The organism is Cellvibrio sp. ARAG 10.3, from assembly GCF_051846955.1.
GTDB lineage: Bacteria > Pseudomonadota > Gammaproteobacteria > Pseudomonadales > Cellvibrionaceae > Cellvibrio.
Genome location: NZ_JBPYCU010000002.1, coordinates 173015 through 230685, shown reverse-complemented (window position 1 = coordinate 230685; position 57671 = coordinate 173015). Strand labels below are relative to the sequence as shown.

Here is a 57671-nt window from a genome sequence, read left to right as displayed (position 1 = left end):
TATCGGATTCCCTCGGAAGAGCATGTGGTAAAAGTGGTTGTAGATGAGTCTGTTATAAAAGGTGAATCTGAACCGATTCTGGTATATGAAAACCTCGAAAAGCCAGCCAAGGTCGCCAAAGAGGACTGATTTTCCAGGGGAAATTCAAAAATTAGCAACTGTTATCAAAAGAGCGCCAAGCCGGCGCTCTTTTCGTTTTTTTAGCTAGTCAAACTTGTATTTCTTTCAAATAGCCCCCAATCTTAAGGCATGACTGCGCTCTCTGCGCAGTATCTTTCCTAGTATGAGGGATTCCTGATGAGTCAATCAGATATTTCCGTTTCCAATGCCAATGAATTGCCCTTGTTACCCCTGCGGGACGTGGTGGTTTATCCGCACATGGTTACCCCATTGTTTGTCGGTCGTGGCAAATCCATAGAGGCCCTTGAGCGTGCTATGGTGAGTGACAAGCAAGTATTGTTGGTCGCCCAAAGAAACCCTTCGGTAGATGATCCTACGGCGGAAGATGTTTACTCTATCGGTACCATTGCCTCTATTTTGCAGCTACTCAAATTACCTGATGGCACCGTCAAGGTATTGGTTGAAGGTGTAGAGCGGGCCAACATTGAAGCTATTGATGATCTCGATACTTTTTTCCGAGCCCGTATATTGCCGATGGCCGAAGAGGAATTATCCGGCAAAGAAGCAGATGTGCTGATTCGTTCTACTATCGACCAATTTGAAAAATATGTAAATCTCAGTAAGAAGGTGCCAGCTGAAGTTATTACATCACTGTCAGGTATTGATGATCCAGGTCGTTTGGCAGATACCGTTGCTGCGCATATGGCACTCGAGCTTCCGCAGAAACAAACCATTCTCGAGATGGCGAGCGTGCGCGAACGTATTGAGCATCTATTAAATTTAATGGATGCTGAAGTTGATGTGATCGAGGTTGAAAAGAAAATCCGCGGTCGTGTCAAAAAGCAAATGGAAAAAAGCCAGCGTGAATATTATTTGAATGAGCAAATGAAAGCCATTCAAAAAGAGCTTGGTGACCTCGGCGAAGACGTCAATGAAATTGATGAGCTTGAGAAAAAAATCCACGCAGTGGGTATGCCGAAAGAGGTTGAAGAAAAAGCGCGGGCGGAACTGGGTAAATTGAAGATGATGTCACCCATGTCTGCGGAGGCATCGGTCCTGCGTGCCTACATTGACTGGATGTTGAAAGTACCATGGAAAAAGCGCAGGAAGGTTCGCCATGACCTTGCACGTGCGGAAGAGGTGTTGGAAAAAGATCACTTCGGTTTAGAGGAAGTGAAAGAGCGCATCCTCGAATACCTTGCTGTTCAACAACGGGTAAAGAAAATCAAAGGGCCTATCTTGTGTTTAGTTGGCCCACCGGGTGTTGGTAAAACATCATTGGGTGAATCCATTGCGCGTGCAACGAATCGTGAATTTGTGCGGATGGCATTGGGTGGTGTTCGCGATGAGGCAGAAATCCGTGGCCATCGTCGTACTTATATCGGCTCCTTGCCTGGCAAGCTGATTCAAAAGATGGCCAAGGTTGGTGTCAAGAATCCACTGTTCTTGCTCGATGAAGTTGACAAGATGGGAATGGATAATCGGGGCGATCCAGCTTCAGCATTACTGGAGGTGCTCGATCCCGAACAAAACAGTCACTTCAACGATCACTATCTGGAAGTGGATTATGATTTATCCGATGTGATGTTTGTGTGTACCTCTAACTCGATGAATATCCCTGGTCCATTACTGGATCGGATGGAAGTCATCCGTATTCCTGGTTATACCGAGGACGAAAAACTCAATATCGCGCTTCGTTACCTGATTCCAAAGCAGTTGGAAGCGAATGGCCTGAAAGAAAGTGAGATCACAATCAAGCCAGATGCTATTCGGGATATCGTCCGCTATTACACCCGTGAAGCCGGGGTGCGTGGACTGGAACGAGAAATTGCGAAGTTATGCCGAAAAATTGTTACAAGCCACGTTAAGAAGAAAAGTATCAAGGCAGATGTCATCGAACCGGATTCATTAGAGAATCTTTTGGGGGTTCGTAAATTTGATTTTGGTCGCGCAGAGAATAAGGATCAGATTGGTCAGGTGACCGGTCTCGCCTGGACACAGGTTGGTGGTGAACTCTTGACCATCGAGTCGTCTGCGGTGGCTGGTAAGGGCAGAATGATCAAGACAGGCTCACTTGGCGATGTGATGCAGGAGTCTATTCAGGCGGCATTGACGGTAGTCAGATCCAGAGCCCAAAGCTTGGGAATTGCACCTGATTATCACGAAAAAGTGGATATTCATATCCATGTACCTGAAGGAGCAACACCAAAAGACGGTCCAAGTGCAGGTATTGCGATGTGCACAGCCTTGGTGTCTGTGCTTACTGGTATCCCGGTCCGCGCCGATGTTGCGATGACAGGGGAAATTACCCTGCGCGGGGAAGTGCTGCGTATTGGCGGATTAAAGGAAAAATTGTTGGCGGCCCATCGTGGCGGCATTAAAACAGTCATTATTCCTGCTGAGAATGAGCGCGACCTCAAAGAAATTCCGGACAATATCAAAGAGGATTTGACTATCAAACCGGTACAATGGATTGATGATGTTTTGCAAATTGCTTTGCAGCATATGCCCACGCCTTTGTCTGACGAGGAATATCAAGCGTTGCAAAAGCAAGCGCAAAAAGACGATAACGCTAACCGCATCAGCACACATTGATTGCGTGTTTCTTATGCGGTTACAACAGTTTCTACAAGTAACAATCAAGGAGTGATTAAATGGCTGTAACCCGCATGGATGCTGGCTGAATAACCCAATTGACCAAAATACAGGCAATTGGGTTATTCTGTGCTATAAAGCAACAATGTCTCCTTGACCCTTATGGTGTCAGTTGGTATAAATCGCAGTTCATTTGCTGCACCGGTAGTGCAGGGTAGATGTCCAACATAACAATTTGCCTGTACTAACGTATTTCTGAAACAAATAAATCAAAAGGGGTTAAGTGTGAATAAAACTGAGCTGATTGAAGCCATTGCCGCGTCTGCGGATATTCCTAAAGCGGCAGCTGGTCGTGCGTTGGACGCAGTCGTTGACAGCATTACTGGTGCCCTGAAAAATGGAGACTCTGTAGTTCTTGTGGGTTTTGGTACCTTCTCTGTAAAAGAGCGTGCAGCGCGTACCGGCCGCAATCCGCAAACTGGCGCTGAGATTAAGATTGCAGCGGCCAAAGTGCCTGGTTTTAAAGCAGGTAAAGCTTTGAAAGACGCCGTCAATTAAGCCGAATATCAGGTACTGTTGACATTCGATAACAGTGCTGGTGTTGTAAAAAAGGCGCATCCATCGGTGCGCCTTTTTTATTGAAAAGGGGCTTTTTTACTTTAATAACTATGATATCGGGCGTAGGTTGTTTTCCCCTGAATATTAGAATAGATCGCTGGAAAGTCAGGAGTAGATCACATCATGTTGCAAAGTCTTCGGGACAACTCCAAAGGGGTTATATCGGGAATATTAATTGGATTCCTGGTCATTATATTTGCGGTATCCGGATCGGAGGCATTATTTAATTTTGACCCGGCAACTAAGGGTGTGGTTAGCGTCAATGGTGAGGATATAACAGAGATAGATATCGCTCGTGCCAGCGCCAATTACAAGCGGCAAATGGCTGCGCAATATGGTGATTCCTTGCCGGCGGATTTTTTGAGTGATGAAAATATTCGTCAGCCGGTTATAGAAAATCTGATTCAGCAAAAAGTATTAACCCAGGCGGCAAAAGACGCAGGTATGACTATTGGCGATAGTTCGGTAAATCAACAGATTTTATCGACTCCACAATTCCAGGGTAGTAACGGCACATTCGATCCGAATGTTTACCAACAATTATTACGTACTGCAGGTTTTACTCCCGCCAATTACAAAAAGGCGCTCGCAGAAGATTCACTGGTCAATCAATTAAGTGCAGGCGTTGTGGATAGCAGTTTTGTTACTCCCGCGGAGCTGGAGACTATCATTGCCTTAAGCTTTCAAACCCGCGACTTTAGTTATGCAATCATTCCGGCCGCAAAAATCAGTGAAAATGTTGAAGTTTCAGAAGCTGAAATTGATGCGTATTACCAAGCCAATACTCAATCCTTCACTCATCCCGAACAGGTTGCTGTTGACTATATTGATCTCAACGTTGCTGATCTGATGGCTGGTATGGATGTTAGTGAAGAGCAGGCCCGCCGGCAATTTGAACAAAATGTTGCTGCGTTTGAGGCGCGCACCGAGCGTGAAGCGGCACATATTCTTATAGAAGATAACGATGAAGCAAAAATAACTGAGGTACGTGAGAAACTAGCCGCCGGTGAGGATTTTGCTGAGGTGGCAAAAACATACTCTGATGACCTGGGCACTCGTGAGCAGGCGGGCGACTTAGGCTTTACCAGCGGTGATGCCTTTCCAGAGGCATTTGAAAGTGCTCTTGCAGCCTTGGAGGTTGGCGCTGTGTCGGCTCCGGTTAAAACTGACGCGGGCACGCACTTTATCAAGCTGGTGTCAGAGCGGGGTTCAGAGCCGCCAACCTTTGAAGAAGAGCGCAATCGTATTGTTGACCAATTGAAGCGTGCGGAAGCGGAAAATCAATTCGTTAACCTGCTCGAAAGATTGCGTGATCTTTCCTACAACGCAGAGAATCTGGCCGAGGTCGCTGAAGAGTTGGGTCTGCAGAATAAGAACACCGGTCTGTTTGGTCGCAATGGCGGTGAAGGTATAGCGGCTGAACCGCAATTTGTTACAGCGGCGTTTTCCGATGAAGTGTTACAGGAAAATAATAGTAGTGATGTGATTGAGCTTGCGCCCAATCGTGTCGCGGTTCTGAAGAAAACCGAGCATCAACAAAGCTACATCAAGCCGCTTGATGAGGTGAAAGAACAGATTACCAAAATTGTCCGCGACAATAAGGTGCAAAGCCTCCTGGCTGCGCGTGCCCAAGAGATCGAAGCGGCTGTAGCCTCAGGCAAGACCCTGGAGGCCGCTGTTGCTGACGCCGGTTATGAGGTCAAGGTTGCTGAAGCTGTAGAGCGTAATGACGTCAACGTAGATCGTGATGTGCTGCGTCAGGCGTTTAGCCTTGCCAAGCCTAAGAGTGACGCACCGATAACCAGTTCAACCCGTACATCGAGCGGGGACTACGCGGTGATTTCACTGTCCGCCGTGAACCTGGGTGGGAAAGAATTGCCTGAGGAGCAGAAAACAGCTATTGCTGCACAATTGAAAAATATTACCGGGCAGGGCGAGTACGCCAGTTACCGCGATCTTCTGCGCGAAAGCGCAAGTATTAAACGCTAGCTTACAAAAAGCCCATCGATTCGATGGGCTTTTTACTTTGGAGGGTTAAACAACCGTAAAACGATTTCGCCCGCTTTCCTTGGAGTTGTAAAGCGCCTGGTCGGCCCTTTCAATCCACGCGCGATAATCTTCTATATGTTCAGTTAACTGGCTGATTCCCAGGCTGATAGTGAACTGCACCTGTTGGCCTTCTGTATATACCACCATCTGCTCTACCGTCTGCCGGAGCCGTTCGGCGAAGACACTGGCTCCTTCGGCATTGGTACCAGTCAGGATAATCCCAAACTCCTCTCCGCCATAGCGCCCGGCAATATCCAGATCCCGGATTTGGGCTCTCATGGCTCGGCTGACTTGGCGAATCACGTCGTCGCCCACGGTGTGGCCATAGGTATCATTAACCTGCTTGAAATGATCGATGTCCAGCATGATCAGGCTGCAGGGTAGCTCATAGCGGTCAAAGCGCTTGAACTCCTGGATTAATCGGCTTTCCCAGTAGCCACGATTATACAAGCCCGTAAGATGGTCAATCCGGCTTAACTCCTGCAGTTGCCGATTGGCGGTTTGCTGGGCAAGTTTATTGACCGCTGTATCCGTGACGTCATAAATAATCAGGCAAATATGTTCAACGCGGCCTTTAGTATCAATCAGCGGGATGATCGTGCTGTTTTGATACATGTAATCTGCGGTGCCGGTGATAGGGCGGTAATGGGGGAAGCGAAAAAGGTAGGGGCGCTGTTCCCAGGTGGTAAAGGCTGCATTCTGAAGCACGAAGACAGATTGCGCTTTATGGTGAAACCAGCGCTCGGAGAGCTCTGGAAATACGGCAAAGATGTTTTTGCCGAGCACATCTTCCGGTTGCTTGCCGCTGTGGTTTTGCATAAAGCTATTCCACAGTTCGATAGTATAGTTTTTGTCCATGACTATCAGGCCGGCGTCAATGTTTTGAAGGATGTCCATAAGCCAATGGACATCCTTGAAAAAGGCACTTAAGTCTTCTCTAATAGCCATGCGTCAGGCAACGTCGACAATTAATCCAAAAGGTAATTCAGCTTTTCCACCAGCCCGGGGACTGAGTTTTCTGCAATTACCAGTAAAAGATCACAGTTAATCCGGTGATTTTCAATAGCGTAGTTTATTTCTACAACCAATGCCTGTTTCCAACGCATCTTTGTGCTCTGGAGCAGGTCGGTGATATTGCAGTGTTGCCCTAACAGCATGGGTGGGCCAAAACTGAAGTGGATATCGAGCTGCTCAGCCAAGCCTTTCAAGCATGCCCCATTCAATACATTTGCCGTATCCATCAAGAGTTCGTAGCGCGCTTTCTCATCGGGATTGCTGTCGTACTTTAGCAGCCTGGCCAGGTCGTTGTAGTCAGTATCATTGAAGATCAGCATGGTTTCGCCCGCCAATCCCCCACCGATAAACCCTTGGCAAACCCCGAACACAGCTTCGTCTGACTGACGATTAAGCGACTGAAGAGCCATCGCAATGTCGGTCGGCTTGAGTGCGCTCACATGGGGGATGGAAAGAACAACAAAGACATCTAACAGTCGCGCCAGACGGTCACCTGCTTGCCCCATTGCCACGTTGGTGATTTCTTGCAGGCAATCGCGCTGATCTTCATTTAGCAGGTTTCCGAGCATGATTATTGGCTGTCTTGTTATGTCCAGAGTGGGTATTAAGAAGCTTAGCAGCTATCCAGAGGGGTGTCTGGTACAGCGGCGACTTTTTCTCAGGGGCGTGAGACCTGGGGCGATTTTAATAGCAAGCCATATAGGCTGGGCGGGTGGTTGTCGTTACAGGTGATTGCTACTATAGCTTCGTCCGCCTGTACACATACCGTATGGGTTTATATCGGTTCTTGTGCAAGCAGCCGTTTGCGCCTTCGATAAAGCGAAATCACATTGATGCAGAAAAAATCAGCCAGTTGGATACTGATCCTCGGACTCTTGGCCGGGTGTTTCCATGACAACCGCAGCCCAGTGGAACTGGGTAATGAGAGGCAAATTCTTCATATTGGCAACGCCAGCGAGCCCTCTGACGTGGACCCCCACATAACGGTGGGTGTTCCAGAGAACCATATTCAATTGGCCCTGTTTGAAGGTCTGGTATCCAAAAGCTCCGCTACGCTTGAGGTGATTCCCGGTGTCGCTGAATCCTGGCAGGTCTCTGAAGATGGTCTGCAGTATGTTTTCCATTTGCGTAAAAATGCCCGTTGGTCAAACGGTGATCCGCTCGTCGCTGAAGACTTTGTTTGGTCGTGGTATCGAGCCTTGCTTCCCAGTCTGGGCAACCAGTATGCCTATGCGTTTTTCGGGATTAAAAATGCGGAGCGGTTCAACAAGGGGGAGCTAACCGATTTTAACCTCGTGGGTGTCAGGGCGCGGGATAAATACACGCTGGACGTAGAACTTGAACACCCGGTGCCCTATTTTCTGGAACTCCTTGATCATCACTCAATGGATCCGGTCCATAGGGCGACGATTGAAAAATTCGGCGCGCCGGGTGATCGTGGTACGGCTTGGACCAAGCCGGAAAACTTTGTGGGTAATGGGCCTTTCGTGATGAAAGAGTGGGTGCCAAACAAAGTTGTCAGCGTGAAAAAAAATCCGTTTTACTGGGATGAATCATCCATCAAACTTCAGGAAATTCATTTTTATCCCATTGATAAATCCACGACTGAAGAGCGTATGTTTCGTGCCGGGCAGTTGCATATTATTCGTCAATTACCAACGGACAGGATAGAACATTATCAAACCCATCATCCGGAGGTGTACCGTTTCTATCCTAATTTCACCACCTACTTTTATCGCTTTAACACCCGGCGTCCACCATTGGATGATGTGCGGGTTCGTCAGGCTCTGGCGTATGCCATTGACCGCCAACAAATTGTAGAACGGGTGACACGCGGTGGTCAGCCACCGGCCCGATCATTTATTCCTCCCATGCACACAGGGTATCAATCTTCTGCCGCTATGCCGGAGGATATCGAACGCGCACGTGAATTATTAGCTGAAGCGGGTTTTCCCGAGGGTAAGAATTTTCCACCCTTGACTATCCTTTACAACACGGACGAAGACCATCAAAAAATTGCGTTGGTAATTCAACAAATGTGGAAGAAGGCATTAAATATTCAGGTGAAATTGGAAAACCAGGAGTGGAAGGTTTTCTTTGCCTCCCAGCGCACGGGTAACTACGATATTGTGCGCGGGTCCTGGTCAGGCGATTTCTATGATCCGCAGAATTTCCTCGACGTATTTCGCGCAGGCAATGGCAACAACCGTACCGGTTGGGCTAATGCGCAATACGAAGCACTGATGCAGCAGGCAACGCAAACGCGGGTGCAGTCTGAGCGGTTTGCGCTGTTTCAGGAAGCAGAAGCCATTCTTCTGGCAGAGGCGCCGATCATGCCAATTTATACCTACACCAGCAACGCATTAGTCGCTGAATCGGTGAAAGAATGGCACAACAATATTATGGACTACTGGTCTTACAAGCATGTCTACCTTGAACCCACGACTGCGCCATCTGCAGGGAAGCCCTAGATAATGTGGATGTTTATTCTGAAGCGTTTTGCGCAGGCGATACCGGTTATGCTGGTTGTTATCACCGTGACTTTTTTCATGGTGCGTGCCGCGCCCGGTGGTCCATTTGATGATGAACGGGATGTCCCGCCGGAAGTGCTGAAAAACCTCAACGCGCGCTATAACCTTGATGCGTCTGTGTGGCAACAATACACAGATTATCTCGGTAATCTGCTGCGGGGCGACTTTGGCCCCTCGTTCAAATTTACCAACCGCACGATCAACGAAATGATCGGATTCGGCTTCCCGGTCACTCTGGAGCTGTCCTTTTACGCTATCGTGTTTGCGATGTGTATCGGACTATTGGCCGGGGTTATTTCGGCGCTAAAGCCGAACACCTGGCAGGACTACATGCCGATGTCCACCGCCATGCTCGGCATTTGTTTGCCGTCGTTTGTGCTGGGGCCATTACTTATTCTGGTGTTCGGTATCTGGCTTGAAGTTCTTCCTGTGTCCGGATGGGGTTACACACCGAGCGATAAAATTTTGCCCTCGGTAACCTTGGGCTTTACTTACGCAGCCTATATTGCGCGCATCAGTCGCGGTGGTATGCTGGATGTTTTATCGCAAGACTACATTCGTACCGCGCGTGCTAAAGGTTTGTCGACTTTCCGGATTGTCTCCGTCCACGCACTGCGTGGCGGATTGGCTCCTGTGGTGTCTTTTCTTGGCCCCGCTATGGCTGGATTGCTCGCCGGTTCTTTTGTGGTGGAAAGTATTTTTCAAATTCCAGGGCTGGGTCGCTATTACATTCAGGCAGCCTTTAATCGTGACTACACCATGATTCTTGGCTTTACCATTTTTTATGCAGGTTTGATTGTGGTGTTCAATTTACTGGCTGACATCTTGCTGGTGTGGCTCAATCCTAAACTGCGTCATCAACTGGCGAGTAATACCTGATGGAAGCAATCGAAAAAGGTACATCGCTGACGCAAGATGCTTTACGTCGCTTGCGCAAAAATAAAATGGCCATGGTTGGTCTGACGATCCTGCTTGGCATGGTCATTATTGCGCTGTTAACACCCTGGATTGCACCTTATGAATACGATGCCCAGAATCTGGATCTTGGGGCCAGTCCGCCGTCGGTAGCGCATTGGTTGGGTACTGATGTTTTTGGGCGCGATCAACTGACTCGTATTATGTACGGTAGTCGCGTGTCTCTGATGGTAGGTTTTATTGCCACGACTGTAGCCTTGTTGATTGGTGTTTTCTGGGGCGCGACCGCAGGTTACTTGGGAGGGCGCATTGATGCGTTTATGATGCGCACAGTAGATGTTCTCTATGCCTTGCCTTTTACTATTTTTATTATTTTATTAACCGTCATCTTCGGCAGCAGCATGCTGTTGTTATTCCTGGCTATCGGTGCGGTTGAATGGCTGACCATGGCCCGCATTGTGCGCGGCCAGGTGCTGACGCTCAAGCAACAGGAATTCATTGAAGCCGCTGTGGCGATCGGGCTTTCACCGCGCAAGATTATCGCGCGCCATTTAATTCCCAATACCCTGGGGCCAGTAATTGTGTATGCAACGCTGACTATTCCCAGTGTGATCTTGCTGGAATCTTTTCTCAGTTTTTTAGGCTTGGGCATTCAACCGCCGGCGAGTTCGTGGGGATCGCTGATTTCGGATGGTGTTGAATCTATGGAAGCCTATCCCTGGCTGCTGATTTTTCCGGCGCTGACATTATCCATTACCTTGTTCTCGCTGAACTTTTTGGGCGATGGCTTACGTGACGCGCTGGACCCGCGCGCCTCAGGGGATTAACAGATGGCATTGCTGCACGTGGAAAACCTGCGCGTTTGTTTTCATACCCGCAATGGCACAACGGTAGCCGTTGATGATGTAAGTTTTTCTCTTGCGGCGGGAAAAGTCCTTGGCATCGTCGGCGAGTCGGGTTCGGGGAAATCCGTCGCCTGTTATAGTCTGCTGGGCTTGATTCCCTCGCCACCGGGAAAAGTCGAAAGCGGAGCGGCATGGTTTGCCGGCGATAATTTATTAACCATGAATGAAAAAGCGTTGCGCAATATTCGCGGGCGCCGTATCAGCATGATTTTTCAGGACCCGATGACGGCTCTGAATCCTTATATGCGTATTGTTGATCAGTTGGTTGAGCCCTTGCGGGTGCATGCTAAGCAATCGTTCAAGGATGCGCGTGTGAAAGCCATCGCTGCACTGGAAGAGGTTGGTATTCGCGATGCAGCGGCGCGCATCAACGACTACCCGCACCAATTTTCCGGCGGCATGCGGCAACGTGTCATGATAGCCATGGCTCTGATTTCCGAGCCGGAACTGCTGATTGCCGACGAGCCCACAACGGCGCTGGATGTGACAGTGCAGGCACAAATCCTTGCACTGATCAAAACATTACAGCAAACACGTAACCTGGCTGTTATTTTTATTACGCATGACCTTGGTGTCGCGGCAATGATGGCAGATGACATCCTGGTGATGCAAAAGGGCAAAGTGGTCGAGCAGGGCGCGACGGAACACATCGTAAAGCATCACACACATCCCTACACGAAGCAGTTATTCGGGGCCGTGTTAACCTCGGCCAAGCCGGTGCCCAGTGCAGCCAGGGCAACCGAACCACCTTTTTTACAGATCAACCATCTGCACACCGGTTTCATCGCGCAGACCGGTCAATTATTTCGTAAAACCAAACAACTGATCAAAGGTGTTGATGATATTTCCCTGACGCTTCGCGAAGGAGAAATTCTGGGCGTAGTGGGTGAGTCGGGTTCGGGAAAATCGACCCTGGGGCGCAGTATTATGCGGCTGGTCGATAGTCAGTCGGGCGAAATTTTATTGCAGGGAAAAGATCTGCGCGGATTGTCCGGTCGCACGCTGAAGGTTGAACGACGCCATTTTCAGATGATCTTTCAAGATCCTTATGCATCCCTGAATCCGCGCATGACTGTATTTGATACCTTGGCCGAACCGCTGCTGCTGCATGGCATCGCTACCAAAGCGACCGTGCTTGAGCAGGTGAATCAGCTGATGGACGATGTGGGACTTGAGCGACGGTTTATCCGTAAATACCCGCACGAATTTTCCGGTGGGCAGCGCCAGCGAATTGCTATCGCGCGGGCATTAGCGTTACGGCCGAAACTGATTATTGCCGATGAACCCGTGTCAGCGCTTGATGTCACCATTCGCGCACAAATACTGGAGTTGTTGTTAACACTGACCCAGAGGCATGGATTAACCATGCTGTTTATTTCTCACGATATGTCAGTCGTACGTTATCTGTGTGATCGGGTGGTTGTCATGCACAAAGGTAAGATCGTGGAAGAAGGTGAAACGGAAAGGATATTTGCATCGCCGGTCCACCCTTACACCCGCAGCTTGCTGAGTGCTATTCCTACACTGGAGAAAGTGTAGCGAGTGTGGGTTAGCTCAAGGTGGCGCTGAGCAGTTCGCGAGTATAGTCTTGCTCTGGTTGCGTAAAAATTTTCTCGGTGCTTGCTTGTTCTACAATTTTACCGTTTTTCATGACCACGACTTGATGACTGATCGCGCGGATGACTTTTAAATCATGGCTGATAAACACGTAAGTTAACTGGTACTGCTCCTGCAGTTTGCGCAGCAGGTTGATCACCTGCACTTGCACTGCGCGGTCCAGGGCGGAGGTCGGTTCATCGAGAAAGATAATGTCCGGGTTCAGGATAAGCGCCCGTGCAATGGCAATTCGCTGGCGCTGCCCACCGGAAAACTCGTGGGGATAGCGGTGGCGAAATTCCGGATCAAGCCCTACATCTTCCATGCTTTTGATTACCGCTGTCTCAATAGCCTGCCGCGACATATCCGTATGCACCACCAGTCCTTCGGCAATAATCTGTTGCACTGTCATGCGCGGGCTCAAGCTTGCAAAAGGATCCTGAAATACCACCTGCATTTGCCGACGCAACGGGCGCAATGCCTTTTGATTCAATCCTTCTATCGCTTGGCCGCGAAAGGTGATGGAGCCCTCTGCGTTTATCAGGCGCAGCAGCGCCATGGCCAGGGTTGATTTTCCGGAACCACTTTCGCCGACAATACCCAAGGTTTGCCCTTTAATGATATTGAGCTGTGCATTATCAACGGCAACCAGAAACTGGGAAGGTTTGCGTAAAAAAGGTTTGTGCAGTGGAAACCGTACCGACAGCTTATCGGTTGTTAATAGCGTTTCGATATTGCTCGGCGGGATGATAGCGTTACCGGTTGGCTCGCTCTCCAACAACAATTTTGTATAAACCTCCGCCGGTTGGGAAAAGACGGTTTCGCAGACGCCCTGTTCGACAATCCTGCCATTCTGCATAACTGCCATGCGATCACTGAAATGACGCACAACCCCCAGGTCATGGGTAATCAGCAAAAGCGTCATTCCCATTTCCTGTTGCAACTCTTTTAGCAGGATCATGATCTGCTTTTGTACGGTTACATCCAATGCTGTGGTTGGTTCATCGGCAATAAGGACGTCCGGCTGATTGGCCAATGCCATGGCGATCATGACACGCTGGCGTTGCCCGCCGGACAGCTGGTGTGGATAGGCATTGAGTTTACCGGCTGCCTGCGGAATCCTGACGCGTTCAAGTTGGTGCAACACTTCCTTGCGTAGCGCCTCACCGCGCAAGCCGCGATGCAAGCTGATGATCTCGCCAATCTGTTTTTCAACAGTATGTAGCGGGTTTAATGCCGTCATCGGCTCCTGAAAAATCATGCCGATGCGGCGGCCACGAATTTTATTCATCGCGTTTTCATTCAACTGCAATAAATTCTGGCCTTCAAAATGAATACGGCTGGTCTCGGAGTGCGAAGCATAGGGGTAGGGAAGTAGTTGCAAAATGCTATGCGCTGTCACCGATTTTCCGGAACCGGATTCACCCACTAATGCAAAGGTCTCACCCTTGATTAACGTGATATTGACTTGCTCCACAACGCGACGCGCTTGCGCGCCGTGGCCGAAGGCCACATCCAGATTTTCTATGGTTAGGATAGGTTCACTCATCGTTTTACTGCTTGTTGATCAGTCGTGGATCAAACGCATCGCGCACGCCTTCGCCAATAAAGACGAGCAGGGTCAGCATCAGGGACAGCACGCTAAAGGCACTCAGGGCCAGCCAGGGAGCGTGAAGATTATTCTTGCCTTGCGCGACCAGCTCTCCCAGTGACGGTGATCCTGGCGGTAAGCCAAAACCGAGAAAGTCTAATGATGTCAGCGTAGTAATCGCACCGGTCAGCAGGAACGGCATGAATGTCATGGTGGCGACCATCGCATTGGGCAACACATGACGCAAGATAATTTTCGGATTGCTGACACCCAGCGCGCGCGCGGCACGGACATAATCCAGGTTGCGACCGCGTAAAAATTCTGCACGCACCACATCGACCAGCGAAGTCCAACTGAACAGCAGCATAATACCCAGCAACCACCAGAAGTTGGGCGTGATGATGCTGGCGAGGATGATCAGCAAAAACAGCACAGGCAATGAACTCCATATTTCCAGGAAACGCTGGCCGAGCAAATCAATCTTGCCGCCGTAATAACCCTGGATCGCACCGACCGTGACGCCGATCACGGCGCTGCCGAATGCCAGGACTAACGCAAATAGAATGGAGATGCGAAAGCCGTAGATAATACGCGCAACGACATCGCGCGCCTGGTCGTCAGTGCCCAGCCAGTTGCGCTGGCTCGGCGGCGAGGGAGCCGGCTGTGGTAAATTATGAATATGCGTGTTGTAGCTGTAGGGGATTAACGGCCAGAGTATCCAGCCATCGGCTTCAATCAGGTCTTTGATATACGGATCACGATAATCTGCAGCGGTATCGAAATCGCCGCCGAAGGTAGTTTCCGGATAATAGGTAAACGCGGGGAAATAAAAATCATCCTGATAGCTGATCAAAATCGGCTTGTCGTTGGCGATCAGTTCTGCTCCCATACTGATGGTAAACAGAATCGAAAAAATAATCAGACTCCAATAGGCGCGCCGGTTTTTGTAAAACGTCAACAGGCGGCGCTGGCTGATGGGGCTCAAACGGTCAATCCAGCGCATCATCAATGCTCCCTGCTTTGAAAGTCAATGCGCGGGTCAACCCACACATACACCAGATCGGAAATCAGTTTGATAAATAAACCGAGCAGGGTGAAGATAAACAGGGTGCCAAAAAATACCGGGTAATCGCGATTGGTCACTGCTTCAAAACTCAGCAGCCCCAAGCCATCCAATGAAAAAATAACTTCAATCAATAACGAACCAGCGAAGAAAATACTGATAAAAGCGGCGGGAAAACCTGAAATGATAATCAGCATGGCATTGCGAAACACATGGCGATAAAGCACCTGGTTTTTGCTCAGGCCTTTCGCTTGTGCGGTGACGACATACTGTTTGTTTATTTCATCCAGAAAGGAATTTTTGGTAAGCATGGTCAGGGTAGCGAACCCGCCAATGGTGTAAGCCGTCAAGGGTAGGGCAAGGTGCCAGAAGTAATCCGCGATTTTACCCGGCAGGCTCAATTCATCAAAGTTGCTTGAGGTAAGGCCGCGCAAGGGAAACCAGTCAAAATAGGTGCCTCCTGCAAACACAACAATTAACAGAATGCCCAGCAAAAAGCCGGGAATAGCGTAGAGGATAGATACGATAGTGCTGCTAAGCACATCAAAATGGCTGCCGTGGCTGACTGCTTTGCGAATACCCAACGGAATGGAGATTAAATAAATCAGCAGGGTACTCCACAAACCCAGGGAGATCGAAACCGGCAGCTTCTCAATGATCAGATCCAGCACGTGGGCGTTGCGATAGAAACTCTCACCGAAATCCAGCGATACATAATTTTTGAGCATGATCCAGAAGCGTTCATGGGCCGGTTTGTCAAAACCGTACATCGTCTGGATGCGTTCGATAATGTGAGGGGGAATACCGCGGGCAGCATGGTTATCTGATTGGGCAGCGGGCACGCCGGCGATATTGGCGTGCTGCATCCGATAAATCATTTGTTCTACCGGTCCGCCCGGTGCCGCCTGGACGACAACAAAATTGATCAGCATGATGCCGAACAAGGTTGGCAGCATTAATGCCAGGCGGCGAAAAATATAATTGCCCATATTTGCCTATTAAGACGGTGAATTACTTTCTGCGGGCACTAATACGTTTAGCCTTTGCTGGATCTACCCACCAGGTGAGAATTCCAGTGTTGAAGGTTCGGTCAAATGCTGGTGCAATTTCCGGTTGCTCGAATTTGTCCCAATACACAAGACGGTGTTCAATCAGGTTCCAGTGAGGCACCATGTAGTGATGGTGCAGTAGCGCTCTATCAAGGGCGCGGGTGCGTACAATGAGTTCTTCGCGGTTCGGTGCATTGATAACCAGTTCAATCAACGCATCAATCGCTGGGTTTTTAATGCCCATGTAATTACTCGAGCCGGGAGTGTCTGCCGCGCTGGAGGACCAATAATCCCGCTGCTCGTTACCGGGTGACTGCGACTGACCGATGGTCAGGCTGGTCATGTCAAAGTCATGCCCCTGCACACGGTTGATAAATTGTGATATATCAACAACACGTACATTCATCTCAATACCAAGACGCTTCAGATTTTGAACATAAGGGTTCAGCACTCGCTCAAATGAAGGGTCGCGTTCGAGATATTCAATAATGATCGGTTTCTGAGTCTTGGGATCGATCAATTTGCCGTCTGCAATCTTGTAACCGGCTTCGCTTAATAACTGTTGGGCCTTGCGCAGATTAGCGCGGTTATTGCCACTACCGTCAGTAACCGGGTTTTTATAGGGAATGGTAAAGACGCTGGCCGGGAGTTCTTTTTTAAGAGGTGTCAATATTTCCAGTTCACGACCTTCGGGTAAGCCGCCAGAGGCCAGGTCCGAATTAAAGAAGTAACTATCTGTACGGGTATAAGAGTCGTAAAACAGGTTGCGATTGGTCCATTCATAGTCAAAGGCGTAATTAAGCGCTTCACGAAATTTAATATTGTCGAAAGGCGCGCGCCGCAAATTCACGATGAATGCTTGCATGCCGCGAGGGCTATAATCACGAATGGTCTGTTTTTTCAGCAGCCCCTCTTTGGCAGCGGGGATGTCATAGTTAGTAAACCAGGATTTGGCGATACGTTCGTAACGAAAGTCCAATTGTCCCGCTTTTAATGCCTCGATCGCTACGGTGTCATCGCGGTAATAATCGATAATGATTTCGTCGAAATTGTAGTGGCCCCGATTCACCGGTAAATCTTTCCCCCAATAATCCGGGACCCTCTCAAAGACGATAGAGCGGCCGGCATCCACGCGTTTGACTTTATAGGGGCCACTTCCAAGTGGCGTGTCGAGGCTGCTCTGATCAAAGGCTTTATCTTTCCAATAATGAGCAGGCAACACGGGTAATTGGCCTATGATCAAAGCCAGCTCTTTATTTGTCGTACTTTTGAAACTGAATTTCACGCGCTGGTTGTCGAGTGCTTTAGCTTCCTTGATGTCAGCGTAATAGTATCCGTAGAGTGGTGCTCCTTTGGTCGTTAAGGTATTAAACGAAAAGGCAACATCATCAGCGGTAATTTTTTTACCATCGTGGAACCTGGCTTTGGGGTTCAGGTGATAGATCACCCAGCTGCGGTCTTCCGGGTACTCAATTTTTTCGGCGACCAGGCCATATTGGGTAAAAGGTTCATCCATTGATGCAGTGGTGAGGGTGTCATAAATTAGTGCGATATTGCTGGCTGGGGTGCCTTTGGTGATAAACGGATTAAGACTGTCGAAGGTGCCTATAGCGTGTTCCTTCAGGCTGCCGCCTTTCAGCGCATTGGGCGATGCATATTCGAAGTGTTTGAAATCAGCAGCGTATTTGGGTTCACCATGCATGGCAATAGCATGGCTAACGACGGTTTTTGTTTTTTCAATTGTTTCTTTTGAGGTTGCGTCAGCAGCCATCACCGAACTGGAAAGCAACAGGAAGCAGGATGATAAATAGTTAACAACACGAGAGTTGAACAACCGGGTGTAATTCATACTTGCTCCGATAGTAAATTAACCGTCACGCTTAATTGACGTGCTGTTCATGCACGTACAAGGTCAGCGATTGCCCTGGATGAATATAGCTGGCATCTTTCACGGAATTCCAGCTGAGAATATCTTTGGTCGATAAGCGAAAACGATTGGCGATGCTGTACAGTGTGTCGCCGCGCTGAATTTGATAAACGAGCTTATGTAGACCATTTTCGGCCACAACAGTTTTATCGACAATGGCACTGGCTTTATTGGATACCAAGAGTTTTTGTCCAGGCTTCAGCACGGTTTTTGCGCTGATGTTATTCAATCTTGTCAGCGTTTTCACGCTGGTGTCATAGCGGCGGGCGATAGTCCATAAATTATCACCGGAGCGAACAGTATGGTATTGGGTGCCGGCGCCCGGTTTCTTCTTGCCGTAGCCGTACATCAGGTCCTCGGAGCTGGTGTATTCGGGCATGGTAATCGCGGCACTGGGAACCAACAACACCTGGCCGATGCGGATGTTGTTATTTTTTAGTCGGTTAACCGATTTGATTGCGTCGACCGTTGTTTTATAACGGTGCGCAATCGTGCCGAGCACATCACCCTTAACCACCTTGTGTTCACTCCAGCTGATCGGCGGAAGCTTGGGCATGTTGTCGAGTTGGCTGGTAAAGTTTTCGGCATCTGCTACGGGTACCAACAGGATATGTTCGCCCGAGGGGGCGGTGAGCCAGCGGTTATAGCCAGCGTTGAGGTGTTGCAACTCCGTTAAATCAATGTCCGCCATTTTGGCGGCCTGCATCAGATCAATCTGTGAATCCAGATTAATCTTGGTGAAATAAGGGTCGTTAGGTATTTCGTGCAAGCTGACGCTGTAAGCTTCCGGGGTGCGAATAATTTGTGAGAGTGCGAGCAGGTGAGGAACGTAAGAGCGGGTCTCTTTGGGCAGGGATAGCGACCAGAAATCAGTGGGCTTACCCGCTCGGTGATTTTTTTCAATGGCACGTCGCACTCGACCTTCACCGGAATTGTAAGCGGCCAAGGCTAATAGCCAGTCGTTATCGAACATGGCATGCAAACGTTGCAGATAACGGATCGCGGCGTCGGTTGAGGCAACCACATCGCGGCGGCCGTCGTACCACCAGTTTTGCGTCAAGCCAAAATTTTTACCGGTGCCAGAGACGAACTGCCAAATACCGGCGGCCTTGGCCCGGGAGTAAGCGAAGGGATCGTAGGAACTTTCTATCATGGGCAACAGCGCCAGCTCCAGCGGCATATTGTTGTTTTCCATTTCGGAAACCACGTAATGCAGATAGCGTTGGCTGCGCTCGGTGACCCGGTCAATGTGGGCCTGATTATTGGCATACCACTTTAAGTGCGCATCAATTTGCGCATTGCTTATGATCGGCAGGCCGTAACCACTGCGGATGCGGGCCCAGATGTCGACGTACTCAATGTCAGTAGCCTTATTAATCTCCTTGGCGATCTTGTCTTCCAGGTCGGCTCTTTGGTCCGGGTCAATGTGATATTCATCAGATTCAAAGTCGGGCAGGGGCTGGATGAGTTCACTGGTATTGGCTGTTGATTGTGGTTTAAGCAGATTACAGGCGGATAGTGAAAACAGGACCAGGGAGAGGGTAAATAGTCGCAGACTGGGGTGGCGATTAAACATTATCATTGAGTCACGTTGATTTTGTTGGATTTATCGGCGCCGCTCTCCCTGAATCGACTGGTTGAAAGCGATTCTATGTGCAACATCCGGAGTGGTCAATCAAGCATAGCGAGGGATGAGACGTACATAACTTGTTCAGGCCTGATCTTTCCAGCGCCGGATCGCGGCAAAAACACTCGCATCCGAGGTTAATTTAGAACCTATATGCTGCTCGGCAGCGCCTTTAATGGCAGGCAAATGACAACGCAGAAAGGGATTGGTGCGTCGCTCAATTGCTATGGTGGAGGGCAGGGTACTGAGGTGTTGCTGGCGTATCTGTTGAACTGTTTGAAGGCGCTCAGTCAGTGCCTTGTTATCCGGCTCAACCTGCACGGCAAACTGTAGATTGGCGAGGGTATATTCGTGAGAACAATACACCAGCGTGTCTTCAGGTAAGGCAGCGAGCTTGTTAAGCGATGCCAGCATCTGCTCAGGCTGTCCCTCAAACATCCGCCCGCAGCCCCCGGCGAACAGGCTGTCGCCGCAAAACAGTTTTGCCGGTTGGCTGGCGGTATGTTGGTTGGCGGTATACAGATACGCCAGGTGGTCCAGGGTATGCCCGGGCACGGCCAATACTTCAAGGCGGAGGCTGGGTAATTCGAGTGTGTCGCCGTCCTGCAAGGTATGTGTGACTTGAGGAATGCGGCGGGAATCGGGACCATAAACAGGCACGGGGAAGTGCGCCAGTAACTCATCAATACCATCTGTATGATCCCAGTGATGATGAGTAATAATGATGCCGGCAAGGCGCAGTTGATGCTGATGCAGGCAATCCATCACTGGCTGGGCGTCGCCCGGATCAAGAATATAGGCATCAGGCTCTCCTGGCACCGGTTGCAACAACCAGAAATAATTGCTCTCAAGGGCCGGGATGGAGTAAACAGTTAGCACAGTTGTACCGCTCGTGTGGTGATGGCTTAACAGCAGGGGACAAGCCTAGCCTTCTCCGAGTTCAAAATAAACCGCTACCGGAGATTCATATGTCACATCAGCCGTTGGGTCCGTTGCGCCAGTTCTGGCGAAAGCACTTCGGGGTGTTGCCGGAGGAAGAGTCCATCCGGGATATGGCCAGCTGGTTCGAAACGCCGCTGGGCGAGGCTTTGCTGGTGGAAGAAGGCGAATCAATCGAGCAGGCCTTGCACTGCTTGTTCGGGTATCACCTGTTGCAAATGAGTGTGAGCCCCCGCCTGGACCTGGGTCATTCCAGCCGGATTACCCACCGGTTCTCATTGAGCCCGGTGCCGGATGCAAACCCCAGTCTTTCCGCCTTATGTGACTTTACTGAGTTGCCGCTTCCGGAAGAATCTATTGATGTTGTTTTGCTACATCACGTCCTGGATTACAGCCAAAGCCCCCATCAACTCTTGAGAGAGTCGGCCCGCGTACTCATCCCGCGCGGACATCTGGTTATCCTGGGGTTTAACCCCTGGAGTGTATTTGGCACCTGCCGGTGGTTTGCACGTTTCTTTAGTCGTAAGCCGCGCTGGCGTCATCAATCCCTGCGACTGGGGCGGATTCTGGACTGGTTGACGTTACTTGATTTCGAGTCCGTCGATATCCAGCAGGGCTTCTATCGTTTACCCTTGCAGCATCCGCGCGCCATCAAACATTTGCATTGGCTTGAACACTGGGGTAAAAGGCTGCGCCTGCCATGGGGTGGGTACTACCTGATTGTGGCGCGCAAGGAGCGCATTGCACTGACTCCACTCAAACCTGCCTGGCGCGCACTCAAGCCAGTACCGGGGCTGGGTATTACCAAATTGCACGGACGGGTTAAAAGTCCCTCCATCAAGGTCGCCAAGACCAGCCAAGAGAATAGGACAGAGTAAGTTTGAAACAGGTTGAGATATTTACTGACGGTGCCTGTCGCGGTAATCCGGGGCCAGGCGGTTGGGGTGCGGTACTGCGTTTTGGCGAGATTGAAAAGTCCCTGCATGGCGGTGAGAAGCTGACAACCAATAATCGCATGGAGCTGACCGCAGCCATTGAAGGGCTTGCGGCGCTAAAAGAGCCTTGCAAGGTGGTGCTCACGACCGATTCCGAATACGTGCGCAAAGGCATTACGGAATGGCTGGCCGGCTGGAAACGCAAAGGCTGGCTTACTGCGAGCAAACAACCGGTAAAAAATGCCGACTTGTGGCAGCGGCTGGATGAGCTGAATCAGCGCCATCAGGTGGAGTGGCATTGGGTAAAAGGTCACAGCGGACATCGCGAAAACGAGATGGCTGATGTGTTGGCCAATCGCGGTATTGATGAATTTTCACATTAACAGGGGTAAGCATGCGTCAGGTTGTACTGGATACCGAAACCACAGGTCTGGAGACTGCCCAGGACCACCGGATCATCGAAATCGGTTGCGTTGAGCTGGTTAATCGCCGCCTGACGGGGCGGCACTATCACCAGTACATTAATCCGGAGCGCGAAGTGGATGCCGGAGCGTTTGAAGTCCACGGCATCAGCAACGAAATGCTCGCCGACAAACCGGTATTTGCCCAGATTGCCGAAGATTTCCTGACATTTATCGGGGATGCCGAACTGGTCATTCATAATGCTCCATTCGATATCGGCTTTCTCGATCACGAGTTACGTAAACTTAATACAGCACATCAATCCATTACCCAGCGTTGCAAGGTGATTGATAGTCTTCTGCTGGCGCGCAGCAAGCACCCGGGACAAAAAAATAACCTGGATGCCTTGTGCAAACGCTACGGCGTAGACAACTCTCAACGTGAGCTCCACGGCGCCTTGCTCGACGCCGAGATTTTGGCTGATGTCTATCTCGCCATGACAGGTGGGCAAACCGCCCTGTCGCTGGGTGGGAACCAATCCAAGGGTGACGGCGCTGCGGCAGTCAGCGAAATTCGCCGCTTGAACCCTAATCGCCGACCCTTGCCGGTGATTCCAGCCTCTTCTGACGAATTGCACGCCCATGCGGAAAAGCTGGCAGCCATTGATAAAAATAGCGGTGGAAACTGCGTTTGGTTACATCTTGCCGATGCGTGATTTGCGAAATAATTAGCAATAATGACAATGACTTAGCAGCTTTTTATAGAAATCATATTAGAATCCTGGCCTACATGGCAGACGGCGGCGTGACAGGGTATACATTGCCGTCATCATTGGCCGGCCAGAACCAAGCAATCAGGAATATCTTGCGCTAAGCTAATCAAGCCCGGTGCGGTCATTGATCGCGCCTTTCATCTGTCAGTTTAAGGAAGTACTCGTGAGCAATAGCGAAACTCTCAATCTAGCCTCCCTGAAGATGGTTCAGGATGAACTGGTTGCCACTATTGAACAATCCGCCGTGGGGCTTGAGCAATTCGCCAATGACCGCAACAACGGTGAGTTACTGCAAAACTGCATCGACGGTATCAAACAGATTCGTGGCACCCTGAGCCTGATACAACTTAAGGGCGTCGACCTGCTGGCGGAAGAACTGGTTGAGCACATTACCGAGATTACCCTGGGCGAAGAACCCAAAACCAATCGTAAACTGGAACTGCTGACGTCAGCCTTCTTTATCCTGCCGCGCTATCTGGAGTACTGCACCCAGACCTCGCGCAGCATGGCCATGTTATTAATTCCCTATGTCAACGAGCTGCGCCAGGCGCGCAAGGCACCGCTGGTACCGGAAAGCTATTTCTATCAATACGAACCGCCAGCCAGCGTGGCGCGCCCGGCACCGGCTGCGCCGTTAAACGAAGATTTGATGGCTTTGGTGCGTCGCCTGCGCCACATGTACCAGACAGGTCTTTTAAAGGTGCTTCAGGGGGTACAGGTCAAACCTTCCCTGGGGATGATGTGCCGGGCGATGGACCGACTGGAGGCTGCAAGCGGTTCGGCGCCCCTGGGCAATTTGTGGTGGGTCGCCTCGGCAGCGTTTACCGCCATTTCAGAAAAAGATATGCAACTTACCAAAGGGCGCAAGCTGCTCTTCAGTGCCCTGGACCGCGAGATAAAACGCTTACAGATGGAAGGCAAACAATCCCTCGCACGCCAGCCGGACAAGCATCTGCTGAAAGATCTGTTGTATATCCTGGCGCTGTCTCGTGCGACGGATAACAAGGTCAGGGCGGTTGCCACGGCGTATGACATTAAACCGATTCGCTACACCGATGCCGAACTGGCGCGTGAGATGGAGTTCCTCAAGGGACCCAGTGCCAACACCCTGAACTCCATGGCTGCGGTGTTGAGTGATGAACTGCGCAGCACAAAAAATATCCTGGAGCGCGCCGCCCAAGGTGGTGCGGAATTATTAAGTGAGACCCCGGAGCTGGTCGATACCCTTAAAAAAGTAGCCGATATTCTCTCTGTGGTGGGGCTGGTCGCGCCCAGTAACAGTTTGAAGCAGGAAATTGAAAAGATCACCCATTGGCAAAAGACCAAAAAGCCGGTGAGCCCGGAGGAACTATTGGGTGTGGCGGATACCTTGTTGTATGTCGAAAGCACCATCTCAGGGCTGGGCAAGGTAAATCTTTCTGATGAAAAGCTTGCGCAGATTAATGCGTTGTCCCGCGATGATGCGATGGCTCATAGCCAGATCGCGGAAGCTGAACGCCTGGTGATTGAAGAAGCAGAATCGGGATTGGCGTTGGTCAAGCGGGCGTTAAGTTCTTTTATGGAGTCCAACTACGACAAGGGCCATATTCACAACATCGTCGGTACGCTCGACAGCGTGCGCGGTGGTATGTTTGTGCTGGGTTTATCCCGGGCCGCCAAGGTGTTGGCGAAATGTATTGAGTTTATTGAAGTGTCGTTGCTGCGCAACGAACAAATGGCCGCGGTTCAGCATATGTTGGAAACCTTTGCGGATGCCATCATCAGCCTTGAATACTACCTCGACAGTATCAAACTCGACAAAAATGCTGATACCAGCGTGCTGGAAATTGCCGAAGAAAGTCTGGAGGCATTGGGTTATCGGGTGTAACCATGGTTTTTGTTCCTGCCACACAGCCAGCTCAGGTCGCGACGGCGACCTGCTACATTCCCGTAGCAGCCGGGCACTTATTAAGTCCTATCAAGGATGGCTGGCGACCTTTTTCCCAAGCGGAATTCGCCGCTGCGCATCCTGTCATCAATAGTCAGCACTTTTTGGGTTATTTCAACCGGGCGGCCTGTTGGGCGGTAGATGTGGAGCAGCCCGATACCCCGGAATGGCAACGGCAGGGCTTGCGCAGCTTGTTAAATAGTCTGGATGAAGGGCAATTCCTGTTGGCTGGTCGCGCCCTGCAAGTGGTGCAGTGGCATCTTGACCACCAATTCTGCGGGCGCTGTGGCCGGCCCACGGTCAGCAATGACGATGACCGCGCAAAAGTGTGCTACGCATGTGAACTCAGTTTTTACCCGCGTTTGTCACCCTGTGCCATCGTGCTGGTCACTCGCGGCGACGAATGTCTGCTGGCGCACCATGCCCGATCAAAGCAATCCATCTATACCGCGCTTGCCGGTTTCGTAGAGGCAGGCGAGCGGGTGGAAGATACGATCCATCGCGAAATTTTTGAGGAGGTCGGGGTCAGGGTTCATTCGCCCCGTTACTTCCATAGCCAGCCCTGGCCTTTTCCACACCAGTTGATGCTTGGCTTCCATGTTGAATATGCCTCCGGGGACATTCTGATCGACGATAAAGAAATTCTGGATGCACGTTGGTGGCGTTACGATCAGTTGCCTCAGGTGCCGCCAATCGCTACTCTAGCGGGTCAATTGATAGCACATTTTGTTCAACAGCAGACCCAGCATAAATAATCCGACCGGGAGCAACATGTTATACACCCTCATAGCATTAGTGGTGATTACGATAGGTGGCTTTATCGCATACAAAGCGTTGGGCATTCTGCTCAAAGGCAGTTGGGTGATGGGATGGCTGCGCGGTATGTTTGGTTTGGTTCTGTTGACGGTTGCATTGGCAATTGGATTAATTGCCTATGATATCTTCCGCTATAAGCAGATCCTGCTGGAGCAAGTCATTGCCACGATCAACTTTGAGAAAATTGAAGATCAACATTTCGAGGCGATATTGGTCGATAGCAAGGGTAACGAGCACCGTTACAAGCTGCGCGGCGACCAGTGGCAACTGGATGCACGAGTTATCAAGTGGAAAGGTTATCTGGGAACCTTTGGTTTGCGGCCGGCGTACCGACTGGACCGTATCAATGGGCGTTACTACGACCTGGAACAAGAGCGCACCGCGAAACGCACGGTATATGCACTGAACGAAAGTATCTATAACCTCGATGTCTGGAACTGGATTAATAAATATCCGGATTGGGTGCCGGTGGTGGATGCAATCTACGGCAGTGCCACGTATCTTCCCATGGCTGATGGGGCGCTCTATGAAGTCTCACTGTCTAACACCGGGTTATTGGCCCGCCCGCTTAACGCGCCAGCGGAAGACGCTATAGGTGCCTGGCGCTAGCAATTCATATTCAATAAGGTAGATGGGGTAATCAGTTGGAATTTTTAACGGAATACGGTTTGTTTCTCGCCAAGACGGTCACCATTGTGGTGGCTATCGGGGTTATTGTTGGCTTGGTTGTGTCGGCGGGGCAGCGTCAGAAAAAAACCGAGAAGGGTCATATTGAAGTCAATAAATTAAATGAGAAATTCGAGCACATGCGCGATGTGCTCAAAGAGGCGACGCTTGATCCTGAACAGTTCAAGGCGCTGATGAAAGAAGAAAAAAAACGCGAGAAAGCTGAGCGCGCTGAAAAGAAAAAAGCGGCCAAGCTTGCTGCGAAAGATAAGGCAGCCGTGAGCGAAAGAACAGCCGTGAGCGAAAAAGCAGTGGTTGAGGCCGGCGAGACAGATTCAAATGCAAAGACCAACGAAAAGCCGAGTGACAAAAAGCGTGTGTTTGTACTCGATTTCCATGGCGATATAAAAGCCTCTGCCTGCGACAACCTGCGCGAAGAAATCAGCGCAGTACTCAGTCTCGCAACCAGTGCGGATGAAATTGTTGTGAAGCTGGAAAGCGGTGGTGGGATGGTGCACAGCTATGGTTTAGCCGCAAGCCAGCTGGCGCGTATCAGCAATAAAAAAATTCCGTTGACGGTGTGCGTTGATAAGGTGGCGGCCAGCGGCGGCTATATGATGGCGTGCGTGGCAGATAAGATTATTGCCGCACCCTTTGCGGTTCTGGGTTCCATTGGTGTTATCGCCCAGTTACCCAATTTCCATAAGTTGCTCAAGAAAAATAATATTGATTATGAGATGTTCACAGCGGGCGAATACAAACGCACCGTGACCATGTTCGGTGAAAATACAGATAAAGGTCGCGAGAAATTTAAAGAAGACCTGGAAGACACCCATGTGCTGTTTAAAGAGTTTGTTAGTGAGCACCGCCCCCAGGTAGATATCGCCAAGGTCGCCACGGGTGAAGTCTGGTTCGGGCGCCGGGCGATGGAGGTCAATCTGGTGGATAGTTTGTACACCAGCGATGAATATTTGCTTGCCCAGGCTGAGAACGCTGACATCTACGAAGTGAGTTACAGCTTCAAGAAATCCCTTCCGGAGAAACTCGGTATTGCTGCGCAAGGTGCAGTGGATCGTTTGCTGTTGACCTGGTGGGAACGCTTGAATCACAACCGCTGGTTTTAATGATTGCGCCTGACCGATAATGTCAGGCGCACCGCCTGACTGCTCCGATCCACGTAACGGAGGCCTGCCATGTTATACAGTATTCAAAAAATGCAAATGCCAAGTCCCGAGCAAGCTTTGCCCGGGCGCGCCCAACCTATTGTTATTAAAAACAATCATTATGTTAATGGCCACCCCCTGCAAGCGCCTTTTCCGGACAACATGCAACAAATCATTCTGGGGCTTGGATGTTTTTGGGGCGCAGAGCGGCGCTTTTGGCGGCAGGATGGAGTGTTTACAACGGCGGTCGGTTACTCGGCTGGTTATACCCCCAACCCTACTTATGAAGAGGTATGCAGCGGCCTGACCGGTCATAACGAAGTGGTATTGGTTGTCTTTGATCCCGCCGTTATTTCGCTTGAAAAAATCCTGACAGTATTTTGGGAATCCCACGATCCGACTCAGGGGATGCGCCAGGGAAATGATCGCGGGACGCAATATCGCTCCGGTATTTATGTGCTTGATGAGGCGCAAAAGCATATAGCGGAAGAGAGCCGTGCGGCGTATCAACGCGCATTGTCAGATGCCGGGTTTGGAGACATTACTACGGAAATTTTACTGGCCACGGCGTTTTACTATGCTGAGGATTATCACCAACAGTATCTCGCCAAGAATCCCGATGGTTATTGCGGCCTTGGCGGCACTGGCGTTAGCTGTAGGTCGAATTAGTCGCGCAGCGACGTAATCCGACATACGCTTTTAAAGGATAGATATTTTTAAGATAGATGCTTTTAAAATCGATACCACGTCGGATTACGCTGCGCTAATCCGACCTACAAAATGCCCAGTAGGTCGCGTTAGCGGCAAAGCCGCGTAACCCGACAATAATCTTGCAGCTTAAATTAGCTGGTCGTTACCTTGATACAGCTCCTAGGCTGAGTATTCAAACTGCTGGCCAGACACACCGATAGAATCATCACCCATTAAATACAAATAAGCCGGCATTAAATCTTCCGGGGGTTTGATGCTCGTGGGATTTTCTGCCGGATAAGCCGCTGCCCGCATGCGGGTGCGAGTGGCGCCGGGATTAAAACTGTTGACGCGAATACGCGAGGTTTCCTGTAATTCTTCTGCCAATGTTTGCATCAGATTTTCGGCGGCCGCCTTGGAGGCTGCATAACCACCCCAAAATGCGCGACCCTGTATTCCGACGCTGGACCCGGTAAACACAATGGATGCATTGGGTGCTTTATCGAGCAGTGGCAAAAGGGCGCGAGTCAACATGAAGGGCGCGTTGACATTCACTTGCATCGCCCGCATCCAGCTGGCGCTGCTGTAATTACTGATCGGAGTGCGCTCGCCTAGCTCGGCGGCATTATGCAGGATGCCATCAACTCTGCCGAAAGCGTCATTAATCGCATTACCCAAATCGTTGTAATCTTTTTCTACCGCGCCTTCAAAATTGATCGGATAAATAGCAGGTTGGGGATGGCCGGCTGCTTCAATCTCATCATAGACCATTTCCAGTTTGGCCATGGTACGGCCCAGCAATACCACCGTTGCGCCATGGGCAGCAAAGGTCTTTGCGGCGACACGCCCGATACCGTCGCCAGCGCCGGTGACTAACACAACTTTATCTTGTAAAACATTCGCCGTAGCGGCATAACCTTGGGGTATTTGCATCATAGGTATGTATCCCGACAATCAATTTTCCATAGCGCTTGCAATTTCGCCACTCTCTTTTCTGATTAATTGTCTGGAGGCAATCATCAGGTTTTCAAGGATGGGCCAGATTTCCTCGGCATGGTTGACGCGATAATCGGCTTGCCAGGTATCGATGTCATCATCAGCTTCGATATAACCATAGGCTGCCGCAATGGTAATGGCCCCGGCATCCCGGCCGCAATCAATATCGCGTTTATGATCGCCCACGTAAACAATTTCACTGGGTTGGCAGCCCACGTGTTGGCTGGCGAGAAACATGGACTCCGGATGCGGTTTGCGGTCCTTCACATCTTCCGGACAAATGATGCTGACAGGGGCCGGTTGTATTTGCAAAGCCTTGAGTAATTGATGCGTATAAGCCGACGGTTTATTGGTGGCAATGCCCCAGGCAATATTGTGATCCTGGAGCTTGTGCAGCAATTCACTGATGCCGGGAAACAGCTGTGTATGGACGGCAATGTGCAGCGTATACAGTTCCAGCAGGCGCACACGCAAGCGCTCAAAATGCGGGTCATGCTCATCAATGCCAAAGCCCAGGCTCACTAACGCGCGCGCACCATTGGATACCGATGCACGAATCAGGTCGGCGGGTAGAGCAGGGCGCTGGTTTTCTTCGAGCAATTGATTTAATACCACCACAAAATCCGGTGCGGTATCGAGCAAGGTACCGTCAAGATCAAACATGACGGCGCGAATGGGTTTGCTGGATGACATGCAAAAATCCTGAATTGGTTGATGCCAGGAACAGTGAAATCATCACGCACCAAGGCGCAAGTTTTAGACGGATCCCTGGGTTTTTTTAGCGTGTAATAAATAATTCACGCTGACATCTTGTGGATCAAGTTTGTAATGTTTCGTCAGTGGGTTGTAGGTCATGCCGGTGATATCCTGCAGCTCCAGTCCGCTCTGGCGCAACCATTTGGCCAGCTCCGAAGGGCGAATAAATTTACTGTATTCGTGCGTACCCTTTGGCAGTAACTTCAATACATATTCCGCACCGAGGATAGCGAAAGCATAGGCTTTCGGGTTGCGGTTGATGGTAGAAAAATAAACATCACCACCCGGTTTAACCAATTGTGCACAGGCATTTACGATGGATGCCGGATCGGGTACGTGTTCAAGCATTTCAAGGCAGGTAACAATATCAAAGTGGCCGGGTGCCTCGGCGGCCAGTGCTTCGGCGGCAACCTTGCGATATTCCACCTTCACACCACTTTCCAGCGCATGCAGGCGCGCCACAGATAACGGCGCTTCCCCCATATCGATACCGGTCGCCTCGGCGCCACGTTGAGCGAGAGCTTCCGTAAGGATACCGCCGCCACAGCCCACATCCAAAATCTTGCGTTGCGCGACCGGTGAGCGCTGATCAATGTAGTTGGCACGCAGCGGGTTTATATCGTGTAGCGGTTTGAATTCGCTATTCTTGTCCCACCATCGGCTGGCGAGTGCTTCGAATTTGGCAATTTCTGCGGCGTCTACATTGCTCATAAAAAGCTCTCATTGTGGTTGTCGCTGCTTAAATATTCGTGTGAACTTTGTGGCTGGATTACGCTTTGCCAGTTCGCTCTGCGTGTTTTTACCTGGTGATTTGCTGGCGCCACCAGCGCGCCTTTCCGATCAGCTCGCGTTCATTAAGTGTTTGCAACTGCCGGCTGAGCATCAAGGCGCGCCCGCCGACCCAGACATGACTGACGCGGTGGCCACAACTGGTATATACCAGTTGGGAGACCGGGTTATACAGAGGTTGTGCTTCCAGTTCACCCAGGTCAATGGCGGTAATATCTGCCGCCTTGCCCACCTCCAGGCTGCCGATGCGTTCTTCCAGCCCCAGTGCTCGCGCGCCGTTGATGGTGGCCATGCGTAATGCCTGGTGTGCATCTAGCGCCGCCGCGTCGTCAGCAACGGCTTTGGCCAGCAAAGCGGCCGTCTTGAGTTCTGACAAAATATTCAGATCGTTGTTGCTGGCAGCGCCATCAGTGCCTAAAGCGACATTGACACCGGCATTCCACAGCTTTTGTACCGGACAAAAACCGCTGGCCAATTTGAGGTTTGATTCCGGGCAGTGAATAACATGGGCTCCACTTTCCAGTAGCAAGTCAATATCGCTATCGTCCACCTGCGTCATGTGTACACATTGGGTGAGCGGCGACAACACGCCCAGATCCATCAGGCGTTGCGCCGGGCGCTTCAAATGTTTCTTCAGCGACTCCTCTACTTCAAAGCGGGTTTCGTGCAGGTGTATGTGGATGGGGGAGTCCATCTCCTGGGCCAGCACGGCTACCTTTTCCAGCACATCGTCAGATACAGTGTAGGGCGCATGAGGTCCAAAACCGACGTTCACCAGATGACTTGAGCGGAAGTCATCATGAAGCGCGAGTCCCTTGGCAAAATAATCTTCCGGTCCCTGGCCCCAGGCCGAAGGGAAATCGAAGATCGGGAAGGCAATTTGGGCCCGCATATGGGCTTGTTGAGCAACCTGGGCGGCCTGCTCCGGGTAGAAATACATATCGGCGAAACAGGTGGTACCGCTTTTAATCATTTCCGCCATGGCCAATTCGGTGCCGTCGCGCACGAACTCCTCACTGACCCATTGATCCTCGGCGGGCCAGATATGGTTGTTGAGCCAATCGCGCAGCGGTTTGTCATCCGCGAAACCGCGCAACAGGCTCATCGCCGCGTGGCCATGGGCATTAATAAGACCGGGAATGACCAGATGATTGGTGAGATTGATGGTTTGTTCGGGGTTAAAGCGTTTGTCGGCTTCATCCTGGGGAACAATCGCAATGATAGCGCCGTTATGAACGGCCACTGCGCAATTTTCAAGCACGCGATTCTCCGGCACAACCGGGACAATCCACCGCGCTTTGATCAATAAACGAATGCTTTCTGGTGCAGGCATGGGCTTTCCTGGGTCAAATCATCCCGTGATTGAGAGCCGCGCAGTATAACGCAAAGTGTGTTGATGGGCAGTGATCCGCCGTGCAAGGAGCAGCGTGCGACGGGGATTGATCAGCGAATGTTCAGGCGCTCGACGAGCTGGCCTAAAAAATGCCTATCGAATTGATTTTGTGGTAGTATTCCCGCCTTTCTGTGGCAGCCAAACCCGTTTTTAAAGAGGCCCTTCAGTGTGTCGTTAAAAGCCGGTTGGGCATTCGCTAACGCCGAATTAATGATCAATTAACCCAAGCAGTCACCATAATAAGGAATGCTGTAAACCCATGGGCGAATTTGCAAAAGAAGTTTTACCCGTAAATATCGAAGACGAGCTCAAGCAGTCCTATCTCGATTATGCCATGAGCGTTATTGTGGGCCGGGCGTTGCCGGATGTGCGTGATGGTTTAAAGCCGGTGCATCGTCGTGTGCTCTTTGCCATGAGCGAGTTGAACAACGATTGGAACAAGCCCTACAAGAAGTCAGCGCGTGTTGTGGGTGACGTAATCGGTAAATATCACCCCCACGGTGACTCTGCGGTCTACGACACCATCGTGCGTATGGCCCAGCCGTTCTCATTGCGCTATATGTTGGTTGATGGCCAGGGTAACTTCGGTTCGATTGATGGTGATAACGCAGCGGCCATGCGTTATACCGAAATACGTATGGCCAAGCTGGCCCACGACCTCCTGGCGGATCTCGACAAAGAAACGGTCGATTTTGCGCCCAACTACGATGGCTCTGAACAAATTCCCGTCGTCTTGCCCACCCGTATTCCCAATTTGCTGGTCAATGGTTCCTCTGGTATCGCCGTCGGTATGGCCACCAATATTCCCCCACATAACCTGAAAGAAGTGGTGCAGGGCTGTCTGGCGATGATCGATAACCCGGATATTACCGTCGATGAATTGATGGAGTATATCCCAGGCCCCGACTTCCCCACGGGAGCCATCATCAATGGTCGCGCGGGTATTGTGGAAGCCTACCGCACGGGGCGCGGTCGGATTTATGTGCGCGCTAAAGCGGATATTGAAGTCGATGAAAAAACCGGTCGCGAAACCATCATCGTGACCGAGATTCCTTACCAGTTAAACAAAGCGCGCCTGATTGAGCGTATTGCTGAGCTGGTTAAAGAAAAGAAAATTGAAGGTATCAGCGAGCTGCGCGATGAATCAGACAAGGACGGCCTGCGTATTGTCATTGAAGTCAAACGCACCGAATCTGCTGAAGTCTTGTTGAACAACCTGTATGCACAAACACAATTGCAGAATGTGTTTGGTATCAACATGGTCGCCCTGGATGACGGCCAGCCCAAGATTCTCAATCTGTGGGACCTGATCGATGCCTTTATTCGTCATCGGCGCGAAGTGGTTACCCGCCGGACAGTTTATCTGTTGCGCAAGGCCCGTGAGCGCGGCCATATCCTTGAGGGCCTGGCGGTTGCCATTGCCAATATCGATGAAGTCATCGATCTGATTAAACGCTCACCCAGCCCGGCGGAAGCGAAAGACGGCCTGATGGCGCGCGGTTGGGATGCGCGCGAAATGGCTCCCTTCCTTGAGCGTGCCGGTGAAGATGCCTGTCGCCCGGAAGATTTGGGTGAAGAGTTCGGCGTGCGCGATGGTAAATACTTTTTATCTGCCGCCCAGGCCCAGGCAATCCTCGAGTTGCGCTTGCACCGTTTGACGGGCATGGAGCACGACAAGCTGCTCGCTGAATACGATGAAAAACTGGTGCAAATTGCCGGGTATCTCGAAATTCTCGGTAACGCGGTACGCCTGATGGCGGTTATCCGCGAAGAGCTTGAGCAAGTGATTGCGGATTATGGTGATGCGCGCCGCACAGAAATTGTTGCTTCTACGCTGGACCTGACCACGGAAGATTTGATTAACGAAGAAGATCGCGTGGTGACGATTTCTCACGGTGGCTACGCCAAGAGCCAGCCGCTGGATGATTACCAGGCACAGCGCCGCGGTGGTATGGGTAAATCTGCCACAGCCGTTAAAGATGAAGACTTTGTTGAGCATCTGCTGATCGCCAGTACCCACGATACGATTTTATGTTTCACCAATGCCGGTAAGGTGTATTGGTTGAAGGTATATATGATTCCTGTTGCGGGGCGTCAGTCTCGCGGTCGCCCGGTGGTGAATTTATTGCCGCTGGAAGAGGGCGAACGTATTACCTCTATCCTGCCGGTGAAAACCTACGATGACGACCACTTTATCTTTATGGCTACCGCTAACGGTACCGTGAAAAAAACAGTGCTGACGCAGTTCTCCCGTCCGCGCAGTGTCGGTTTGCGGGCGATTGAGTTGGACGAAGGCGACACGCTGGTGGGCACAGCAATTACCAACGGTTCCTGTGATGTCATCCTGTTCTCCAGCAGCGGCAAAGCGGCGCGCTTCCGCGAAGAGCAGGTTCGCGCGATGGGACGGACGTCGCGCGGCGTGCGCGGTATCCGCCTGGCGGAAGGCCAGCGCGTTATCGGCATGGTGATTCCCATGGAGAATGGTCAGGTATTGACGGTGAGCGAACACGGCTACGGCAAGCGTACCGATGTGGGTGAGTTCCCCGCAAAAGGTCGCGGTTCGCAGGGTGTTATCGGCATGCAAACCACAGAGCGCAACGGCCAATTGGTTGGTGCAGTGCAGGTATTTGATGGCGAAGAGATTATGTTGATCTCGGACCAGGGCACCATGGTGCGCACGCGTGTCGATGAAGTGTCGCTGTTGAGTCGCAACACGCAAGGTGTTCGCCTGATCAAGCTCAAAACCGGCGAGCGTATGCAAGGTCTGGAGCGCATCGAAGAAAGCGCGGATGAAAATGCAAACCGTGCGCCGGCTACTGCCGAGTCATCCGCTGATGACGAAGTGCCTGATGATCTGCAGACCGATGACGATGTAGCAGACTCACCGGACAATGATGAGTAAAAATGATGAATAAAAGTGACGCAGCCTGGAAGGTTCCGGCTGCGTTTTTATTCATCTCTCTTTTCAACTTAACACGCTGTAATTAATCATGTCAGCTGAACAGACCGAAGAGCAAAAACTCCTGGCTTTGCGTAATGAAATTGATGCGATTGATGATGAAATCGGTCGTTTGATTTCCGCTCGCGCGAAGTGTGCCCAAGAAGTGGCAGAAGTTAAAAAAGCCACTTTACCTCCGGAAGCCCAAGTGCTCTTTTACCGCCCCGAGCGTGAAGCGCAGGTTTTGCGCAAAGCCATGGAGCGCAACACCGGGCCGTTGAGTAACGAAGAAATTGCGCGGCTGTTTCGCGAAATCATGTCGGCGTGCCTCGCGCTGGAGAATCCGATCAAGGTGGCTTACCTTGGTCCAGAAGGTACCTTCACCCAACAGGCAGCCTTGAAACATTTTGGTCACTCCGCTGTAGCTTTACCCTTCTCGGCCATTGATGAAGTCTTTCGTGAAGTGGAAGCCGGTGCGGTGAATTACGGCGTGGTGCCGGTGGAAAATTCCACTGAAGGTGTCGTGAACCACACCCTCGACAATTTTATGGGTTCCAACCTGAAAATTTGTGGTGAGGTGGAACTGCGTATTCATCAGAATCTGTTGGTATCTGATGTGACCAATATCGGCAGCATCAGCCGTATCTACTCGCACTCCCAATCGCTGGCACAATGCCGTAAATGGCTGGATGCGCACTATCCGAAGGCCGAGCGCATTGCAGTAAACAGTAATGCCGAAGCGGCGAAACGGTTGAAGGGCGAATGGAATGCGGCCGCCATCGCCGGCAGCATGGCGGCGGAGCTTTATGGTCTGAAGGTGCTGGCAGAAAAAATTGAAGATCAGCCGGATAATTCCACACGTTTTCTGATTATCGGAACCCAGGCGGTTCCTGCCAGTGGTGTTGATAAAACTTCTGTCGTTGTGGCCATGCGCAACGAACCGGGCGCTCTGCACAATTTGCTTGAACCCTTTCATCGTCACAATATTGACCTTACACGGGTAGAGACCCGTCCGTCGCGCACCGGTGCCTGGACCTATGTGTTCTTCATCGATTTTGTCGGTCATGTTGACGATCCCCTGATCAGCAAGGTGCTCAAGGAAGTGGCGCAACGCGCTGCAGATTTGAAATTGCTGGGCTCTTACCCCAAAGCCGTTCTTTGATTCCGTTATGACTCTCTCTTCGACTTCTGACTGGCAAGGCATCAATAAACTCGTCGTGATCGGCATTGGTCTGATCGGCGGCAGTTTGGCGACCGGTTTGAAAGCGCGTGGCGCCTGCAAGGAAGTCATTGGTATTGCCCGTCGCCAGGAAATCTGCGAAGAGGCGGTAGCCCTGGGTGTGGTTGATCGTGCATACGTCGAACTTGCGGATGTGGCGAGCGAGTTGGGTGAAGGGGATGTTATTTTTATCGCCGTGCCAACGCTGTCGGTTGCATCGGTATTACAAACCGTGAAGTCTACGGTGCCGTCTTCGGTCACGGTTACCGATGGTGCCAGTGTCAAAGGAAGTGTTCAGCAAGCAGCGGAAGCAGTGTATGGGCAGGTGCCGCCCCAGCTGGTGTTGGGGCATCCGATTGCCGGCTCGGAGAAGAGTGGTGTAACAGCGGCGAATCCGGATTTGTATGAAAAGCACCGGGTCATCCTCACGCCGCTGGAGACGACGGGTGCACAACATCTCAATTTGGTTACACGTATGTGGCAAGCCGTAGGGGCCGAGGTGTTAAGTATGACCGTAGCAGAGCATGATGACGTGCTCGCCGCTACCAGCCATCTGCCACACGCCATTGCCTATTCGCTGGTTGATACACTCGCGCAAGACATAGGTAACCCAAATATCTTTCGTTACGCTGCTGGTGGTTTCCGCGACTTTACCCGCATTGCGTCCAGTGATCCGGTTATGTGGCACGATATCATGCGCGCTAACAAAACCAGTGTGCTACACGCGCTGGATTTATATATCGACAATCTGATGCGATTGCGCACTGGAATCGAGCAGGAAAACAGCGAATATCTCCTCGACGTATTTACCCGGGCAAAAACGGCGCGGGATCGTTTCACCAGGATGCTGGCCAACAAAGGCGAGCCTGATCGAGAGAGTCGCCAGCAAGTGGATGACGTATCAGCCCCTGACGCTGAGACCAGGGGAGACGCGCCGTGATATTAGCCATGGTAGTCAAACAAACCGGCATAAACATAGAAGTAATTAATCGTTAGCAATTGGTAAACGGTTATTTATAATTCGCAGCCAGCGAAGCCTATTGCCTGTTAATAATCACTTTTTATTTGGTAGTCGTTAATGTCCAACTACAACCTGACTCACTTGAAACAACTGGAAGCGGAAAGCATCCACATCATTCGCGAAGTCGCGGCGGAATTTGATAAGCCGGTTATGCTGTATTCCGTGGGTAAGGACTCGGCGGTGATGATGCACCTGACGATGAAAGCCTTTCATCCGGGTAAACCACCATTTCCCCTGATGCACGTTGATACCACGTGGAAATTCCGCGAAATGATCGAGTTTCGCGATAAGCGTGTTAAAGAGCTGGGTTGGGATTTGATCGTGCACATCAACCAGGAAGGCGTTGAGATGGGCATCAGCCCGTTCGTCCACGGCAGTGCCAAACACACGGACATTATGAAAACCCAAAGCCTCAAGCAGGCGCTGAATAAATACGGCTTCGATGCTGCCTTCGGCGGTGCGCGTCGTGACGAGGAGAAATCCCGCGCAAAAGAGCGCGTCTATTCCTTTCGCGATAAGAATCATCGCTGGGACCCGAAAAACCAGCGCCCGGAGTTGTGGGATATCTACAACGGCCGCGTCGACAAGGGCGAAAGCATTCGTGTATTCCCCTTATCCAACTGGACAGAACTCGACATCTGGCAATATATCCACTTGGAAAATATCCCCATTGTTCCGCTGTACTTTGCGGCCAAGCGTCCGGTCGTCAGACGTGATGGAACATTGATCATGGTAGACGATGATCGCATGCCCATCGGCCCGGATGACAAAGTGGAAGAAAAGATGGTCCGTTTCCGTACTCTCGGTTGCTATCCGTTGACCGGCGCCGTGGAATCCGAAGCGGCCACATTGCCAGAAATTATCCAGGAAATGCTGTTAACCACCACCTCTGAACGTCAGGGCCGTGTTATCGACCACGACAGCTCAGGCTCGATGGAAAAGAAAAAACAGGAAGGATATTTCTAACATCAGGCGAAATGTGGTTCTGGTCGTATAGACCAAAGCATCGCTCACTCACATTTAACGGATAAACAACTAGTTACTCACGACTAGCAACTAGAGACCCAATATGTCACACCAATCAGATTTAATTGCAACGGATATCGACGCTTATCTTGCGCAGCATGAACAAAAAGAGTTGTTGCGCTTTTTGACGTGCGGAAGCGTGGATGATGGTAAAAGTACCTTGATTGGACGCTTGTTGCACGACTCCAAGATGATTTATGAAGATCAGTTGGAGGCAGTACGTTCTGATAGTACCAAGCACGGCACAACGGGAGAAAAAATTGACCTGGCGTTGCTGGTCGATGGTTTGCAAGCTGAGCGCGAGCAGGGCATTACCATTGATGTGGCTTACCGGTATTTTTCCACCGCTAAACGCAAATTTATTATCGCCGACACACCGGGACACGAGCAGTACACACGCAATATGGCTACCGGTGCGTCCACCTGTGATCTGGCAATTATTTTGATTGATGCGCGTCACGGTGTGATGACGCAAACGCGTCGTCACAGTTACATCGCATCGTTGTTGGGTATCCGCCACATTGTAGTGGCGATCAACAAGATGGATTTGCTGGATTTCAGTGAGTCAGTATTTGAAAAGATCAAAGCAGATTATCTGGTATTTGCCAAAAAACTCGGTATGAGCGAAATCAGCTTTGTACCTATATCTGCCCTTGAGGGCGATAACGTTGTTAATCGCTCGGAAAAATCGCCCTGGTACCAAGGGCAGACCTTGATGGAAATCCTTGAAACCGTTCCGGTATCAGCGGATAAAAATTTTGATGATTTTCGTTTTCCAGTGCAGTACGTCAATCGTCCCAATCTTAACTTCCGTGGTTTCTGTGGCAACGTGGCATCCGGCGTAGTGCGTGTGGGTGATGCAATTAAAGCGCTGCCCTCCGGCAAGACGAGCAAGGTTAAAGCGATTGTGACTTACGACGGTGATTTACCGGAAGCCTTCGCCGGTCAGGCTATTACGCTGACGCTTGAAGATGAAATCGACATCAGTCGCGGCGATATGATTGTGCTGGCGAAAGATGAGGTACCGCAAACCAATCATCTCAAAGCCCATGTGGTATGGATGAATGAAAAAGCCTGCCGTACACATACGGAGTATTTGTTTAAGTTCGCCAGCAAAGTGGTGAGTGGCAGCGTTGAGAAGATTGATTATCGCGTCGACGTCAATACGCAGGAGCATACCCATGTGGACAACCTGCAACTCAATGATATTGCCGTGGTAGATATATCCTTAAACCAGGCCGTCATTGTTGATCAATACCCGGTAAATCGTGCTACGGGTGCTTTTATTGTTATTGATCGCCTGACTAACCTCACAGTAGGAGCCGGTATGGTGATTGACCGTCTCGAAGCGACGGCGACAACGGCGGTGAATTACAGCGAGTTTGAATTGGAATTAAATGCACTGATCCGTAAACATTTCCCACATTGGGATGCGCGTGATCTGAGCAAGTTATTGCGTTAAACCCTACCTGACTGCCGCCATCGCATGCGATGGCGGCAGCACTTTTGTAAGATATCTCCTACATAACTTTCAGCGATCTCCTCTGGTCACAGCGCCGTGTGCTTTATAACCTACGCGCCGCATGCAGGAATCGCATGCATACTCCAATCATCTATTAATAGAAAAGGATTTTTCCTATGAAAGCGTTTATCTCTTGTGTTTTTGCTACTGCGCTTGTTCTCCTCTCGTCTTCTTTTGCCTTGGCTGTAGAAAATAAACCTGCTCAACCCGCGCAGGAAGCTTCTCAGTTACAACAGGCTGTCAATATCAATACGGCTGATGTTGATACCTTATTAACCCTTAAAGGGATTGGTACTAAAAAGGCAGAAGCGATTATCGCCTGGCGTGATGCTAACGGTGGATTTACATCGGTAGAGCAACTGCTGGAAGTGAAAGGTATTGGCGTCGCGATTTTGGATGCGAACCGCGATAATCTTCGCCTCCAGTAACATCTGACAGCGAGAGTTGCTGCGAAAACCCTTAAGATTTGCTTTAATGACGGCCCGAATCCGCAAGGATCGGGCTTTTTTTATCGCATTCGAAAGGTGAGGTGGTGATGATACAAGTGCAAGGGCCGCGAATAATTGTCGCTATGGATTTTGATAATGCCGACGACTGTCTGGCGCTGGCCAGGCGCTTATCTCCCCAGGCCTGTCGATTGAAAGTCGGCAAAGAGCTGTTTACCAGTACTGGCCCCAAGGTTGTTGAAGACCTGATGGCCATGGGCTTCGAGATCTTCCTTGACCTGAAATTTCACGATATTCCCAACACCACCGCCAAAGCGGTTAAAGCGGCAGCCAATCTGGGTGTCTGGATGGTCAATGTGCATGCGTCAGGCGGTGAGCGTATGATGATTGCCTGTCGGGACATCCTGGAACAGGCACCGGGCCCGCGTCCCTTGTTGATCGGCGTCACAGTATTGACCAGTCTCGATGACACCGATTTGCAGGCGGTGGGCATTCAGGATTCTGCGCAACAGCAGGTGGTGCGCCTGGCACATCTGACACAAGCCTGCGGGTTGGATGGCATCGTTTGTTCTGCGCAGGAGGCACGGGATTTGCGTAATGTCCTGGGTAACGAATTTTGTCTGGTGACCCCAGGCATTCGTTTAGCGGATTCACCCAAAGATGATCAGCGTCGCACACTGACTCCCACAGAAGCGGTGCAGGCCGGTAGCAGCTATCTGGTGATTGGACGACCAATCACCCAGGCCATAGACCCTGTTACCGTGTGCGAGAACATCAACCGTTCACTGAATGTTTAATTGGATGTAAGGAATCTGGATTTGGCTACTCATGGCACACCTACCGTTATCACGATTGATGGTCCCAGTGGTTCGGGCAAGGGCACATTAAGTCAGTTACTCGCCAAAAAAATCGGTTTCCATTTGCTCGATAGTGGAGCACTTTACCGATTGGTTGCACTGGCAGCGCTCAAGCAGGGCGTCAATATTCAGGATGAACAACAAGTGGAAAAAGTGGCGGCGCAACTTGATGTCCGTTTTGATATTACTGCTGAGCACACTCGTATTTTATTAAGTGATGAAGATGTTACCCGTGCGATTCGCAGTGAAATTATCAGCATGAACGCATCTGTCGTTGCGGCTTATCCCGGCGTGCGTGAAGCCTTGCTGAAACGTCAACGGGATTTTCGTCAGTTGCCTGGCCTGGTGGCCGATGGCCGCGATATGGGCACAACGGTTTTTCCTGATGCAGATATTAAAATATTTTTAACCGCCAGCGCCGAGGCGCGCGCGCAGCGACGCTATAAACAACTCGTCGAAAAAGGTGAGTCAGTCGACATCAATGCCTTGATAAAAGATATTCAGGAACGTGACGAGCGTGATAGCAAACGCACAGTTTCGCCATTAAAACCGGCGGCTGATGCGATATTGTTGGATAGCACACAGATGACTATCGAAGAAGTATTGGAAGCTATGCTGAATTTGGTGAAAGGCGGAAAACCTTCCTGAATATCCACATGGTGTTTGCATCGCAAGATGTCAACAAACCGTAAGAATGCGCAGCTATGGTGCTTCGCAGAATCTTAAAATGTCGGTAGTTGTTTCGCCGGCACATTGTTTCAGTGTAAGAATGGAAAAATCGACATGACATTGACTTGCTTTAAAGCCTACGACATTCGCGGCAAATTGGGTGAAGAATTAAACGAGGATATCGTCTACCGCATCGGCCGTGCCTATGCGGTTTTTTTACGCCCTAAAACGGTTGTAGTAGGGGGCGACGTGCGCTTGACCAGCAATGCATTAAAACAAGCGTTGAGTAACGGTTTGCGTGATGAAGGTGTGGATGTTATCGATATAGGCATGTGCGGTACGGAAGAGATTTACTTTGCAACCAGCCACCTCAAGACAGACGGCGGCGTTGTCATCACCGCCAGCCACAATCCCATCGACTACAACGGCATGAAGATGGTGCGCGAAGGATCAAAACCAATCAGCAACGACACCGGGTTAAGTGATATTAAACGCCTTGCAGAAGCCAATGATTTCGTCCCGGTTGATTCGGCAAAACGCGGCAGTTATCGTCAGGAAAGTACACTGGATGCCTACGTTAAGCATTTGCTGACCTATATCGATACAGCGCAATTAAAACCATTAAAACTGGTAGTCAACGCCGGTAACGGTGCTGCTGGGCATGTTATTGACGCGCTGGAAAAATATCTACCCTTTGAATTTATCAAGATCAACCACGAACCCGACGGTAATTTCCCCAACGGTATTCCCAATCCACTGCTACCGGAAAATCGTCCGGTGACCAGCGAGGCTGTGCTCAAACACGGCGCCGATATGGGTATTGCATGGGATGGTGATTTCGATCGCTGTTTCCTGTTTGACGAACGGGGTGAATTTACCGAAGGTTATTACATCGTCGGTTTGTTGGCAGAAGCGTTTCTTATTAAGAGCCCCGGCGAAAAAGTGATTCACGATCCGCGTTTGGTGTGGAATACCATCGATATCGCCAAACGCAATGGCGGCACAGCGATCCAATCCAAAACCGGCCACTCGTTTATCAAAGAGCGGATGCGCGAAGAAGATGCGATCTACGGCGGTGAGATGAGTGCGCACCATTATTTCCGCGATTTCTTTTACTGCGATAGCGGTATGATCCCCTGGTTACTGGTTGCTGAGTTGTTGTGCCGCAAGAACCAACCCTTGTCCTCCATGCTGGAAGATTGCATCGCGCGCTTCCCGTCCCCCGGTGAAATCAACAGCCATGTGGAAAACCCCAAAGAGGCTATCGAACGCGTCCTCGCACATTACGGTGATCAGGCTAAATCGGTCGACCGCACAGACGGCATCAGCCTGGAGTTTGATAATTGGCGATTCAACCTGCGCATGTCCAACACCGAGCCGGTGGTGCGTTTGAATGTTGAGAGCCGCGGCGATGCCGAGCTGGTGAAAAGCAAGACGGACGAAGTCCTGGCATTGCTCGCCTAAATTGCTACACATCGAAACCTTCGTGTGAGAGATAGCTAAACCAGAAACCAAGGAGTTTTGAATGCAAATCAAAAAAGCGGTCATCCCTGTTGCGGGTCTGGGGACCCGTATGTTGCCGGCAACCAAGGCAATTCCCAAAGAAATGCTGCCGGTAGTTGATAAGCCGCTGATTCAATATGTGATTGAAGAGGCCGCCGCCGCCGGTATCAAAGAGATCGTTCTGGTGACTCACGCCAGTAAAAATGCCATCGAAAACCATTTTGATACGAGCTTTGAACTGGAAGCACAACTGGAAGCACGTTTGAAGCGTTCTCTCTTGCAGGAAATCCGCTCCATTACGCCGCCGGGTTTGACCGTTATTTCGGTGCGCCAGGCTGAGGCTAAAGGGTTGGGCCACGCGATTCTGTGCGCGCGTCCGGTGGTGGGGGATGAACCCTTTGCCGTGCTTTTGCCGGATGTCCTGATCGACCGTGCTGAATGTAACCTGCGTCAGGATAACCTGGCGGGTATGACCAAGCGCTTTATGGAGACGGGCAACAGCCAGGTGCTGGTTGAGCGTGTACCGCGCGACCAGATTGATAAGTACGGCGTAGTGGATTGCTCCGGCATAGAGATCGGCCCTGGTGAGTGTGCGGCCATCAAGGCAATGGTTGAGAAACCGCCGGTTGACGAAGCACCCTCCGACATGGCCATTGTTGGTCGTTATGTGTTGTCCAAAAAAACCTGGGAATTGCTTGCCAAAACCCAACCTGGTGCAGGCGGTGAAATCCAGCTGACCGACGCCATGGATGAATTACTCGAGCAGGAAACCATGGAAGCCTATCAATTGATTGGTCGCAGCCACGACTGTGGTACCAAGATCGGCTATATGATGGCCAACGTGATTTACGCTGCCCGCCATGATGCGATTGGCAAAGAGTTTGAAGACTTTATTCGTCAGCGTTACTGCAAGTAATCATTGTCCTGTTAGCCGCCCCTGAGCAACAGGCGTACACTCAGGGGCGGTTCACTTCATCTAACACAGCACTGGAGAGATCACTTGATAATACCCGTTATCATGGCAGGAGGGTCCGGCACACGCCTGTGGCCTCTTTCCCGGCAGCACTACCCTAAACAATTGTTGAAGCTATTTGGCGACAAAACCATGCTTCAGCAAACTGTCTTGCGTCTCACCGGCATACCCGATATTGCTCCACCTATTGTGGTGTGCAACGAAGAGCACCGGTTCATGGTGGCTGAGCAGTTACAGGAAATTAATCAACGCGATGCGGTGATTATTCTCGAACCGGTCGCGCGCAACACAGCACCGGCCATTGCGCTGGCTGCACTGCAAGCGCGTTCGATGGAAACCAATCCAACCCTGCTGGTGTTGGCTGCCGACCACATGATCCGCGATGTACATGAATTTCAGCGGGTGGTCAGTGTGGCGGTCCAGGCGGCTGCCGAAGGGCGTATTGCCACCTTTGGTGTACAACCGACGCATCCGGAAACCGGCTATGGCTACATCAAGACCGACACGGGTAAAAGCGCCGACGGTGTGTATTTCCCCGTAGAACAGTTTGTTGAGAAGCCGGATCTGGCAACGGCGGAAAAATACCTGGCGGCAGGTTGCTATTACTGGAACAGCGGTATGTTTGTGTTCAATACCGATGTGTTCCTGAGTGAGATGGAGCATTACAGCCCGGAGGTGATTACAACAGCGGAGCAGGCCAGAACCCTGGCAGTTCGAGACCTCGACTTTATTCGTATTGATCGCGATGCCTTTGCCAAGGCGCCCAATATTTCCATTGATTATGCGCTGATGGAAAAGAGCCAGAAGGTTGTGTGTGTACCGCTCAATGCGGGCTGGAGCGATGTGGGAGACTGGAAGTCATTCTCTGACCTGTCCGATAAAGACAGTGCGAACAACAGCTTTATTGGCGATAGCATCGATATTGGCTCAACCGACACCCTGGTGTTTTCCCAGGACAAACTGGTAGCTACCGTCGGGGTAAAAAACCTGATGATTATCAACACGCCGGATGCCGTGCTGGTGGCTGATAAATCCCAGGCCCAGCAAGTCAAGGCGGTGATTGCGCACATCATCCAGCAAAAGCGTAGCGAGCATTTGCAGCATCGCGAGATCTATCGCCCCTGGGGTTGCTACGACGCGATTGATACGGGAGAGCGTTATCAGGTAAACCGCATTCGTGTTAAACCCGGTGCGAGCTTGTCGTTACAACTTCATCACCATCGCGCGGAGCACTGGATTGTGGTGAAGGGAACGGCGCTGGTGCAAAAGGGCGATGAAGTGACCTTGCTGTCAGAAAATGAATCGACGTTTATCCCCATCGGTACCCGCCATCGTTTGAGTAATCCGGGCAAGATTCCGCTGGAGATTGTCGAGGTGCAATCCGGTCCGTATTTGCAGGACGATGATGTGATTCGCTACGAAGACAGTTACGGTCGGTCTTGATACGAACCGCCGGATTGCCCAACCAGGCAATCCGGCTTGATGTTATTGTTTGATGTTCTCGCCGTGTAAGCCACATTCTTTCTTTGTGGCTTCCTCCCACCACCAGCGACCCTCGCGCTCATGTTGACCTGGGCCAACCGGTTTGGTGCAGGGCTCACAGCCGATAGAAATAAACCCGCGATCATGCAACTCGTTGTAGGGCAGGTTATTGCCGCGAATGTAATCCCACACGTCCTGTGAGCTCCAGTTAGCAAGCGGATTAAACTTCGTCAGTGTCGCGCCGGGGCGAGCAAAGGCAGTGTCGTTCTGAATAACCGGAATGCCGGCGCGGGTGCCGGGGCTCTGGTCTTTGCGCTGGCCGGTTATCCATGCATCCAGTGTATGCAGCTTGCGGCGCAGCGGCTCAATCTTGCGGATACCGCAGCACTCCTGATGACCATCCTGATAAAAGCTGAACAGGCCCTTCTCACCAACAAATCGGCGCAAGGCTTCTCCGTCTGGTGAAAGCACATCAATCCTGATGCCGTAGTGTTCGCGCACCTTATCGATAAACCGGTAGGTTTCTGCATGTAATCGGCCTGTATCCAGGGTAAATACCTGAATGTCCGGTTTCATGCTGACTGCCATATCAACCAGCACCACATCTTCAGCACCGCTGAAGGAAATGGCGATATTGTCAAAATGGGCGAGGGCGTGTTTGAGGATCTTGCGCGGTGACTGGGTTTGCAATTCAGCATCCAGATCAACCAGATTGATCAGTTCACTGGCCATAATTCATCTTCTCTTGCTGGACTTCTCGGCGGGTTTTACGGCTGTCAATGCATTGCCATGCTGATTAGGGAGCCTGAGCACGGGTCGCGAAGGATAACAGAGGCAGGATTAACTTCCTAACATCCTGTCCTGAACCCGTTCTTGTGCTCTTGCCCCACTTATGCCAATTGCATCCGTGAAACAATGTTTAATTAAAAGCCGATAAGGATAAAAAATACACATCATGTGGTGCTCAATAAACAACCAAAGCACAAGGTGTAGCGTAAAGCGCTGGAAAATCAGCATATTATAGGGGGGAACTTATTGTTAATTGTAGGAATAAATTATTTTATATTTATTTCTTTTAGAACTATGTTCCACGTGAAAAGGCGGCGTTTGCTTTCAGTAGGAGAAACGGGTAGATTGCCGCCAACTTTTATTCGCTGCGCACTATAGGCGCCTTATTTTTCTTATTTAGCTGGAGGTTGATGTGGAAATAGCATGTCTTGATCTTGAGGGTGTATTGGTTCCGGAAATCTGGATTGAATTTGCCAAAGCGACCGGCATTGAGTCGCTTAAAGCTACCACCCGCGATATCCCGGATTACGACGTGCTGATGAAGCAGCGTCTGCGTATTCTGGAGGAAAATAATCTGGGTTTGAGCGAGATCCAGGAAGTCATCGCCACCCTCAAACCCCTGGATGGCGCAGTGGAGTTCGTGGATTGGCTGCGCGAGCGTTTCCAGGTGATTATTCTGTCAGACACCTTTTATGAATTTTCCCAGCCCTTAATGCGTCAGTTAGGTTTTCCCACGCTGTTTTGCCATCGTTTGAATGTAGATGAGCGTGACCGGGTGGTGGATTACACCCTGCGCCAGAAAGACCCGAAGCGCCAATCGGTCCTGGCATTGAAGGCGCTTTACTATCGTATTATTGCGGCGGGTGATTCCTATAACGACACCACCATGTTGGGCGAAGCCGACGTAGGTATTTTGTTCCATGCGCCGCAAAATGTTATTGAGCAATTTCCTCAATTCCCCGCCGTACACACCTACGAAGACTTGAAAAAAGAATTCATCAAAGCAAGCAATCGTAACCTGAGTTTGTAATGGCTCTATGCCCCAAGTATGAGCGCCCCATGTAGCTACATGGGGTATGGGGCTCTGCACGAATTTCCTTTTTTCTTTTGAATCCGTTTCATCGGCTCACTCCTCTCGCCTCATTGCAGTCGGCATATTCAGACTGTAAAAAACCGTAATGATATGTGCGAATAATGCAGCAAACTGGCTAAGGTGTAGGCTGCTATTTCACATCGACGGTTTTATTTCAACGCTTTAGTGCGAAACCTTTTTCTCAACGCCTTTATCTCAACAACAATTGTTGCAAAACATTTAGTTCGATAGACCAAATGCCTTTGGCACGCGTAATTACCTGATTCATAGGTTCACGGTAGGTGGATTACATCCATGCCGTCAGAAAATAAACATCAAGGGAATTCTATGCTGAATAAAAAGTACCTGGTCCATCTATGCTCACCGCTTTGGTTATTGATGTATGGGGTCTTGCTGGCCCACGAAGTGCGGGCCGATACCGCGGTAAAAGTGGCTGCCGCTACCGTTGAGCGGCGTGAGTTGATTGAAGAGGTTCCGCTGACCGGTACCGTGTCCTCGCCCAGGATTTCAGTATTGTCCACAGAAGTGGCCGGACTGATAAACAAGGTTCATGTGGACGCCGGTGATCAGGTTAACGCCGGGGATGTATTAATAGAGCTGGACAACACCTTGAGCGCGATAGATCGCGACAGTGCCCGCGCTGCAGCCAGAGGCGCGCGCGCCGCCTGGGAAGAAACTGAAAAACGGCTGGCAGATGCGCAGGCATTAGTGGCGCAACAAAATATCGCCGCCAGTGAAGTGCGTGCGCTCCAGGCGCAGGCAGAGATTGACGAGGCAGCTTGGCAGACAGCAGATGCGGAAGCGCGGCGCCAGGAGGCGGAGTTTCAGCGCCACCGATTAAACGCGCCGTTTTCCGCTACCGTCAGTCGCAAACTGGCCGAAGTCGGTGAATGGCTAGCGCCGGGAGCAGAGGTGTTGGAGCTGGTGGCAACCGAAGGGCTGCGTATTGATTTTCAGGTGCCGCAACGTTTTTATCCGCGCATTCATGACCACACCGCTATCCAGATAACGATTGATGCATACCCGGAGCAAACGTTTGCGGGCAAGGTGCATCGCAAGGTGCCTCTGAGTGATAACAGCGCACGCACATTTTTATTGCGGGTGTTACTGAATGAGGCGCAACAACCTGAATTAATTCCAGGTATGTCTGCTCGGGCAGTGCTTAATCTGGTGGTAGATGATGCCGGTATTGTTGCGCCGCGCGATGCCTTGCTGCGTTATCCGGATGGGCGGGTGAGCGTCTGGGTTGTTGAAACAAAGGGCGACAAGAGCCGCGTGCGCGAGCAACAGGTTAGCCTCGGTCTGGCCTTTAATCATCTGGTGGAGATTCGCTCCGGTCTTGAGGTGGGTCAACAGGTGGTGGTGCGTGGCAATGAAGCGCTGCGTGCAGATCAGGCCGTGACACTTGAAAACGCTGCGGATGAGTAGTTGCCATGTTTGAGAAAATAGTTCGCCATGGCATCCTCGTTACGGTAACGGTTTTGATTATCTGTGTGCTGGGTGCGCTGGCCGCGTTGCGTATTCCGGTGCAAATGATCCCCGATCTGGATGTGCGCACCATCAGCATCCAGACGCGCTGGCCCGGTGCAACACCGCAGGATATTGAAAAAGAAATTCTGATCGAACAGGAAGAATACCTGCGCAACATTCCCTACCTGGAAGAGCTGACCGCCACCGCGAATACCGGCTCGGCCGAAATCGAACTGGAATTTCCCTTTGGTGTTGATATCACTGAAACCCTGATTCGGGTCAATAACGCGCTGACCCAGGTGCCGTCTTATCCTGAAAATGTGGATGAGCCCCAGGTGTTCGCCACATCGTTTTCTGCCAATGCTTTTATGTATTTTCGTGTCTCGCCTCTGCCGGAAAATCCGCGTGGACTCGACATGGATATGATGCGCGACTTTATCGAAGACAATGTGCGCCCGCGCATGTCCAGCGTCGCCGGTGTGGCGCAAGTGGATGTGGGCGGCGGGGCAGAGCGGCAGATTCAGATTCGTGTTGACCCGGATCGCCTGGCGGCACGCGGTTTGGGTTTAATCGATGTTCGAGCGGCCATTGCGGCACGCAATCGCGATATTTCCGGCGGTGAACTGGAAAGTGGAAAACGTTTGTATTTGCTGCGCACCGTCGGGCGGTTTCGTGACCTGGCCGAGCTTGAAAATCTGATTCTGCGTCGCGACGGCGACAGCCTGACCCGCCTTGGGGATGTGGCGGACATCAAGCTGGATCATTTTAAAATTCGCGAGACCTCCTATGTGGATGGTTTACCGGTAATCAGCATGTCCGTACGGCGTGAGAGTGGCTCCAACGTGATTGCCATCAAGGAAGCGATGATGCGCGAAGTGGCGTTGATTAACCGTGAGCTACTCAATCCAGAGGGCATGGAATTGCAACGCACCGCAGACGATGTGGTCTATGTGCAGGACTCGGTGATCAATGTCTGGAAAAACCTGATCCTTGGTGCGCTACTGGCGACGGTGATCATGTATGTGTTTATCCGGTCTTTGAAGGTTACGGCGCTGGGCGTGGTGGGTATTCCTATCTGCACCATCGCTGCGTTCCTCGGTTTGTTGATTGCCGGGCGCACCGTGAATGTTATCTCCCTGGCCGGTGTGGCTTTTGCCATCGGCATGACGCTCGACAATAGTATTGTGGTATTGGAAAGCATTGAACTTGAACGGCGTCGGGGGCTGGATCGTGTACGTGCGGCTATCACCGGTGTACAGAAAGTATGGCCGGCGGTGCTCGCTTCCACTCTTACTACCGTCATGGTTTTTCTGCCAGTGATGTTTATTGCCGAAGAGGCAGGGCAGTTGTATTCAGATATCGCCATTGCCATCTCTGCATCCATCCTGGTGTCGATGCTGGTGGCTATTACGGTCATTCCCACCGCCAGTGCACGCATGGCATTTTCCGGCGAAACGCCGGATTACAAATTGGGTGCGCGCTTGCATCGCGCCATTATGAATCGCGTCACCTGGCTGATAGAAACGCCGCGCCGCCGCGCTGCCTGCATTGGTATTACGGTGTTGCTGAGCACGGCTGTTGTGCTGTTCCTGACACCGCCGGCGGAGTATTTACCGGAAGGTGAAGAAGCCAAAACCTTTGCGTCCATGAACGCGCCACCGGGCTATAACCTCGCCACCATGGAAGAGATCGGACGGGAAGTGCAGGCGTATTTTCTGCCGTTTGTGGATGATGAGCCGGAAGCATTTGATGCGGGTGAAACGGAAGTGCCGGCCATGCGGTACGTGAATATGCGCGTATCACCCCAGGGCTTGCGCATCATCACAGAGCCCAAAGATCCCGCCCATATCGATGCGTTGATGGCAGCCTTGGTGCGCAAATATGAAACCTACCCGGGCATGCGGGCATTCGCCGCGCGGGGTTCTATCATCAGCAGCAACGACGGCGGAACCCGCAGCGTTAATCTGGACATTTCCGGCCCCGACCTGGCGAAGTTATACGAGGTCGCGCAATTAGCCTACAACCGTGCTGAAGAGATCTTTGACGAGCCCAGCATTCAATCGCAGCCATCAAGTCTATCGCTCGCGCAACCGCTGTTGGCCGTGCGGCCCAATTGGCAACGCGCTGCCGAAGTGGGCATGACCGCAGAAGACATCGGTTTTACGGTGGCGGCATTGACGGATGGCGCTTACGTCAATGAATTTTTCCTCGACGACAGCAAGATCGATATGTACTTGTACAACGAGGATGGTCCCGGCGCGAGTGTGGAAACCCTGTCGCGCATTCTGGTGCACACGCCGGTGGGCAGCGTGCTGCCGTTATCTGATTTAGTCACTGTGGAAGAAACCGTGGACACCAGCACCGTGCGGCGCGTTGATGGGCGGCGGACAGTAACCTTAAATATTATTCCTCCGCGCTCCGTTGCGCTGGAAACCGGTGTCGAACGCGTGCGTACCGAATTGGTCCAGCATCTGCGTGATACCGGGCAAGTGCCGCTCGGGGTGAGCCTGAATATTTCCGGTGCCGCGGATCAACTGGATGCAACGCGCGAAGCCTTGAGCAGTAATTACCTGGTAGCACTGGTGATTATTTATTTGTTGATGGTGGCCATCTTCAGCCACTGGGGTTACCCCATGTTGATCATGACTACGATTCCCTTGGGGATCGCCGGCGGCATTGCCGGTCTCGCCATTCTTAATCTCCTGGGAACTTTATTGGCGGCGGTGGGATTGGGTGGTTTTCATCAGCCCTTCGACATGATTTCCATGCTCGGTTTTTTAATTTTAATGGGCACGGTGGTGAATAATCCCATCCTGATTGTCGACCGCGCGATCAGCAATATGGTGGAAGAAAATATGTCGCCGGTAGATGCAACGCGCGAAGCGGTAGAGTCGCGTTTGCGGCCAATTGCCATCTCGACGATTACCACCATTTGCGGTTTGGCTCCTCTGGTATTTTTACCGGGTGCCGGTAGCGAATTGTATCGCGGTGTCGGCGTGATAGTTATGTCCGGTATTGTCGGCGCAGCGCTGGTTACCTTAACCATGTTGCCGACACTGCTGGTGGCCGTGTTGGAGTGGCGTAAGAAACGCGTAAAAAATCATAGCGAAACGGCACCAGAAAAATAAATGTAGAGAATTTGGCATCTGGGTTTTCAGTGGCTAAAATTTTGTGCTTCGTCGAACAGACCTGGCTCTCGGGCGAGTCATAACCTGCGTATGCAAAGACAATTTCCGTTACACGGATTTTATTCACGCATCACAGGAGAACAACGATGAACTACGAAACTCGTGATACCTACGGCATGTACAAAAGTCATGACAACCGTGGCCCCGGCCCACGTTTGATGGGTGCCGATACGCTCATCGGCAACGATGTGTACAACCACAAGGATGAAGATCTGGGTGATATCAAGGAAATTATGCTGGATATGTCTTCAGGGCAAGTGGCCTACGCGGTGTTGTCCTTCGGCTCGTTCCTGGGTATGGGCGAAAAATTATTTGCGGTGCCCTGGAGTGCGTTAACGCTGGATACCATCAACAAACGTTTTATTTTAAACGTCGAAAAAGAACGCCTGAAAAGTGCGCCGGGTTTTGATAAGGATGACTGGCCGGATATGGCAGACCAGTCCTGGTCGCAGGACATTCATGCCTACTATGGCACGCGTCCCCATTGATCCGCGCCCACTTGAAGCAGGATTAACGAAACGGAAGTCGGCAGGTACAGCATGCGTTATGCATGCTGTAACCGCGTTATTTACTGCGCGAATAAACAATGAAAATTTTAGTACAGGCAACGCTTGAATAAACCGATCGCCATCTGATAACCCAGCATTTGTAATTCCGCATCGTATCGCTCACCTTCATCGCGCATAAAGGCGTGAACCCCATTGAATTCATGCCAGGTAAATTTCACCTTTTTCTCGACGAGGTTGCTGTAAATTTTTGCGCGACCTGCGGCGGGAATGTGAGGATCCTGTTTGCCCCAGATCATCTGCAATTCGCCCCGGATTTCGCCGGTACGTGTCAGGCTCTCGTTGCCTGGCTGTGACGGGGTAAGGCCGGAGTGTATATCGGTGGCGTAGAAGCAGCTGGTGGCGGAAATGTCGGGATGGATCGCGGCGCGATAAGCCAGCCCGCCACCCAGGCAAAAGCCCATTGCACCGATCTTGCCGGAGCAATAGGGCAGAGTACGCAGGTAGTCGATCATCGCCTGAGTGTCGGTATCATGGGCTTCCAGAGTTTTGGCTAGCTTGTCGGCGTTGCCTTTGTCGCGCCCGGCATCGTCATAACCCAGCACGGTGCCGATGGGGTTCAGTTCGTGGAAGACCTCAGGCACCAGCACTACAAAGCCATGGCCGGCCATGATTTGTGCGCTGCGTCGAATGGGGCCGGTCTGCTGGAAGATCTCGGAGTAGAGCAGGATGGCGGGATAGGTTTTCGCGGTTGTGCTGTCGTCTACCGGGCGGTATACATAAACCCGCATGGTGCCGGTCGGTGTTTCCAGATCCACGTGATGGTTTTGAATCAACATACTTGATCTCCCTCAGAGTGATGAATATCTACCGCTCACGCGGTGTGATAACGCGGTTAGTGGTCAGTGGCTGAAAAATGCTTTTGCAGGGTGTCCATCAGTAGCCGTACCTTGGTGATGCTTTCCTGGTATTCCCGTTCGATCTCGGAATCTGCCGTAATACCGCCGCCGCCCCAGCAGTGCACCCGGCCCTGGCTGCACACCAGGCTGCGAATGGCGATGTTGGTGTCCATACGGCCATCGGCGCTGATGTAGCCCAGGCTGCCGCAATAAACGGAGCGGCGCACCGGTTCCAGTTCCTCAATGATCTCCATGGCGCGAATCTTGGGCGCGCCGGTGATACTGCCGCCGGGAAAGCAATCGCGCAAGATATCCAATGCTGCGATCCCTGGTCGCAAGCGAGCGGTGATGGTGCTGACCAGGTGGTGCACATTGGCAAAGCTCTGCAGGCTGAACAGGGCCGGCACACTCACCTGGTCGCAATGCTTGCTGAGATCGTTGCGCAGCAGGTCCACGATCATCAGGTTTTCTGCACGATCCTTTTCGCTGGCCAGCAGGGCGGTTGCGTTAGCCTGGTCCGTCAGCGGGTCTGAACCGCGCGCGATAGTGCCCTTGATGGGCTGGCTTTCCACTTGTCCATCGGCATCGACGCGGATGAACCGTTCTGGCGACAGACTCAGGATGGCGCCGCCCGGCAATTCCATAAAGCCCGAGAAAGGTGAGGGCAAGGCGGAACGCAAGGCAAGGTAGGCGGCGAGCGGATCACCCTCGTACCCGGCGCTGAAACGCTGCGCAAAATTCACTTGGTAGCAATCGCCTGCACGAATGTAATCCTGGATGTGGTCAATCGCATTGGCGTATTTATTTGCATTAATTTCATTGCGGAATTCATTGATTTTAAAGGAAAATATATCACTCTTAAGGTTTTGCTTTAACTCGTGAAACCGAACTATTTGTTCAATCTGAGTCAGATCACCCGCCTCTGGCAAACTGACCAGCCAAGCCCGCTGCTGTTCATGATCCTGCACGATAGCCCAGAGGTAGATCCCCACGCACAGATCCGGCAGTTCAATATCCCGAACAGCCTGTTCAGGCAGCTTTTCCAGACGCCGGCCCAGGTCATAACCGAAATAACCCAGGGCGCCCCCGCAAAAGGGTACCTCGCCCACAGGGGCTACAGATTGAGGCAGGTGGGCCTGGAGTACTGCAAAAGGGTCATCGGTCGATTCGCTGATATGTCCGTCCATCCGACTGATACGGGTATGGGTGCCCGTCGTTTCCAACCAGCAATGGGGTGCTGCGCTGATGATGTCATAACGTCCATACGTACTATGCGGGCGCCCGCTGTCGAGCCAGATCGGCCTCGGCAGGTGGCGCAGCGCGCAATACCAGTGTGCGCTGTCAGCAAGGTAGGGAATAGGACGAAGCATAGAGACTGGCATGGAGACATCAGGCATTCAAAAAAGGGCGGCCATTCTAACAGATAAGCCGGGCATGGCTCCGACGACGAAATTTTCCACGAAATGACGTTTAAAGCATTTTTCTCTGCAATTAGGTGTTTTTGTGCGCAATATCGCGAGTAATTAGGATGATTTTTCGTCGACTGATACCGTGCATCCTTGCATTATTCGAACTACACTTACGGCCCTTCCCGCCGGTAACGTGAGTTTTCAGGAGTAACCTCCCATGCGCTTATGCACCTTCAGGCTCATTAGCAGCGGGATTATCCTCCTCTTGATCGCTTGTTCGCCCGCGCCGGATAACCGCGCCGGATCGGGACGCATGTCCTTCGCTACCACCGCGCTGGATGCGATGGAAAATGAATTACTGGCGAAGGGCTGGCGGCATGGCACCCTGGAGATCCGTGTGAGGGTTGAGCAGGGCGGCAAATTGCATGAAGAAAGCTCCGCCGGGGGCGGCACCAAGACTGCTGTGAAATGGGCGTTCAATCTGAAGGCGCGGCGTCTGTTCGACGTATTGGTTGCCCCGGACCTGGCTCAGCTCCCATCCCCGGCTGAAACGGAGGATGCGTTGCGCTCGGGCATCAACCGCTCGCCTGTTTACCTGAAACCTCTGGTGACACAACAGCCCCCCCAAGGGCGAGTTGAATACACTAAACGCCTCACGATTGACTCTCCAGGTTCTGACACCTATCGCCATCTGAAAGAAAACACCCGTGCTGAGGGCGCAATTCAGCAATTGCGCATCGTCAACCTGCGCCCGTCATTTTATGGGCGAGGCTATGAATTCGAGCTGCTGCTTGCCTATGACATGATGATGCACAGTACTAAGCTGGCGCAGCCCGTGAAGGGATCAGCCACCTATGTGGAAGAAGAGTTGCCGGTGGACGAAAGCTTGATCATGCATCTGTACCCTGAACCTGATCTCGACGTGCTCTACGCCCATCCTTTTGGAGCGGCTGCGTCGGACAATGGTCGGCAATTGGCGCTGGATAGATTCAGGGCCCTGCAAGATGTGGCAACAGGCGTTACCCTGATCGGCGATCTCCGTCCTGGCGTGCAATGGTCAGGAGAGCGGGACGAATTAACCCTCAGCTATAACCTGAGCGGCAACTCCCAGCCGCCCCTGTTTGGCGACATCACCGGACTGGCCACCCGTATAAACCCCAACCGTGTCAAGGTTGAGGTCATTATTAAAGCGCGCTAACGCCGTCAGCCTTTTCCCGCCGCTCTCGATTCTTTCAACTATCCTTACAGCTGTTTCAGTTATAAAACTGCCCTTTTAATCTACTAAACATCACATATGCCCTTACTCAATAGCCTTCTTAAACACTGGCTGCGCCTGCAGTGCCAGATGGTTGCGACCACCTCGGCGGGCGTGCTGGTCAGTCAGGGCAATGCAGACGGCCATCAACCGTTTGTGCGTTGGCCGGACCAGGAATCGGCGGCGCCGGCGCTGCTGGCGTTGGCCGGGCAGGTTATGGCCAAGCAACGTTTGCAGCTGCAACCCGATGGGGAAGCCTTGTTGTTAGGGCAACCGGTAACGGTGGATGGTGCTTTTTGGGGCGCGGTGGTGTTGCGCATCGGCAAACGTGAAAAACTTGACCTGCAGGCCACGCTTAAATTGTTGCAGTGGGGCACGACCTGGCTGCAATTTCTGCTCTTTCAACAGGCCAACGAGCAGCGTGATTTATCGGCTAAAGCGCAAGAGCACCTTGAGTTGCTGGCCAGCGTGCTGCGTGAGCCATCCTTGGCGGAGGCGACCATTTCCCTGGTGAACCGGCTGGCCACGCGCCAACCGTGTGAACGGGTCAGCCTGGGGCTGTGCGCGCGGCGCAGGCTCGATCTGGTGGCGGTATCCTTCTCGGCCAACTTTGACAAACGGACCCGTTCCATGCAGGAACTGACGGCGGCGATGCAGGAGGCTGTAGAGCAACGGCAAGATATCCATCTGTGCGCGACAGACGCTGCCGCCGCAAACCCGGCGCAGCTCCTCCGTTGCCATCGGCTAGTGCAGCAGTCCCGTCCGTCGATGGATGTGCATACCTTTTTATTGCGCCATCAGCAGCAGGTTATCGGCGCCCTGGTGATGGAGGTGCCGGCCGCTACTCCCCTGGGTACGGCTGACCAGGAATGGATCGAGCAGTTGCTCTCTCTGGTTGCGCCGGTGCTGCACTTCAGGCAAGCCGCCTCGGCGAGTGGCCTGCAGGCATTGCGCAGCGGGCTAACCGGTTTTTTGCAACGCTGGTTTGGGCCGCAGCATCTCACCGGCAAGCTGGTGAGTGGCGGATTGCTGCTGTTCCTGTTGGTACTGTTCATCCCCGCCGATTACCGGGTACAGACTGATGCGGTGGTGGAGAATATCGACCGGCACGTCCTGGTCGCCCCGCAGGATGGCTATCTGGGGGCGATCAACGCGCGCCCCGGTGACCGGGTCGCCCGGCAGCAACTACTGGCCGAGTTGAATGATGCGGAGTTGACGCTGGAGCGGCGCAAACTGGCCAGCCAGGTACAGCAGTATCGCCAGGAATATGACAACGCGCTGGCCACCGCCAACCGCTCCCAGGCGGCTATTGCGGCGGCACAGGTGGAACAGGCGCAGGTCCAGTTGCGCCTGATTGAGCAGCAACTCGCCCAAACCAAGCTGACGTCACCCATTGCCGGCACCATTGTCTCTGACGACATCCGCCAGTCCCTCGGTGCGCCGGTAAAGCAGGGCGAGGTGTTGTTTGAAATCGCGGCGGACGCCGGTTATCTGGTGCAGCTGTATGTGGATGAGCGGGACATCACTGCCGTCGCGCCGGGTCAAACCGGCAACCTGAAGCT

The 57671-nt window shown here is 51.6% G+C and carries 48 protein-coding genes (2 of these 48 running past the window's edge); 33 read left to right on the top strand and 15 right to left on the bottom strand.

Annotation, left to right across the window (positions count from 1 at the left end):
* The 4 genes from clpX to ACSV5M_RS03585 all read left to right on the top strand — a co-directional run.
* Positions 1 to 129: the final stretch of an ATP-dependent Clp protease ATP-binding subunit ClpX gene (gene clpX, locus ACSV5M_RS03600; RefSeq protein ID WP_439174224.1), read on the top strand. Its footprint begins 1167 nt before the window's first position; the window shows 129 of its 1296 coding nt (coding positions 1168-1296); its start codon lies beyond the left edge, outside the window; its stop codon occupies positions 127 to 129.
* Between the two features lie 168 nt (positions 130 to 297).
* Positions 298 to 2715, top strand: a complete 2418-nt coding sequence (gene lon / locus ACSV5M_RS03595; protein WP_439174223.1) for an endopeptidase La — start codon at positions 298 to 300, stop codon at positions 2713 to 2715.
* A gap of 285 nt (positions 2716 to 3000) precedes the next feature.
* Complete coding sequence (locus tag ACSV5M_RS03590; RefSeq protein WP_087465443.1) at positions 3001 to 3273, top strand: HU family DNA-binding protein; 273 nt, start codon at positions 3001 to 3003, stop codon at positions 3271 to 3273.
* 183 nt (positions 3274 to 3456) lie between these two features.
* Positions 3457 to 5322 (top strand): SurA N-terminal domain-containing protein, encoded by a 1866-nt coding sequence (locus tag ACSV5M_RS03585; RefSeq protein ID WP_439174222.1) that lies wholly within the window; start codon positions 3457 to 3459, stop codon positions 5320 to 5322.
* 45 nt (positions 5323 to 5367) lie between these two features.
* On the opposite strand, the gene ACSV5M_RS03580 is transcribed toward ACSV5M_RS03585, so the two are convergent.
* Positions 5368 to 6279 (bottom strand): diguanylate cyclase, encoded by a 912-nt coding sequence (locus tag ACSV5M_RS03580; RefSeq protein WP_439174221.1) that lies wholly within the window; start codon positions 6277 to 6279, stop codon positions 5368 to 5370.
* 71 nt (positions 6280 to 6350) lie between these two features.
* Positions 6351 to 6965, bottom strand: a complete 615-nt coding sequence (locus ACSV5M_RS03575) for a histidine kinase (RefSeq protein ID WP_439174220.1) — start codon at positions 6963 to 6965, stop codon at positions 6351 to 6353.
* 264 nt (positions 6966 to 7229) lie between these two features.
* Between ACSV5M_RS03575 and ACSV5M_RS03570 the strand changes: the two genes are divergently transcribed.
* Genes ACSV5M_RS03570 through ACSV5M_RS03555 form a run of 4 tightly spaced genes read left to right on the top strand, consistent with a single transcriptional unit; the run spans position 7230 to position 12286 of the window.
* The gene (locus ACSV5M_RS03570) at positions 7230 to 8867 is read left to right on the top strand and encodes a peptide ABC transporter substrate-binding protein (RefSeq protein ID WP_439174219.1); all 1638 of its coding nucleotides are present in this window, start codon (positions 7230 to 7232) and stop codon (positions 8865 to 8867) included.
* A gap of 3 nt (positions 8868 to 8870) precedes the next feature.
* Positions 8871 to 9806, top strand: a complete 936-nt coding sequence (locus tag ACSV5M_RS03565; protein ID WP_439174218.1) for an ABC transporter permease — start codon at positions 8871 to 8873, stop codon at positions 9804 to 9806.
* Positions 9806 to 10669 carry an ABC transporter permease gene (locus ACSV5M_RS03560; RefSeq protein ID WP_439174217.1) on the top strand — a complete coding sequence of 288 codons (864 nt, stop codon included), beginning with the start codon at positions 9806 to 9808 and terminating at the stop codon, positions 10667 to 10669. Before ACSV5M_RS03565 ends, ACSV5M_RS03560 begins: the two co-directional genes overlap by 1 nt.
* A 3-nt stretch (positions 10670 to 10672) precedes the next feature.
* Complete coding sequence (locus ACSV5M_RS03555; RefSeq protein ID WP_439174216.1) at positions 10673 to 12286, top strand: ABC transporter ATP-binding protein; 1614 nt, start codon at positions 10673 to 10675, stop codon at positions 12284 to 12286.
* 10 nt (positions 12287 to 12296) lie between these two features.
* Here the strand turns inward: ACSV5M_RS03555 and ACSV5M_RS03550 are convergent, their stop codons facing one another.
* From ACSV5M_RS03550 to gloB, 6 genes are all read right to left on the bottom strand, one after another.
* On the bottom strand, positions 12297 to 13892 hold the full coding sequence (locus tag ACSV5M_RS03550; RefSeq protein ID WP_439174215.1) for an ABC transporter ATP-binding protein: 1596 nt from the start codon (positions 13890 to 13892) through the stop codon (positions 12297 to 12299).
* Between the two features lie 4 nt (positions 13893 to 13896).
* On the bottom strand, positions 13897 to 14940 hold the full coding sequence (locus ACSV5M_RS03545) for an ABC transporter permease (RefSeq protein WP_439174214.1): 1044 nt from the start codon (positions 14938 to 14940) through the stop codon (positions 13897 to 13899).
* Entirely contained in the window at positions 14940 to 15986 is a 1047-nt protein-coding gene (locus ACSV5M_RS03540) for a microcin C ABC transporter permease YejB (protein WP_439174213.1), read from the bottom strand. The genes ACSV5M_RS03545 and ACSV5M_RS03540 overlap by 1 nt, the downstream gene beginning before the upstream one ends.
* Before the next feature lie 22 nt (positions 15987 to 16008).
* Complete coding sequence (locus ACSV5M_RS03535) at positions 16009 to 17895, bottom strand: extracellular solute-binding protein (RefSeq protein ID WP_439174212.1); 1887 nt, start codon at positions 17893 to 17895, stop codon at positions 16009 to 16011.
* Between the two features lie 31 nt (positions 17896 to 17926).
* Positions 17927 to 19555, bottom strand: a complete 1629-nt coding sequence (locus ACSV5M_RS03530; RefSeq protein ID WP_439174211.1) for a LysM peptidoglycan-binding domain-containing protein — start codon at positions 19553 to 19555, stop codon at positions 17927 to 17929.
* A 129-nt stretch (positions 19556 to 19684) separates the two neighbouring features.
* The gene (gloB, locus tag ACSV5M_RS03525; RefSeq protein ID WP_439174210.1) at positions 19685 to 20479 is read right to left on the bottom strand and encodes a hydroxyacylglutathione hydrolase; all 795 of its coding nucleotides are present in this window, start codon (positions 20477 to 20479) and stop codon (positions 19685 to 19687) included.
* 89 nt (positions 20480 to 20568) lie between these two features.
* Here gloB and ACSV5M_RS03520 point away from each other — a divergent pair, with 89 nt between their 5' ends.
* The 8 genes from ACSV5M_RS03520 (at position 20569) to msrA (ending at position 27889) form a co-directional block, all read left to right on the top strand.
* Entirely contained in the window at positions 20569 to 21417 is an 849-nt protein-coding gene (locus tag ACSV5M_RS03520; RefSeq protein WP_439174209.1) for a class I SAM-dependent methyltransferase, read from the top strand.
* Between the two features lie 2 nt (positions 21418 to 21419).
* Entirely contained in the window at positions 21420 to 21857 is a 438-nt protein-coding gene (rnhA, locus tag ACSV5M_RS03515; protein ID WP_439174208.1) for a ribonuclease HI, read from the top strand.
* Between the two features lie 11 nt (positions 21858 to 21868).
* Positions 21869 to 22591 carry a DNA polymerase III subunit epsilon gene (dnaQ, locus tag ACSV5M_RS03510; RefSeq protein ID WP_439174207.1) on the top strand — a complete coding sequence of 241 codons (723 nt, stop codon included), beginning with the start codon at positions 21869 to 21871 and terminating at the stop codon, positions 22589 to 22591.
* 220 nt (positions 22592 to 22811) lie between these two features.
* Entirely contained in the window at positions 22812 to 24515 is a 1704-nt protein-coding gene (locus tag ACSV5M_RS03505; protein WP_439174206.1) for a pilus assembly protein, read from the top strand.
* Between the two features lie 2 nt (positions 24516 to 24517).
* Positions 24518 to 25330 carry an NAD(+) diphosphatase gene (gene nudC / locus ACSV5M_RS03500; protein WP_439174205.1) on the top strand — a complete coding sequence of 271 codons (813 nt, stop codon included), beginning with the start codon at positions 24518 to 24520 and terminating at the stop codon, positions 25328 to 25330.
* Between the two features lie 16 nt (positions 25331 to 25346).
* A complete protein-coding gene (locus ACSV5M_RS03495) occupies positions 25347 to 26000 on the top strand; it encodes a cation/multidrug efflux pump (protein ID WP_439174204.1) in 654 nt (217 codons plus the stop codon).
* Positions 26001 to 26035: 35 nt separating this feature from the next.
* The gene (gene sohB / locus ACSV5M_RS03490; protein WP_439174203.1) at positions 26036 to 27181 is read left to right on the top strand and encodes a protease SohB; all 1146 of its coding nucleotides are present in this window, start codon (positions 26036 to 26038) and stop codon (positions 27179 to 27181) included.
* Between the two features lie 69 nt (positions 27182 to 27250).
* A complete protein-coding gene (gene msrA / locus ACSV5M_RS03485; RefSeq protein WP_439174202.1) occupies positions 27251 to 27889 on the top strand; it encodes a peptide-methionine (S)-S-oxide reductase MsrA in 639 nt (212 codons plus the stop codon).
* 201 nt (positions 27890 to 28090) lie between these two features.
* On the opposite strand, the gene ACSV5M_RS03480 is transcribed toward msrA, so the two are convergent.
* The 4 genes from ACSV5M_RS03480 to ACSV5M_RS03465 form a co-directional block, all read right to left on the bottom strand.
* On the bottom strand, positions 28091 to 28846 hold the full coding sequence (locus tag ACSV5M_RS03480; RefSeq protein ID WP_439174201.1) for a YciK family oxidoreductase: 756 nt from the start codon (positions 28844 to 28846) through the stop codon (positions 28091 to 28093).
* A gap of 18 nt (positions 28847 to 28864) precedes the next feature.
* Entirely contained in the window at positions 28865 to 29599 is a 735-nt protein-coding gene (locus ACSV5M_RS03475; protein ID WP_439174200.1) for an HAD family hydrolase, read from the bottom strand.
* Between the two features lie 63 nt (positions 29600 to 29662).
* On the bottom strand, positions 29663 to 30373 hold the full coding sequence (gene ubiG / locus ACSV5M_RS03470) for a bifunctional 2-polyprenyl-6-hydroxyphenol methylase/3-demethylubiquinol 3-O-methyltransferase UbiG (RefSeq protein WP_439174199.1): 711 nt from the start codon (positions 30371 to 30373) through the stop codon (positions 29663 to 29665).
* A gap of 88 nt (positions 30374 to 30461) precedes the next feature.
* Positions 30462 to 31784, bottom strand: a complete 1323-nt coding sequence (locus ACSV5M_RS03465; protein WP_439174198.1) for a TRZ/ATZ family hydrolase — start codon at positions 31782 to 31784, stop codon at positions 30462 to 30464.
* A gap of 319 nt (positions 31785 to 32103) precedes the next feature.
* Here ACSV5M_RS03465 and gyrA point away from each other — a divergent pair, with 319 nt between their 5' ends.
* The 11 genes from gyrA (at position 32104) to ACSV5M_RS03410 (ending at position 45461) form a co-directional block, all read left to right on the top strand.
* Positions 32104 to 34746 carry a DNA gyrase subunit A gene (gene gyrA, locus ACSV5M_RS03460; RefSeq protein WP_439174197.1) on the top strand — a complete coding sequence of 881 codons (2643 nt, stop codon included), beginning with the start codon at positions 32104 to 32106 and terminating at the stop codon, positions 34744 to 34746.
* Positions 34747 to 34834: 88 nt separating this feature from the next.
* Positions 34835 to 35944: a prephenate dehydratase gene (pheA, locus tag ACSV5M_RS03455; RefSeq protein ID WP_439174196.1), complete on the top strand. Its 1110-nt coding sequence runs from the start codon at positions 34835 to 34837 to the stop codon at positions 35942 to 35944.
* 7 nt (positions 35945 to 35951) lie between these two features.
* Positions 35952 to 36941, top strand: coding sequence for a prephenate dehydrogenase/arogenate dehydrogenase family protein (locus ACSV5M_RS03450; protein WP_439174195.1), 990 nt, complete (start codon positions 35952 to 35954; stop codon positions 36939 to 36941).
* 138 nt (positions 36942 to 37079) lie between these two features.
* A complete protein-coding gene (cysD, locus tag ACSV5M_RS03445) occupies positions 37080 to 37988 on the top strand; it encodes a sulfate adenylyltransferase subunit CysD (protein WP_439174194.1) in 909 nt (302 codons plus the stop codon).
* A 103-nt stretch (positions 37989 to 38091) separates the two neighbouring features.
* Complete coding sequence (gene cysN, locus ACSV5M_RS03440) at positions 38092 to 39510, top strand: sulfate adenylyltransferase subunit CysN (RefSeq protein WP_439174192.1); 1419 nt, start codon at positions 38092 to 38094, stop codon at positions 39508 to 39510.
* A 176-nt stretch (positions 39511 to 39686) separates the two neighbouring features.
* A complete protein-coding gene (locus tag ACSV5M_RS03435) occupies positions 39687 to 39998 on the top strand; it encodes a ComEA family DNA-binding protein (RefSeq protein ID WP_439174190.1) in 312 nt (103 codons plus the stop codon).
* Between the two features lie 110 nt (positions 39999 to 40108).
* The gene (gene pyrF / locus ACSV5M_RS03430; protein ID WP_439174439.1) at positions 40109 to 40813 is read left to right on the top strand and encodes an orotidine-5'-phosphate decarboxylase; all 705 of its coding nucleotides are present in this window, start codon (positions 40109 to 40111) and stop codon (positions 40811 to 40813) included.
* Between the two features lie 21 nt (positions 40814 to 40834).
* The gene (gene cmk, locus ACSV5M_RS03425; protein WP_439174188.1) at positions 40835 to 41521 is read left to right on the top strand and encodes a (d)CMP kinase; all 687 of its coding nucleotides are present in this window, start codon (positions 40835 to 40837) and stop codon (positions 41519 to 41521) included.
* Positions 41522 to 41656: 135 nt separating this feature from the next.
* The gene (locus ACSV5M_RS03420) at positions 41657 to 43006 is read left to right on the top strand and encodes a phosphomannomutase CpsG (protein WP_439174186.1); all 1350 of its coding nucleotides are present in this window, start codon (positions 41657 to 41659) and stop codon (positions 43004 to 43006) included.
* 61 nt (positions 43007 to 43067) lie between these two features.
* Positions 43068 to 43961 (top strand): UTP--glucose-1-phosphate uridylyltransferase GalU, encoded by an 894-nt coding sequence (gene galU / locus ACSV5M_RS03415; RefSeq protein ID WP_439174184.1) that lies wholly within the window; start codon positions 43068 to 43070, stop codon positions 43959 to 43961.
* An 84-nt stretch (positions 43962 to 44045) separates the two neighbouring features.
* On the top strand, positions 44046 to 45461 hold the full coding sequence (locus tag ACSV5M_RS03410; protein ID WP_439174183.1) for a mannose-1-phosphate guanylyltransferase/mannose-6-phosphate isomerase: 1416 nt from the start codon (positions 44046 to 44048) through the stop codon (positions 45459 to 45461).
* Positions 45462 to 45503: 42 nt separating this feature from the next.
* Here the strand turns inward: ACSV5M_RS03410 and ACSV5M_RS03405 are convergent, their stop codons facing one another.
* The gene (locus tag ACSV5M_RS03405) at positions 45504 to 46232 is read right to left on the bottom strand and encodes a phosphoadenylyl-sulfate reductase (protein ID WP_439174182.1); all 729 of its coding nucleotides are present in this window, start codon (positions 46230 to 46232) and stop codon (positions 45504 to 45506) included.
* Positions 46233 to 46701: 469 nt separating this feature from the next.
* Here ACSV5M_RS03405 and thrH point away from each other — a divergent pair, with 469 nt between their 5' ends.
* The 4 genes from thrH (at position 46702) to ACSV5M_RS03385 (ending at position 52528) form a co-directional block, all read left to right on the top strand.
* A complete protein-coding gene (gene thrH, locus ACSV5M_RS03400) occupies positions 46702 to 47319 on the top strand; it encodes a bifunctional phosphoserine phosphatase/homoserine phosphotransferase ThrH (protein ID WP_439174181.1) in 618 nt (205 codons plus the stop codon).
* A gap of 390 nt (positions 47320 to 47709) precedes the next feature.
* Entirely contained in the window at positions 47710 to 48810 is a 1101-nt protein-coding gene (locus ACSV5M_RS03395; RefSeq protein WP_439174179.1) for an efflux RND transporter periplasmic adaptor subunit, read from the top strand.
* Positions 48811 to 48815: 5 nt separating this feature from the next.
* Positions 48816 to 51980 (top strand): efflux RND transporter permease subunit, encoded by a 3165-nt coding sequence (locus ACSV5M_RS03390; protein ID WP_439174177.1) that lies wholly within the window; start codon positions 48816 to 48818, stop codon positions 51978 to 51980.
* A gap of 146 nt (positions 51981 to 52126) precedes the next feature.
* Entirely contained in the window at positions 52127 to 52528 is a 402-nt protein-coding gene (locus tag ACSV5M_RS03385; protein WP_439174176.1) for a PRC-barrel domain-containing protein, read from the top strand.
* 107 nt (positions 52529 to 52635) lie between these two features.
* Here the strand turns inward: ACSV5M_RS03385 and ACSV5M_RS03380 are convergent, their stop codons facing one another.
* Positions 52636 to 53385: a dienelactone hydrolase family protein gene (locus tag ACSV5M_RS03380; protein ID WP_439174174.1), complete on the bottom strand. Its 750-nt coding sequence runs from the start codon at positions 53383 to 53385 to the stop codon at positions 52636 to 52638.
* A gap of 56 nt (positions 53386 to 53441) precedes the next feature.
* Complete coding sequence (gene pabB / locus ACSV5M_RS03375; protein WP_439174173.1) at positions 53442 to 54827, bottom strand: aminodeoxychorismate synthase component I; 1386 nt, start codon at positions 54825 to 54827, stop codon at positions 53442 to 53444.
* A gap of 244 nt (positions 54828 to 55071) precedes the next feature.
* Between pabB and ACSV5M_RS03370 the strand changes: the two genes are divergently transcribed.
* On the top strand, positions 55072 to 56052 hold the full coding sequence (locus tag ACSV5M_RS03370) for a hypothetical protein (protein WP_439174171.1): 981 nt from the start codon (positions 55072 to 55074) through the stop codon (positions 56050 to 56052).
* A 96-nt stretch (positions 56053 to 56148) separates the two neighbouring features.
* Positions 56149 to 57671, top strand: partial view of an efflux RND transporter periplasmic adaptor subunit gene (locus tag ACSV5M_RS03365; RefSeq protein WP_439174169.1) — the 5' portion only. It continues 232 nt past the right edge of the window; only the first 1523 of its 1755 coding nucleotides appear in the window; its start codon is at positions 56149 to 56151; its stop codon lies beyond the right edge, outside the window.

Coding starts and splice junctions, on each gene's coding strand:
- ubiG (WP_439174199.1), bottom strand. CDS start 30,373: ATGAGCAATGTAGACGCCGCAGAAATTGCCAAATTCGAAGCACTCGCC.
- cysD (WP_439174194.1), top strand. CDS start 37,080: ATGTCCAACTACAACCTGACTCACTTGAAACAACTGGAAGCGGAAAGC.
- ACSV5M_RS03535 (WP_439174212.1), bottom strand. CDS start 17,895: ATGAATTACACCCGGTTGTTCAACTCTCGTGTTGTTAACTATTTATCA.
- dnaQ (WP_439174207.1), top strand. CDS start 21,869: ATGCGTCAGGTTGTACTGGATACCGAAACCACAGGTCTGGAGACTGCC.
- ACSV5M_RS03435 (WP_439174190.1), top strand. CDS start 39,687: ATGAAAGCGTTTATCTCTTGTGTTTTTGCTACTGCGCTTGTTCTCCTC.
- ACSV5M_RS03475 (WP_439174200.1), bottom strand. CDS start 29,599: ATGTCATCCAGCAAACCCATTCGCGCCGTCATGTTTGATCTTGACGGT.
- gyrA (WP_439174197.1), top strand. CDS start 32,104: ATGGGCGAATTTGCAAAAGAAGTTTTACCCGTAAATATCGAAGACGAG.
- ACSV5M_RS03480 (WP_439174201.1), bottom strand. CDS start 28,846: ATGATGCAAATACCCCAAGGTTATGCCGCTACGGCGAATGTTTTACAA.
- ACSV5M_RS03555 (WP_439174216.1), top strand. CDS start 10,673: ATGGCATTGCTGCACGTGGAAAACCTGCGCGTTTGTTTTCATACCCGC.
- ACSV5M_RS03495 (WP_439174204.1), top strand. CDS start 25,347: ATGTTATACACCCTCATAGCATTAGTGGTGATTACGATAGGTGGCTTT.
- ACSV5M_RS03370 (WP_439174171.1), top strand. CDS start 55,072: ATGCGCTTATGCACCTTCAGGCTCATTAGCAGCGGGATTATCCTCCTC.
- ACSV5M_RS03520 (WP_439174209.1), top strand. CDS start 20,569: ATGTCACATCAGCCGTTGGGTCCGTTGCGCCAGTTCTGGCGAAAGCAC.
- ACSV5M_RS03405 (WP_439174182.1), bottom strand. CDS start 46,232: ATGGCCAGTGAACTGATCAATCTGGTTGATCTGGATGCTGAATTGCAA.
- cysN (WP_439174192.1), top strand. CDS start 38,092: ATGTCACACCAATCAGATTTAATTGCAACGGATATCGACGCTTATCTT.
- lon (WP_439174223.1), top strand. CDS start 298: ATGAGTCAATCAGATATTTCCGTTTCCAATGCCAATGAATTGCCCTTG.
- ACSV5M_RS03420 (WP_439174186.1), top strand. CDS start 41,657: ATGACATTGACTTGCTTTAAAGCCTACGACATTCGCGGCAAATTGGGT.
- ACSV5M_RS03465 (WP_439174198.1), bottom strand. CDS start 31,784: ATGCCTGCACCAGAAAGCATTCGTTTATTGATCAAAGCGCGGTGGATT.
- ACSV5M_RS03380 (WP_439174174.1), bottom strand. CDS start 53,385: ATGTTGATTCAAAACCATCACGTGGATCTGGAAACACCGACCGGCACC.
- msrA (WP_439174202.1), top strand. CDS start 27,251: ATGTTATACAGTATTCAAAAAATGCAAATGCCAAGTCCCGAGCAAGCT.
- ACSV5M_RS03545 (WP_439174214.1), bottom strand. CDS start 14,940: ATGATGCGCTGGATTGACCGTTTGAGCCCCATCAGCCAGCGCCGCCTG.
- ACSV5M_RS03390 (WP_439174177.1), top strand. CDS start 48,816: ATGTTTGAGAAAATAGTTCGCCATGGCATCCTCGTTACGGTAACGGTT.
- ACSV5M_RS03585 (WP_439174222.1), top strand. CDS start 3,457: ATGTTGCAAAGTCTTCGGGACAACTCCAAAGGGGTTATATCGGGAATA.
- pabB (WP_439174173.1), bottom strand. CDS start 54,827: ATGCCAGTCTCTATGCTTCGTCCTATTCCCTACCTTGCTGACAGCGCA.
- ACSV5M_RS03385 (WP_439174176.1), top strand. CDS start 52,127: ATGAACTACGAAACTCGTGATACCTACGGCATGTACAAAAGTCATGAC.
- ACSV5M_RS03530 (WP_439174211.1), bottom strand. CDS start 19,555: ATGATAATGTTTAATCGCCACCCCAGTCTGCGACTATTTACCCTCTCC.
- ACSV5M_RS03575 (WP_439174220.1), bottom strand. CDS start 6,965: ATGCTCGGAAACCTGCTAAATGAAGATCAGCGCGATTGCCTGCAAGAA.
- ACSV5M_RS03540 (WP_439174213.1), bottom strand. CDS start 15,986: ATGGGCAATTATATTTTTCGCCGCCTGGCATTAATGCTGCCAACCTTG.
- galU (WP_439174184.1), top strand. CDS start 43,068: ATGCAAATCAAAAAAGCGGTCATCCCTGTTGCGGGTCTGGGGACCCGT.
- ACSV5M_RS03565 (WP_439174218.1), top strand. CDS start 8,871: ATGTGGATGTTTATTCTGAAGCGTTTTGCGCAGGCGATACCGGTTATG.
- ACSV5M_RS03560 (WP_439174217.1), top strand. CDS start 9,806: ATGGAAGCAATCGAAAAAGGTACATCGCTGACGCAAGATGCTTTACGT.
- ACSV5M_RS03570 (WP_439174219.1), top strand. CDS start 7,230: ATGCAGAAAAAATCAGCCAGTTGGATACTGATCCTCGGACTCTTGGCC.
- ACSV5M_RS03580 (WP_439174221.1), bottom strand. CDS start 6,279: ATGGACATCCTTCAAAACATTGACGCCGGCCTGATAGTCATGGACAAA.
- pheA (WP_439174196.1), top strand. CDS start 34,835: ATGTCAGCTGAACAGACCGAAGAGCAAAAACTCCTGGCTTTGCGTAAT.
- nudC (WP_439174205.1), top strand. CDS start 24,518: ATGGTTTTTGTTCCTGCCACACAGCCAGCTCAGGTCGCGACGGCGACC.
- ACSV5M_RS03550 (WP_439174215.1), bottom strand. CDS start 13,892: ATGAGTGAACCTATCCTAACCATAGAAAATCTGGATGTGGCCTTCGGC.
- ACSV5M_RS03395 (WP_439174179.1), top strand. CDS start 47,710: ATGCTGAATAAAAAGTACCTGGTCCATCTATGCTCACCGCTTTGGTTA.
- ACSV5M_RS03450 (WP_439174195.1), top strand. CDS start 35,952: ATGACTCTCTCTTCGACTTCTGACTGGCAAGGCATCAATAAACTCGTC.